The sequence below is a fragment of the Cohaesibacter marisflavi genome (assembly GCF_963665895.2).
Lineage (GTDB): Bacteria > Pseudomonadota > Alphaproteobacteria > Rhizobiales > Cohaesibacteraceae > Cohaesibacter > Cohaesibacter marisflavi.
Genome location: NZ_OY762534.1, coordinates 3,102,146 through 3,159,816 on the forward strand (window position 1 = coordinate 3,102,146; position 57,671 = coordinate 3,159,816).

Annotated in this window: 47 protein-coding genes (2 of these 47 running past the window's edge); 14 read left to right on the top strand and 33 right to left on the bottom strand. The window is 55.4% G+C overall.

The genetic code is table 11. The features are described 5' to 3' along the window. The 3 genes from ACKPCT_RS15070 to ptsP all read right to left on the bottom strand — a co-directional run. Positions 1 to 1,477, bottom strand: partial view of a PTS fructose-like transporter subunit IIB gene (locus tag ACKPCT_RS15070; RefSeq protein ID WP_319567306.1) — the 5' portion only. 317 nt of this gene lie to the left of the window's left edge; 1,477 of the gene's 1,794 nt are visible here — the first part of the coding sequence; it begins with the start codon at positions 1,475 to 1,477; its stop codon lies off the left edge, out of view. A 25-nt stretch (positions 1,478 to 1,502) separates the two neighbouring features. Continuing rightward, the gene (gene pfkB / locus ACKPCT_RS15075; protein ID WP_319567307.1) at positions 1,503 to 2,450 is read right to left on the bottom strand and encodes a 1-phosphofructokinase; all 948 of its coding nucleotides are present in this window, start codon (positions 2,448 to 2,450) and stop codon (positions 1,503 to 1,505) included. A 121-nt stretch (positions 2,451 to 2,571) separates the two neighbouring features. Continuing rightward, positions 2,572 to 5,049, bottom strand: coding sequence for a phosphoenolpyruvate--protein phosphotransferase (ptsP, locus tag ACKPCT_RS15080; RefSeq protein WP_319567308.1), 2,478 nt, complete (start codon positions 5,047 to 5,049; stop codon positions 2,572 to 2,574). Positions 5,050 to 5,584: 535 nt separating this feature from the next. Between ptsP and ACKPCT_RS15085 the strand changes: the two genes are divergently transcribed. Next, entirely contained in the window at positions 5,585 to 6,799 is a 1,215-nt protein-coding gene (locus ACKPCT_RS15085) for an ROK family transcriptional regulator (protein WP_319567309.1), read from the top strand. 43 nt (positions 6,800 to 6,842) lie between these two features. Here ACKPCT_RS15085 and ACKPCT_RS15090 read toward each other — a convergent pair whose 3' ends face one another. The 4 genes from ACKPCT_RS15090 to ACKPCT_RS15105 are packed head-to-tail and all read right to left on the bottom strand — an operon-like array spanning position 6,843 to position 11,346. Then, entirely contained in the window at positions 6,843 to 8,096 is a 1,254-nt protein-coding gene (locus tag ACKPCT_RS15090) for a response regulator (RefSeq protein ID WP_090069568.1), read from the bottom strand. Beyond that, a complete protein-coding gene (locus tag ACKPCT_RS15095) occupies positions 8,096 to 8,530 on the bottom strand; it encodes an Hpt domain-containing protein (RefSeq protein WP_090069565.1) in 435 nt (144 codons plus the stop codon). The genes ACKPCT_RS15090 and ACKPCT_RS15095 overlap by 1 nt, the downstream gene beginning before the upstream one ends. Then, the gene (locus tag ACKPCT_RS15100; RefSeq protein WP_319567310.1) at positions 8,527 to 8,946 is read right to left on the bottom strand and encodes a response regulator; all 420 of its coding nucleotides are present in this window, start codon (positions 8,944 to 8,946) and stop codon (positions 8,527 to 8,529) included. Before ACKPCT_RS15100 ends, ACKPCT_RS15095 begins: the two co-directional genes overlap by 4 nt. 51 nt (positions 8,947 to 8,997) lie before the next feature. Beyond that, positions 8,998 to 11,346, bottom strand: a complete 2,349-nt coding sequence (locus tag ACKPCT_RS15105) for an ATP-binding protein (protein WP_319567311.1) — start codon at positions 11,344 to 11,346, stop codon at positions 8,998 to 9,000. A 235-nt stretch (positions 11,347 to 11,581) separates the two neighbouring features. Here ACKPCT_RS15105 and ACKPCT_RS15110 point away from each other — a divergent pair, with 235 nt between their 5' ends. From ACKPCT_RS15110 to ACKPCT_RS15120, 3 genes are all read left to right on the top strand, one after another. Next, a complete protein-coding gene (locus tag ACKPCT_RS15110; protein ID WP_319567312.1) occupies positions 11,582 to 13,396 on the top strand; it encodes a TackOD1 domain-containing metal-binding protein in 1,815 nt (604 codons plus the stop codon). Continuing rightward, a complete protein-coding gene (locus tag ACKPCT_RS15115) occupies positions 13,393 to 14,658 on the top strand; it encodes a glycosyltransferase family 2 protein (protein WP_319567313.1) in 1,266 nt (421 codons plus the stop codon). Before ACKPCT_RS15110 ends, ACKPCT_RS15115 begins: the two co-directional genes overlap by 4 nt. 66 nt (positions 14,659 to 14,724) lie before the next feature. Beyond that, on the top strand, positions 14,725 to 15,717 hold the full coding sequence (locus ACKPCT_RS15120; RefSeq protein WP_319567314.1) for an HlyD family secretion protein: 993 nt from the start codon (positions 14,725 to 14,727) through the stop codon (positions 15,715 to 15,717). Positions 15,718 to 15,772: 55 nt separating this feature from the next. On the opposite strand, the gene ACKPCT_RS15125 is transcribed toward ACKPCT_RS15120, so the two are convergent. From ACKPCT_RS15125 to ACKPCT_RS15175, 11 genes are all read right to left on the bottom strand, one after another. Next, the gene (locus ACKPCT_RS15125; protein WP_090070372.1) at positions 15,773 to 16,720 is read right to left on the bottom strand and encodes an SMP-30/gluconolactonase/LRE family protein; all 948 of its coding nucleotides are present in this window, start codon (positions 16,718 to 16,720) and stop codon (positions 15,773 to 15,775) included. A 5-nt stretch (positions 16,721 to 16,725) separates the two neighbouring features. Then, a complete protein-coding gene (locus tag ACKPCT_RS15130; RefSeq protein ID WP_319567315.1) occupies positions 16,726 to 18,018 on the bottom strand; it encodes a TRAP transporter large permease in 1,293 nt (430 codons plus the stop codon). Beyond that, the gene (locus tag ACKPCT_RS15135; protein WP_319567316.1) at positions 18,018 to 18,536 is read right to left on the bottom strand and encodes a TRAP transporter small permease; all 519 of its coding nucleotides are present in this window, start codon (positions 18,534 to 18,536) and stop codon (positions 18,018 to 18,020) included. The genes ACKPCT_RS15130 and ACKPCT_RS15135 overlap by 1 nt, the downstream gene beginning before the upstream one ends. A gap of 2 nt (positions 18,537 to 18,538) precedes the next feature. Beyond that, the gene (gene dctP, locus ACKPCT_RS15140; RefSeq protein ID WP_090069548.1) at positions 18,539 to 19,513 is read right to left on the bottom strand and encodes a TRAP transporter substrate-binding protein DctP; all 975 of its coding nucleotides are present in this window, start codon (positions 19,511 to 19,513) and stop codon (positions 18,539 to 18,541) included. Between the two features lie 85 nt (positions 19,514 to 19,598). Beyond that, positions 19,599 to 20,546, bottom strand: coding sequence for a tripartite tricarboxylate transporter substrate binding protein (locus ACKPCT_RS15145; RefSeq protein WP_319567317.1), 948 nt, complete (start codon positions 20,544 to 20,546; stop codon positions 19,599 to 19,601). After that, a complete protein-coding gene (locus ACKPCT_RS15150) occupies positions 20,543 to 21,586 on the bottom strand; it encodes an amidohydrolase family protein (RefSeq protein ID WP_090069544.1) in 1,044 nt (347 codons plus the stop codon). The genes ACKPCT_RS15145 and ACKPCT_RS15150 overlap by 4 nt, the downstream gene beginning before the upstream one ends. A 3-nt stretch (positions 21,587 to 21,589) precedes the next feature. Beyond that, on the bottom strand, positions 21,590 to 23,098 hold the full coding sequence (locus ACKPCT_RS15155; RefSeq protein ID WP_090069540.1) for a tripartite tricarboxylate transporter permease: 1,509 nt from the start codon (positions 23,096 to 23,098) through the stop codon (positions 21,590 to 21,592). Between the two features lie 6 nt (positions 23,099 to 23,104). Next, positions 23,105 to 23,566: a tripartite tricarboxylate transporter TctB family protein gene (locus ACKPCT_RS15160; protein WP_319567318.1), complete on the bottom strand. Its 462-nt coding sequence runs from the start codon at positions 23,564 to 23,566 to the stop codon at positions 23,105 to 23,107. 59 nt (positions 23,567 to 23,625) lie between these two features. Then, positions 23,626 to 24,579 carry a Bug family tripartite tricarboxylate transporter substrate binding protein gene (locus ACKPCT_RS15165; protein ID WP_090069534.1) on the bottom strand — a complete coding sequence of 318 codons (954 nt, stop codon included), beginning with the start codon at positions 24,577 to 24,579 and terminating at the stop codon, positions 23,626 to 23,628. A 30-nt stretch (positions 24,580 to 24,609) separates the two neighbouring features. Beyond that, the gene (locus tag ACKPCT_RS15170) at positions 24,610 to 25,284 is read right to left on the bottom strand and encodes an RraA family protein (RefSeq protein ID WP_090069532.1); all 675 of its coding nucleotides are present in this window, start codon (positions 25,282 to 25,284) and stop codon (positions 24,610 to 24,612) included. A gap of 20 nt (positions 25,285 to 25,304) precedes the next feature. Beyond that, a complete protein-coding gene (locus tag ACKPCT_RS15175; protein WP_090069529.1) occupies positions 25,305 to 26,297 on the bottom strand; it encodes a hydroxyacid dehydrogenase in 993 nt (330 codons plus the stop codon). Positions 26,298 to 26,526: 229 nt separating this feature from the next. On the opposite strand from ACKPCT_RS15175, the gene ACKPCT_RS15180 reads away from it, so the two are divergent. Continuing rightward, positions 26,527 to 27,414: a LysR substrate-binding domain-containing protein gene (locus ACKPCT_RS15180; RefSeq protein ID WP_319567319.1), complete on the top strand. Its 888-nt coding sequence runs from the start codon at positions 26,527 to 26,529 to the stop codon at positions 27,412 to 27,414. A gap of 20 nt (positions 27,415 to 27,434) precedes the next feature. Here ACKPCT_RS15180 and ACKPCT_RS15185 read toward each other — a convergent pair whose 3' ends face one another. The 3 genes from ACKPCT_RS15185 to ACKPCT_RS15195 are packed head-to-tail and all read right to left on the bottom strand — an operon-like array spanning position 27,435 to position 30,646. Next, complete coding sequence (locus ACKPCT_RS15185) at positions 27,435 to 28,961, bottom strand: DHA2 family efflux MFS transporter permease subunit (protein WP_090070370.1); 1,527 nt, start codon at positions 28,959 to 28,961, stop codon at positions 27,435 to 27,437. 54 nt (positions 28,962 to 29,015) lie between these two features. Further along, on the bottom strand, positions 29,016 to 30,185 hold the full coding sequence (locus tag ACKPCT_RS15190; RefSeq protein ID WP_319567320.1) for an HlyD family secretion protein: 1,170 nt from the start codon (positions 30,183 to 30,185) through the stop codon (positions 29,016 to 29,018). Next, positions 30,182 to 30,646 carry a MarR family winged helix-turn-helix transcriptional regulator gene (locus ACKPCT_RS15195; RefSeq protein ID WP_175527923.1) on the bottom strand — a complete coding sequence of 155 codons (465 nt, stop codon included), beginning with the start codon at positions 30,644 to 30,646 and terminating at the stop codon, positions 30,182 to 30,184. The genes ACKPCT_RS15190 and ACKPCT_RS15195 overlap by 4 nt, the downstream gene beginning before the upstream one ends. Positions 30,647 to 31,119: 473 nt before the next feature. Between ACKPCT_RS15195 and ACKPCT_RS15200 the strand changes: the two genes are divergently transcribed. After that, positions 31,120 to 33,066 carry a GNAT family N-acetyltransferase gene (locus tag ACKPCT_RS15200; protein WP_319567321.1) on the top strand — a complete coding sequence of 649 codons (1,947 nt, stop codon included), beginning with the start codon at positions 31,120 to 31,122 and terminating at the stop codon, positions 33,064 to 33,066. A gap of 32 nt (positions 33,067 to 33,098) precedes the next feature. Here ACKPCT_RS15200 and ACKPCT_RS15205 read toward each other — a convergent pair whose 3' ends face one another. The 8 genes from ACKPCT_RS15205 to ACKPCT_RS15240 all read right to left on the bottom strand — a co-directional run bounded on the left by ACKPCT_RS15205 (position 33,099) and on the right by ACKPCT_RS15240 (position 42,351). Further along, positions 33,099 to 34,046, bottom strand: coding sequence for a dihydrodipicolinate synthase family protein (locus ACKPCT_RS15205; RefSeq protein ID WP_175527922.1), 948 nt, complete (start codon positions 34,044 to 34,046; stop codon positions 33,099 to 33,101). A 1-nt stretch (position 34,047) separates the two neighbouring features. Continuing rightward, positions 34,048 to 35,319, bottom strand: coding sequence for a four-carbon acid sugar kinase family protein (locus ACKPCT_RS15210; protein WP_319567322.1), 1,272 nt, complete (start codon positions 35,317 to 35,319; stop codon positions 34,048 to 34,050). A 97-nt stretch (positions 35,320 to 35,416) separates the two neighbouring features. Next, positions 35,417 to 36,490, bottom strand: coding sequence for a sialidase family protein (locus ACKPCT_RS15215; RefSeq protein ID WP_175527920.1), 1,074 nt, complete (start codon positions 36,488 to 36,490; stop codon positions 35,417 to 35,419). A 182-nt stretch (positions 36,491 to 36,672) separates the two neighbouring features. Continuing rightward, the gene (locus ACKPCT_RS15220) at positions 36,673 to 37,698 is read right to left on the bottom strand and encodes an ABC transporter ATP-binding protein (protein ID WP_319567323.1); all 1,026 of its coding nucleotides are present in this window, start codon (positions 37,696 to 37,698) and stop codon (positions 36,673 to 36,675) included. Further along, positions 37,695 to 38,714 (bottom strand): ABC transporter ATP-binding protein, encoded by a 1,020-nt coding sequence (locus tag ACKPCT_RS15225; protein WP_090069506.1) that lies wholly within the window; start codon positions 38,712 to 38,714, stop codon positions 37,695 to 37,697. Before ACKPCT_RS15225 ends, ACKPCT_RS15220 begins: the two co-directional genes overlap by 4 nt. A 31-nt stretch (positions 38,715 to 38,745) precedes the next feature. After that, a complete protein-coding gene (locus ACKPCT_RS15230; RefSeq protein ID WP_090069504.1) occupies positions 38,746 to 39,699 on the bottom strand; it encodes an ABC transporter permease in 954 nt (317 codons plus the stop codon). Beyond that, on the bottom strand, positions 39,699 to 40,655 hold the full coding sequence (locus ACKPCT_RS15235) for an ABC transporter permease (protein ID WP_090069501.1): 957 nt from the start codon (positions 40,653 to 40,655) through the stop codon (positions 39,699 to 39,701). The genes ACKPCT_RS15230 and ACKPCT_RS15235 overlap by 1 nt, the downstream gene beginning before the upstream one ends. Positions 40,656 to 40,731: 76 nt before the next feature. Beyond that, positions 40,732 to 42,351, bottom strand: coding sequence for an ABC transporter substrate-binding protein (locus ACKPCT_RS15240; protein WP_244544596.1), 1,620 nt, complete (start codon positions 42,349 to 42,351; stop codon positions 40,732 to 40,734). Positions 42,352 to 42,605: 254 nt separating this feature from the next. On the opposite strand from ACKPCT_RS15240, the gene ACKPCT_RS15245 reads away from it, so the two are divergent. Beyond that, positions 42,606 to 44,519: a sigma 54-interacting transcriptional regulator gene (locus ACKPCT_RS15245; RefSeq protein WP_319567324.1), complete on the top strand. Its 1,914-nt coding sequence runs from the start codon at positions 42,606 to 42,608 to the stop codon at positions 44,517 to 44,519. 49 nt (positions 44,520 to 44,568) lie between these two features. Here the strand turns inward: ACKPCT_RS15245 and bhcC are convergent, their stop codons facing one another. Further along, the gene (gene bhcC / locus ACKPCT_RS15250) at positions 44,569 to 45,669 is read right to left on the bottom strand and encodes a 3-hydroxy-D-aspartate aldolase BhcC (protein ID WP_090070366.1); all 1,101 of its coding nucleotides are present in this window, start codon (positions 45,667 to 45,669) and stop codon (positions 44,569 to 44,571) included. A gap of 286 nt (positions 45,670 to 45,955) precedes the next feature. After that, positions 45,956 to 47,155 (bottom strand): mannonate dehydratase, encoded by a 1,200-nt coding sequence (uxuA, locus tag ACKPCT_RS15255; protein ID WP_319567325.1) that lies wholly within the window; start codon positions 47,153 to 47,155, stop codon positions 45,956 to 45,958. 223 nt (positions 47,156 to 47,378) lie between these two features. Here uxuA and ACKPCT_RS15260 point away from each other — a divergent pair, with 223 nt between their 5' ends. From ACKPCT_RS15260 to ACKPCT_RS15280, 5 genes are all read left to right on the top strand, one after another. Beyond that, positions 47,379 to 48,083, top strand: a complete 705-nt coding sequence (locus ACKPCT_RS15260) for a GntR family transcriptional regulator (RefSeq protein WP_090069492.1) — start codon at positions 47,379 to 47,381, stop codon at positions 48,081 to 48,083. 29 nt (positions 48,084 to 48,112) lie between these two features. After that, entirely contained in the window at positions 48,113 to 49,093 is a 981-nt protein-coding gene (locus ACKPCT_RS15265; RefSeq protein WP_319567326.1) for a C4-dicarboxylate TRAP transporter substrate-binding protein, read from the top strand. Between the two features lie 178 nt (positions 49,094 to 49,271). Continuing rightward, complete coding sequence (locus ACKPCT_RS15270; RefSeq protein ID WP_090069489.1) at positions 49,272 to 49,802, top strand: TRAP transporter small permease; 531 nt, start codon at positions 49,272 to 49,274, stop codon at positions 49,800 to 49,802. A gap of 2 nt (positions 49,803 to 49,804) precedes the next feature. Further along, the gene (locus ACKPCT_RS15275; RefSeq protein ID WP_090069486.1) at positions 49,805 to 51,085 is read left to right on the top strand and encodes a TRAP transporter large permease; all 1,281 of its coding nucleotides are present in this window, start codon (positions 49,805 to 49,807) and stop codon (positions 51,083 to 51,085) included. A gap of 147 nt (positions 51,086 to 51,232) precedes the next feature. Next, positions 51,233 to 52,693 carry a mannitol dehydrogenase family protein gene (locus ACKPCT_RS15280; RefSeq protein WP_319567327.1) on the top strand — a complete coding sequence of 487 codons (1,461 nt, stop codon included), beginning with the start codon at positions 51,233 to 51,235 and terminating at the stop codon, positions 52,691 to 52,693. Between the two features lie 117 nt (positions 52,694 to 52,810). On the opposite strand, the gene ACKPCT_RS15285 is transcribed toward ACKPCT_RS15280, so the two are convergent. Together ACKPCT_RS15285 and ACKPCT_RS15290 are read right to left on the bottom strand one after the other, a co-directional pair. After that, the gene (locus ACKPCT_RS15285) at positions 52,811 to 53,377 is read right to left on the bottom strand and encodes a histidine phosphatase family protein (protein WP_319567328.1); all 567 of its coding nucleotides are present in this window, start codon (positions 53,375 to 53,377) and stop codon (positions 52,811 to 52,813) included. A gap of 207 nt (positions 53,378 to 53,584) precedes the next feature. Further along, positions 53,585 to 54,178, bottom strand: a complete 594-nt coding sequence (locus tag ACKPCT_RS15290; protein ID WP_090069478.1) for a TetR family transcriptional regulator — start codon at positions 54,176 to 54,178, stop codon at positions 53,585 to 53,587. Positions 54,179 to 54,416: 238 nt separating this feature from the next. Here ACKPCT_RS15290 and ACKPCT_RS15295 point away from each other — a divergent pair, with 238 nt between their 5' ends. Both ACKPCT_RS15295 and ACKPCT_RS15300 read left to right on the top strand, forming a co-directional pair. After that, positions 54,417 to 55,553 carry an efflux RND transporter periplasmic adaptor subunit gene (locus ACKPCT_RS15295; protein ID WP_175527918.1) on the top strand — a complete coding sequence of 379 codons (1,137 nt, stop codon included), beginning with the start codon at positions 54,417 to 54,419 and terminating at the stop codon, positions 55,551 to 55,553. 12 nt (positions 55,554 to 55,565) lie between these two features. Beyond that, positions 55,566 to 57,671: the 5' portion of a multidrug efflux RND transporter permease subunit gene (locus tag ACKPCT_RS15300; protein ID WP_319567329.1), read on the top strand. Its footprint extends 1,017 nt past the window's final position; the window shows 2,106 of its 3,123 coding nt (coding positions 1-2,106); the start codon lies at positions 55,566 to 55,568; the stop codon falls past the right edge of the window.

Consider the following 57,671-nt stretch of genomic DNA (forward strand, 5'->3'; position numbering starts at 1 on the left):
CATGCTCTTCTTTCGTGAAGCGGTTTTTGGCGATGAAGGTTGCGATGGACAGACCAAGCGGAGGCGTCATGCCAGCAGCCATAACCGCAGCCATCGGGCCGAAGGTATCGCTGGTCAGAAGGCCAACGGAGAAGGCATAAGCCGCCTTGTTGACAGGACCACCCATGTCAAAGGCCATCATGGCACCCAGCACGAGACCAAGGATAACGGCGTTGGTCTGGTTCATGCTCTGTAGCATGGCCGTCAGGCTTTCGTTGATGTAGCGAACCGGTTCACCGATCACATAGACCATCAAGAGACCGACAATCGCAGTCGACAGCAACGGCAACACAAGCACCGGCATCAAACCCTCAAGGGACTGGGGCAGCTTGATATTGTCACGTAGCCACAGGGCTACATAACCGGCAAGGAAACCGGCCAGAATGCCGCCAAGGAAACCGGCACCAAGATTGACGGCCAAAAGGCCACCGATGAGGCCTGGCGTAAGGCCGGGGCGGTCGGCAATGGAATAGGCCATGAAACCGGCAAGAACCGGAACCATCAGTTTGAAAGCAGCGCCGCCACCAATGGTCATCAGGGCCGCAGCCAATGTGCCTTCTTCCTTGAAGGCCTCAATGCCGAAGACGAAGGACAGGGCGATCAACAGACCACCGGCCACAACCACCGGCAACATATAGGATACGCCTGTCAGCAGATGCTTGTATGGGCCGGACCGGCTGGCCTTAAGGGCAGCCTTGGCCTCTTCAAGTGACTGCATTTTCTCGCCACCCTGAGCGCCTGCACCGGCTGCCGGAGCGGCTGTTTCGGCTTCGCTGAATGCAGAGGCGATCACGCCAGCGGCGTCTTTCACGGCAGCGCCAACGGATGAGCGATAGATCGGCTTGCCAGCAAAGCGGCTCTCATCCACATGGGTGTCAGCGGAGATGATCACCACATCGGCTGCAGCAATATCTTCAGGGGTCAGCTGATCCTTGGCCCCGACAGACCCTTGGGTTTCAACCTTGATTTCGTGACCTGCGGCGGTCGCCTTTTTCTTCAGGGCATCGGCGGCCATGAAGGTGTGAGCGATGCCCGTTGGGCAGGACGTGACAGCGACAATGCGCTTCTTGGACTCATCAGATGTGGACACGGCTTCCTCCTTATGCTGGTCACAACTTGTTTGCTCGGGTAGCCCCGCAGCGTTGAAAGCCTTGGCCAATACTCCAGCTGTATCCCGAATGGCCAGGCTCGTGGTTGTCTTGTAAATGGTCAGACCCGTGAAGGGGGTCTGATCGATTTCTTCGTCAATCGCCAGGATCACCAGATCCGCCTTGGCGATTTCCTCTTCCTTCAGAGGCGAGGTAATTTCATCAGGAGCGCGACATTCCACCAGAACGTCATGTCCTTGATCACTGGCAACCTTGCGCAAGGCTTCGGCCGCCATCAGGGTATGTGCCCGGCTTTCCGCACTGGCGGACACAGCTACAATTGTTGCCATTGCTCTTCCTTTCTCCTCTCGGACCTCACAATTTCTCTATGACCACATCGGCAGCGAAGGCCTTGATGACTTCCTGCGCGGGCAAATGAGGCCCGATCTCTCCCAGAGCCCCCAGAGAAAAGCCGGTTGCCAGACGGGCAAGATCCGCAAGCGGCAGCCCTTCCGACCGGCTGTGTAAAATGCCGGCGACCATCGCGTCGCCTGCGCCAACCGTGCTCTTGACCACAGCGCCTTTCGGCATGGCATGCAGCACGTCTTCTTCAGTGATAAACAGGGCCCCGTCAGCGCCCATGGAGACAACAATCACCCCCACCCGGCCACCGGTTACAGCGCGCGCGGCAGTGATGATCTCTTCGTGGCTCTTCAGGTTGCGACCAACCAGCTCGGACAGTTCGTCCACATTGGGCTTGATGATGTCCGGTCCGGCATCCAGAGCAGCGGCAAAAGAAGGTCCGCTCGCGTCCAGAATGACTTCCTTGCCAAGCCCCTTGAGGTGGTTGGTCAGATCGCGATAGATGGTCTGGGGCAAACCGGCAGGCAGGCTGCCTGCAAGCACAAACTGCTCAGTGCCATTGGCCGCCAACTGATCAATCGCTTCTTCCAAAGCCGCAAGACCTTCAGCGCAATTCGTGAGGCCGGGGGCGTTGATATCGGTGATTTCCTGTTTGTCCGGATCAACGATCTTGATGTTGACTCGGGTCGCCCCTGCCAGCCGAACAAAGCGGTCATCAATATTCAAGCGACCAAACAGCTGCTCGAAGGGATGGGCGTTGTCCTTGCCCAGAAATCCGGTAACCGCAATCTTGTGCCCGAACTGGGCAAGAAAGCTGGCCACGTTGACCCCTTTGCCGCCAGCATCGGACTGCTCGCTGGCAACGCGGTTCACCTCGCCCATGGCGAAGTTCGGGATCTGGATGGTTTGGTCAATCGCCGGATTGAGGGTCACCGTAGCGATTTTTGCCCCTGCACTCATGACGTCTTTCCCCTGACGGATGTCGGCCGAATATCGGCTGACAATGCTAGTCTGTTCGGTTCGGGATAAGGACCCGCCGGTGACTGACACTGGCGGGATATTCTCTTTGCAACGGGTCGGGCTATTTCAGCGCGCGAACCTCTGATGCCTCTGTGCAAGCCAGCGCCCTCTGGGCAAATGCCTTGGCCTCAGCCATGGAAAGGCGGCGTATCTTGGCCTTGACCGATGCGATGGCCGGAATGCTGACGCTGAGCTCATGCACGCCGAGACCTGACAGGATCTGCGCTCCAAGAGGATCGCCAGCGATGCCGCCACAGGCACCAACCCAGATACCTGCAGCATCTGCGGCTTCCACCGTCTTGCGGATCAGGCGCAGAACCGCCGGGTTCAGCCCATCAGCCATTTTGGCCAATTGCGGATGCATCCGGTCCATAGCAAGCGCATATTGCGTTAGATCGTTGGTGCCGATGGAGAAGAAATCCACCTCACGGGCGAAGTCTTCGGCCATCATCACGGCAGACGGAATCTCGATCATCATGCCGATTTCTACCGGATCAGCGCCCACTTCCTGACGCACTTCTTCGGTGATGGTCTTGGCAACCCGCAATTCATCCATGGATGAAATCATCGGATACATGATGCGGATCGGTCCATGGGCGGATGCCCGGAAAATGGCCCGAAGTTGCGTACGGAAGATATCGTCACGCAGCAGGCACAGGCGGATGCCGCGCACACCGAGGAACGGGTTCATCTCTTCCGGCGTAGCAAGATAAGGAACATCCTTGTCGCCACCGATATCCAGCGTGCGGATGATCATCGGCAGGCCGTTCATGGCCTTTATCATGGCGGCGATGGCTTCATATTGCTCATCTTCGCTGGGCTCGGTGTCGCGCTGCAAGAACTGGAATTCTGTTCGAAGCAACCCGACACCTTCCCCACCAGCCACCACGGCGGCATTCGCTTCTTCTACATTGCCAATATTGGCGACCACCTCGATGCGGTGGCCATCGCTCATGATGGCTGGCTGATAGCAGGCATTCTGCTCAGCGATTGCCTGACGCGCGTAAACTTCCTGAGCGGCCTTGGCCTGGTCGGTGTCTTTGTCTGTCGGCTCGGAAACCAGAACACCCGATGTGCCATCCAGAATGACGGCAGCCCCATCCTTAAGCGCAAGACATGTCTCTCCAGCGCCAACCACAGCGGGAATGTCCAGACTGCGGGCGATTATGGCCGTGTGCGAGGTTGGACCACCAGAGGCGGTGCAAAGTCCCAGCACCTGCTCGGGATCAAGCCCGGCAGTGTCAGATGGTGTCAGATCATCAGCCACAAGGATGATCGGGCTATCTGGCAGATCGGGGTCATCTTCCACCTTGTCGGCCAGCAATTTGAGCAACCGCCGTCCGACATCGCGCAGATCGAGAGCGCGCGCTGCAAGAATTTCATCCTGCATGGCTGCAAGTGCTGAGGCATGGTCTTCAAAGCTCTGTTTCCATGCCCATCCGGCGCTGGCGCCAGCTGCAATTCCTTCGCGGGCTTTGCCCAGCAGTTCAGGATCTTCCAGAAATTCGCCTTGTGCCTTAAAGATGGCGGCTTTTGCGGCTCCCTGTTTGGCCAGCATGTCATCATGCAGCGCCGTCAATTCGGCCTTGGCGGTAGCGAGCGCCTGATCGAGACGTGCGCTTTCTTCGTCGCTAGACCCTTCGGCTTTTTCAGAAACCACGATGCGTCCGCGTTTCAACTGGCAGACCGGCCCCAGAGCGATGCCCGGAGAAGCGGAAATGCCGACAATGGCCGCGCCTTCATAGGTGGAAACCTCTGTAGAACCAGAGTGATCCGCAGCAGCTTCGGCAGCAGCTTCTTCTTCATCTTCCAGCCCTTCGGCGAAGGCATTGAAGATGGCCTCAAGAGCTTGTTCCGCATCCGGCCCGTCCGCACTGATGCGGATCGTAGCACCATTGTCGATACCCAGCTTGAGCAGACCAATCAAGCTTTTGGCGTCGCCGACCTTGTTGCCGTTGCGCACCAGAATACTAGACTGGAAGGTCTTGGACAGATCAACAAGAGCAGTCGCCGGGCGAGCATGCAGCCCGTGGGGGCTCGTGACCACATGCTCAAAGCCCAGCTCGTGTTCTTCAGGAGCGTCTTCTGCCTGTGCAGCCGGCGCCGCATCCTGCCCACCGGACAGGCGGCGCGCGATATCGCCCGCATCTTTCGTAACGGCCAGACGTTTGGCTTCTTCCGCATCGTCCAGCACATCAGTAAGATTGGAAAGGATGGTCAGATGTTCGTCGGATTTGGCTGCAATGCCGACCACCAGATGCACCCGCTCATCATTATTCCAGATCACACCTTCAGGCAGTTGCAAAACGGCAACGCCTGTTTCCTTGATCAATTCGCGATCTTTGGGGATGCCATGAGGGATTGCAATACCATTACCCAGATAGGTATTGGCGACTTCTTCGCGGGCGAGCATGCTCTTGATGTAACCCGGTTCGATATTGCCGGATTTGACCAACAGTTCGCCTACTTTCGCGATAGCGTCACTCTTGTCGAGCGCCTGCTCTCCGACACGGATAGCCGATTCCTTGAACTGCATCATTTCCTCCGAATACTCCAACCTGAACGCCAGAAGACCGCAATTGCTTTTGCCTATTGTCAGGGTCCGACCACGCATGGCCAACGTTCTGTGAGATAATAAATCTATTTAAGTGAATTATTAAAGGAAAATAATTGATTCACATCAAGACTATGGTCGAATTTCGGTAAATCTGCGGATATAAAAGGGCTCTTTTATGCGCTTCTTCGTCACAACACGGCAATATTTGTAATTATTACTTCTATTTGATGTATTAATTAAATGACCGAAATTGCAGCATTTTTTCACATAACTGTTGTGAAAATGGCATTTTGAGCGGAACTGAACACTGGAAGACGTCACAAATCTGTTGATTTTTGTCTCTTCAAGTTGATTAATTCCATCAAAGTTATTTTTTGATCTGGTTCATGGCTATCACAGGTCCACGCGCTATAGGGTCGAGCTTAATCAGATGACTTGATCCATATGCATGCGCATGGTGCGCCGGTCTTCTTTTGTCAGCGAGAAGAGATCAAACTCAAGCGAAGGACGCGGAAGAATGGCCAAAAAAGGGACACGCTCAGGATCTGGCAGCGATGGCTCTTTTGGGTTCAATCAGAAGAAAGTCCGCGCCTATAACGAGCGGCTTGTCCTGTCGTTGATCCAACGTCATGGTGCATTGGCCAAATCAGAAATCACACGCCGTTCCGGCCTGTCTGCACAGGCGGTTTCCGTCATTATCGGAGAATTGGAGAAAGACGGGCTGCTGTTGCGCGGCGAACCCATTCGCGGGCGCGTCGGCCAGCCCTCTATCCCCATGCGGCTCAATCCTGACGGTGTTTTTTCTTTCGGCCTGAAAATAGGCCGCCGCAGCGCCGACCTTATCCTGATCGATTTTGCCGGACAGACGCGGGCAACAAACCGCATCACCTATTCTTATCCCATGCCCGATCTGGTGATGGCCTTTGCCACACAGGGCATTCGCGAAATGAGCCAGAAGATCGATGCGGGTCAGCAAGACAAGATTGCCGGTATCGGCATAGCCCTGCCCTTCCATCTATGGGACTGGGAAGACAAGGTGGGCGTTTCCCCCGGCACCATGGACGTCTGGAAACAGTTCGATGTGGCTCATGAGCTGGAAGAGGCAACGGGTCTCAATGCCTTTACACAGAATGATTGCACTGCGGCCTGCTGTGCAGAGGTTGCCTTCGGGCGTGGCATGGCTTTTAGCGATTCCCTCTATATCTTCGTGGGCACCTTTGTGGGCGGCGGCGTTGCCCTTAACAATTCCATCTATGCCGGACGCACCCAGAATGCAGGCGCTCTGGCCTCGATGCCCATGCCCGGCCCTGACGGCGAAAAGAAGCAGCTGATCGACTTCGCATCGCTGTTCTTTCTTGAAGAGATGCTCAAGGAGAAGGGCATAGACCCCTCACTCCTGCAACAAAATTCCTACGATTGGTCGGATCTGGGGGATGTGCTCGAGGAATGGCTGGACAAGGCCGCTCACTATATCGCCCTTGCCATCGCGTCGGCGACAGCCATCATCGATTTTGAGGTGGCCATTCTGGATGGCACCATGCCAGCCGCCGTGCGCGAAAGTCTGGTTGAAAAGGTCCGCGACGCGATTACCGAACAGGGCTGGAAGGGCATTGCCTTGCCGGTGGTACTTGAGGGCACATTAGGGAGCCCGGCAAGGGCGCTGGGGGGCGCCAGCCTACCGCTCTTCATTCGCTATCTGCTGGACCAGAACATGCTCTTCAACCAATCCTAGTCAGGGCTTTTTCCATCGAACCCAGACGCAGCCCCAGATTCAGCTAGGGATCAATCTTCGTGATATATTCCACGATCTGATTGAGATCTCCTTTTTCGTCATAGACCGCCTGACTGACGAGAGAGGCATCGATTTCCCGCCCGTCCGCGTGTCTGATCTGACATTTGACATCCTGGGTGTGGCCCATATTGATCATGGCGGCACGCACCGGCTCAGAGGCCAGATGCTTGAACTGCGTCGTCAGATAATCACCAAGATAGGACCCTCGCACCTGCTTGCGATCATAGCCGAACGCTTCCAGCCAAAGATCGTTGGCTTCAAGGATCATGCCATTCTTGTCGGTTATATGCAGTGGCATTGGCACACTATCGAGCATTTTCTCATAGCGCTGGCGGATTTGAGTGACCTGCTTTTCCAGCTTTTTATGCTCGGTTACATCGCGCAGGGAAATGACTGCCCCGATTTTCAGACCCGATTTGTCATGCACGGCACTGCCCGTCGCATTGACCATACGCGGATTAGAGCCGTAGCGTTCCAGAATGATATCGGATTCCTCAAGTGTTTCATTCTCGAAGGCCTCACGCAGCGGGTTTGACTCCGGCCCCAGTGGGGTTGACCCATCGGACTGAAACATTTCATTGGTTGTCAGATAAGGCATCAACATGCTGAGGGAATTTTCGATGCCGAGCATCTCGCTGGCTTTCCTGTTGAAGATCGCCGGCAAACCGTTTTCATCACAGCCGATGATCCCGTCTTTGGCATTATCCAGAACAGCAGTCAGATACTCGTTCTTTACTTCCAGCTGCCGCGTGCGCGTAGCGACAATAGCCTCCAGCCGTGCATTGGCTTCCACCAGCTTGTTTTGAATACGGCGTTCCAACAGAGCGGCTCGGATACGCGCGCTCAAAACGGCAAAATCAACCGGCTTCTGGATATAGTCGACAACGCCACTTTGCAAAGCCTGCACATGCAGCGCGCGCTCTTCCTGAGCAGTGACCATGATCACAGGCAGATGCAAATCCGGATCAAGCACCCGAAGCCGTGCGAGCACTTCAAACCCACCCAAACCCGGCATGACAAGATCGAGAACCATCAGATCCGGTGGATCCTTCTTGATCGCTTCCAGAGCGGCCTCTCCATCCGCAACCAGCTCTGTTTCATACCCCTCGATTTCGACGAATAGACCGATCATGTCCAACAAATCGCGATCGTCATCAACAATCAAGACCTTGGGGCGCTCCCGCGGGGACATTGCATTCATATGATCATTGGAAGATTGAGTCGTCAGGCTTTGCATTATGACACGCTCCTCATCTGGTCAGGGCCACGGGGGACTGGGGCCTCTTCGACTTGAACTGGGGTTTGCACATCCGTAGGCAACTGGACATTGAAAAGATCGGATTGTTCCGGCTGAACGGTTCGAATGAGGTCAGCAAGCATCGCGAACAGCCTTGCAATCTCATCCTTCACCTCAACCGGCAAAGGGCCACTCAGTTGGGCCACCATTTTCAAGGCGCGCTCAAGACCGGCTGCGGTTTCGCTGATGTCTTGAAACCCGATTGTGCCAGAGCCCCCCTTGAGCTTATGCGCCTTCGCAATGGTTTGCTGCACCAAGTCGGACGAAGGTTCGTCCGCTTCAAGGATCGCGGCGACATTCTGTTCGATTCCCCTCACTTCACGTTGCAATGTTTCGCAGTGTCTTGCGATGAGCTTTCTGAGTTGATCAATCATGGCACGGTTCTCCCTGCCGGATCATTCTGGCTCATTTGGCGGTTCCAGATTTTCTGGACATGCGCGGGGAGTTCTGTCGGATCAAAAGGCTTTGTAATGACGTCGAGGGCGCCGCGGTCCTTGTAGGCCTGCACTTCATGGCGCTGCGCTTTGGCCGTCATAAAGATAACTGGAATGTCCGCCAGCTCAGGCGTACTCTTGAGCCGGTTGAGCGTTTCCACGCCATCCATAATAGGCATCATCACATCAAGCAGGACAAGATCTGGCTGAAAAGAGGGGATCGTCTCCATCGCTTCCTTGCCATTTTCACATAGATCAAGCGTATAGCCAGCCAACGTGCCGAGGGCCAATTCGGCGATGGCGCGAATATCGTGATCATCTTCAACATAGGTAATCCGTTGCAGAGGCTTTGTCATGATCAACTCCTATCCACTCACTCTTCAGTCGGATGGTGCGGTTCCATCGGTTTATGCAGCTTCCGGTTCTGTGCTTGCCTTTTCTTCAGGTAGAATATCGAGAATTATGTAAAAGGTCGTTCCGACTCCGGCTTCCGTTTCAAAATCCAGAACACCGCTGTGGGCCATGATGATTTCCCGGGAAATGGCGAGCCCGAGGCCGGTGCCGCCTTTGGCGCGGGTGTCGGATGCATCAGCTTGGGCGAATTTATCAAAGACCTTGTCCCGGAAATCCTCAGGTATGCCGCTACCAAAATCCGTAACGGCGATACGCAGGCGCCCGCTCTCTCTGTCCGGCTCAGCTGAAACGATTACCTTCTCTCCTTCAGAAGCATATTTGGCGGCGTTGGAAAGCAGGTTGGTTATCACCTGCTCAAGACGACAGTGATCGGCAAAGATCAGGATCGGCTCGTCCGGACAGTCCAGTTCGAAGGACACGCCATGCTGTTTTCCGTAAGCGCGGTTGGTTTCCACCACATCTTCAAGAAATGCGACGGTATCGAAGGATTGAAACTCATAGGAAAGCTTGCCTGCCTCGATTTTCTCCATATCGAGAATATCATTGATGAGCAAAGACAGTCGGTCGCAATTGCTATAGGCGATATCGAGCATCTTGCCTGCATGCTCGGGCAAAGCATCTGTTGACGTGCTGCGCAACAGGCCCAAAGCTCCCTTGATGGAGGTGAGCGGCGTGCGCAATTCATGACTCACGGTGGAGACGAATTCACTCTTGAGCTTATCAACCTTCTTGAGCTCGGTGAGATCGGTCATGATGCCGGTAAAGAAGACTTCTCCCTTTATCAGCAAACGGCTGACAGCCAGATGCACTTGCACCGGGCTTCCATCTTTGCGGATAGCGCTGACTTCGCGGCCACCTTCAAAAATCTTGGAGGGCGTCCCCGTGCCGTGATGACGCAAATAAGAATCGTGATGCATCTTGTCATGCTCATTCATGAGCATGGACACATTCTTGCCTATCAGTTCATGCCGGGAAAAGCCGAACAGGTCAATCGTCGCTTCATTCACTTCGCGAATGATCCCGCGCCGATTGATCATGAGGATGGGGTTTTTGGCAGTTGCCAATATGGCGCCTATGCGTTTCTGCTTCTCTTCAAGATTGGATGCCATATGGTGGACAGAGCGTAGCAGAACACCGATTTCATCATTGCGATGCTCGCCATCCAGCTTGAGACTATCCACTGGGGCCCCAAGGGACAGCTGGCGAGCGGCATTGGACAATTGGCGGATTGGTTTGACAAATTGATGCGTCAGGACAAACGCAATCAGCGCACCGATCAGAGCCAAAAGCGCAGTAAAGAGGATGATCTGCTGCTTCATTTCGCGGTTCTGCGCCAGCAACTGTGCCATGGGCGTCATCACCGCCGCGAGTAGATAGTGCTCGCTGTCGGACCAGTCAAAGCGGATCCGGCTCACCCGGGCGACATAATCTTCAGTGACAAGCCCCAGAGTTTGGGATGGCCCCCCAACCCAGTCTGCCACCATATTGCCAGCCAGACGCGGAAAGTCCGTCTGAAGCGAGCGCGGCTTGTCAACCAGTCTGGTCTGCCCGCTGCGCGCACGAACAGATGCTGCCTCGATTTGGGGGGGCTTGCTCAGGTAGGAGCCTTGTTCGTTGAACAGGATAAACTGCTGCGGCTCCCTTATCACAAAGGCCAAATTCGCGATCACCTTGCTCATGTTGATGTTGACAATGATCATGCCAAGGGGCTCATCGTCCTTGCCCCAGACTCTGGTGGCCACGCGCATGACCAGAATGCGCGGCTCTTCGATCACGCCACGTTCCCGGTTGTAATCGATGCCGAAATAATTGATCTTGTCCCTATTGGAACTGAGCGTTTCAAGCACGTAGGGTCGATCGCTCTTGTCCTGCAGATCCTTTTGCTTGACCCGCGTGGCACGACCGGCGGAGCTGTTGACGCGGATCATTTCCTTGCCGTCATTGCCAATGAGGCGCACCTGCATAAGGTTCTGGTCGCTTTCCGCCAGCGACAGGAAAATCTGGGCGAGCCGGTCCTTCCAGATGGTTTCCTGCACCATGGCTATTTCAGGGATTGCGCCGCTTTTTCGCGAGCTCAGGATGCCCTGGATGGGGGGCGTTCCTCCCAGCATGGCCACGTTGCGCGATGCATCCTCGACAACGGCCCTGAGATCCTTGACCACGCGCTGCACCGCAAAAGTCAGGCGTTCGTCTTCATATTTGATGTTGGATTTCTCATTTTGCCATATCTGCCAGAAGCCGACGGTCACAGAGGTCGCGAGCACCAGACCAACGGCAATGACCAGAAAGGACGCAGATATACTGCGTGTTTTCTTTGAATTTTCAGACCTGAAAAATTTCATCGGTTTGCTCGTCAATTCTGGCCAATAGTAACTATACTTATATCTTTGTGTACATAACAGACAATTAATCCCAAGCTAATAATTTAGTATAGACAATACAAACACATCTAGACTTTAAATGACCGTCCAAATTTCAGTAAACATCAATTTGTATTTAAGTAATGAATTTTTAAAACTATTTTATTTAACCTATATTAGTAATAAATACACATTCAAACCCATATTTGGTAAAGTCATGATCCGCACCCATGTTGATGCTGCCTCAGAACAAGCCGGCTCTTCAGAGGTTGCAGCGTCTCTGAAAATTCTTGTCGCTGAAGACAGCTCCATTACCCAGGACTTGCTGAAGCTTGTCCTGCAGCAGCGGGGCCACGCCATCGAGATTGCAGACAATGGCAAGGATGCCCTGTCTTCTCTTTTGGCCGATCCATTCGATCTTGTCTTGCTGGACTTCCACATGCCCGGAATGACCGGTATCGAAGTGCTCGCTCACTATGACGAGGCTACGCCAGACCACCCGCGACCACATTTTGTTGCTGTGACAGCCGACATAGAAGGGTTGATGGCTCATGAGAAAAAGTGCGAACGGTTTGACGCCATTGTGCCCAAACCTCTCAATATACAGGAAATCCTGTCGATCATTGATGATGTGTTGGCTGAGAGGCAAAGCCAGCCACCGAAGCATCAAGAAACAGCCCCTTTCCCAAAAGCAGCATCTCCTTCAGCTCCCCCTCAGTCTGGTGTACCCTTCACCGAAGGCTTTCGCTGCCTACGGTGGCCGGACGATTTCGCTCAGGATGAAGACAGGCAACGAACCCTCAAGCTTCTCGCTGATAACACACCCTTTGACGCGATCATCATAAGCCAGACCATTGAGAGCCGTGCCCTGCTGTTCTTGTGGCAGATGCGGGGGCTGCATCTGCTTCCCTTGATTGACACGACAGGTACGCTTGGCGCCATGGCCGACATCAACGCCGCCTCGTTGTCTGCACAGGCGGATGGTAGCTTGACGCGCATAATCGATGGCTTCCATACGCGGCGAGCTCTGGTCCACCGCGCGATCCTGAACAGCGATATTCTGTCTGACAAATTATTGACCCGTCTCTTTATCGCTGACCGATCACTCCAGCCTCACTATGCAAGCCAATCTCGCAGCGGTGTTGCATTCAACATTCCGCTGGACAGCGAGACCATTTTCCATGAAGCCAGCAAACTGCAGCAGAGCGGGTTTTTGCATGTCCGTTTCTTTGATCGCTTTCATGTCTGCAATAACTGTGGCAGCGCCCATTTCAATATCCGAGAGGAATGCCCGTCCTGTCATTCCTCCAATCTAACAGAGAGCGCCTATATCCATCACTTCAAGTGCGCTCACCAAGCGCCTGAAGCCGACTTTATTCAAGGGGACGAACTGATCTGCCCCAAATGCCGACAGCGCCTTCTGCATTTCGGCAGCGACTATGACAAGCCAGGTATTGTAGTGAGCTGCCAAAGCTGTGGGCACACAACCTCAGAGCCCGATGTCGGCTTTGTGTGCCTTGACTGTCACAGCCGCTTCAGCGGAGACGCCGTTGAGACACGGGATGTATATCACTATGATCTGCAGGAAAAGGCGCGTGACTATTTGCGCATCGGTCCGAGCTATATGGGCTTAACACAGAATATTCTGAGCTTTTCCGATCTACCGCTCGATATTATCGTCTCGCTCAACGAACAGGCGAAGCGCTTCAATGAGTTTGGCGAGTCCTTTGCCCTTCTGGAAATACGTTATCAAAAGGCGCAAGAGCTGGAGCGGGACGCAGGACCACGTCAGTTCATACAAACCAGAGAGCTGTTTATTGAAACGCTGCGCGGCATTTTCTCCTCCGTTCTCGGCCCCGAGGGGCACAGGATCGTCAAGGGGCACAGTTCAGACTTTGCCATTCTGAAAAAGACGGCTCCCGAGGAGATCCAATCCGCGCTTGGCGGCATCATCGAACAGGCAAGACAGCCCTTACGGCTTGACCCGGGTATCCAGATCACGGTGTTCGGTCCGGGAGACCTGTTTACATGATCGGTCATCTGGTTGAGGGCTTTGATTTCCTTGTGGCACAGTCACCGGCGGGGATGATCACGCTCTACTGGTTTGTCCTGCTGTTTGAAATACCCCGCTACGGGGTCGCCTTTCTGGTGGCAGCTCTCTTCATTCGCGGCCGCACCCGCTCCAGTGGCCCCCTTACATGGAAGGGACGCCTCTCCGTTATCATCGCGGGGCACAATGAAGAGAAAGCGATTGAACGCTGCGTCCGCAGCCTTTGGGAGCAGAGCAGAAAACCCGATGAAATCGTTGTTGTCAGCGACGGATCAACCGATGGCATGGTAAGGGTTTTACGCACTTTGCAGCGGGAAGGGCTGGTGCAGAAGGTGCATAGCACCGACTTGCGTGCTGGCAAGGCAGCGGCGGTCAATCTGGCTGAGCAGCTCAGCTCTGGCGATGTCGTGGTCAATGTTGATTGTGATTGCTCCTTTGATCGCCACGCCCTCAAGGAAATTGTATCCCCCTTCTCTTCCCCCGATGTAGGCGCCGTAGCGGGGAATATCCTCATTCGCCATCAGGAGCGCAGCTTGTGGACGAGCTTTCAGGCCATCGAATATCTGGTCAGCATTTCATTGGGTAAACGCGCCCAGGATATGGTTGGGCTGGTTTCCTGCGCGTCTGGTGCCTTCAGCGCCTTTCGCAAAAGCGCCATCGGGTCAGTGGGCGGGTTGGATGCCGGCGGCGGGGAAGATCTGGATGTGACCCTGCGCTTGCGCAAGGCTGAATGGGCCATCGGCTTTGCCCATGAGGCCATTTGCTACACGGACCCGCCCAATTCGGCACGGGCTCTCGTCAAGCAACGCTTCCGCTGGGAGCGCGACGCCATTCGCCTGCGCTATCGCAAGCACGGGGCATTGATGAACCCCTTCTCACGCAGTTTCAAGCCACTGGAATTGTTCCACGAATTGGAATTTCTGCTGCTCAACGTGGTCGCAGCCCTCGCACTGCCCTTCTATTTCTTCTGGATGTTTGCCACCTATGGCGATCTATCGATCCCCATTCTACTGGGCGCGCAGTGCGGCCTGATGCTGTTCGACTTTGTTTTGTTCCTGTTGGCGGCCTGGGCCACCCCCAAGGCTCAGGCTTTGCCACTGATTCCCTATCTGTTGGGATACAGTCTGTTCTTTAACAACTTCCTGCGCTTTGTCCGGCTTCTGGCCTATGGCCAAGAGTGGGTCTTTCGCAGCTCCTATCAAGACAATTACGTGCCCGATAAGGTGCACAAGGTGAGGGAATGATGACCCCGCATCATTGTATGACACCCCAGCACAAGGGCACAAATTCCAAGAAGGGAGGCTTCCCCCATGCGCAGCCTTAGAAAGCGCCCCCGATCAGACAATCTGGCCAATCAGAAAAGAAGCCATTCAACCTCCTATGGCCGCTATATCTATCTGTCTATTCTCATCGTCCTGGCAGCCAGCCTGGCAAACTACATGTGGGGCGACCTGATTATGTTACGGGGCGATGGTCTTGTATTGCGGGACAAGGCAATTCTCGCAGCCAGCTACACCTCGCGGATAGAGGAAATATTCGTTGAGGAAGGTCAGACGGTTAGCAAGGGTGATGTGCTGATGCATATCGAAAGCTCCGAGCAGCTCGAGCGCCTTGCGGATCTTTCCACCCAGCAGGCCGACCTGACGCAGCGGGCGGCGGAGTTCAAGTTGCGCATGCAGATCGCCAATCGTCTGTTGCCGCTTGCCAAGCAAAGGGAAGCCCAGACCACAAAGCTGCTCGGCGTGGTCGATGACCTGCAACGCACAGGAAACCTGACGACATCCCGATACGAGGAAATTCTCAAATCCAGTTTTGACGCAAGCTCCCATCTGGTCCAACTCACCGTGGATCTGGATATGCTCTCCGGGCAGATCGGGTCGTTGGAAGCGGCCCGTGAGGATGCGGCCGTGGCGCTCGAAAAGCTAAAGGCCCATTATTCCGATGGCAAGATCACGGCGTCCGTATCAGGCACAATCGGCACGGAAGTGCCCTCCCCCGGCGCCGTCTATCGCACGGGGGACCCGATGCTATCGATCTATGCTGGTGAGGCCTATATTCTGATGTATTTGCCGCGCCGTTATCTGTTTTCCATTGAGCCGGGCATGGCAGTGGATGTATCAAACGGGCGCACGAATGTGGCCGGAGTGATTGATTCCATCTTGCCGTTGTCCGATGCATTGCCGAAAGAATTCCAGAACAGTTTCAAGCCTATGCAGCGCAACCAGCTGGCAAGGATAAAGCTGCAGGATCGGGCAATTTTTCCTGTTTATGAGAAGGTCCGCATTTCGCGCCCATATTGGTAAAGCATAGCAAAGCAAGGCCCCCGAAAGGTGCCTTGCGCAGGTGTTTGAGACTAATTCAGAGCGCGGCATGAGCGAACATAGGTTCGCCGGAGATGCCCAGTTCTGCAGGGAAGTCGGCCTTGAGGATAGTTCCGGAATCGGATTCCGTCATATAGAGCGTCCGGTTTCCTTCTCCCCCGAAGGCGCAATTGGTGGTGCCCAGACCGCGTGGTGATCGCACCACGGCAATCGGGCGCCCGAGCGCATCATGCACCCAGACAAGGCCGAGCCCCGTTTGACAGACAACGACACCATTCTGCGCTGTCAAAGCCAAACCGTCAGGCCCGGCACGCCCACCAGAAAACTGAAGGAAAAGTCCTGCCTTATTGACGCGGCCGCTAGGAGAAAGTGGCAATCGCCAGACGGCATTGGCGCGGGTTACCGCCAGATAGAGCGTGTGCTCATTCTGATCGAGCACCAAACCGTTGGGGCTGGGGACTTTGTCAATAAGGCAGGTCAGGAAGTCGGTATCAGGCATCCAGCGATAGACCTTGCCCGTCGGATCTTGCAGGCCGGTCTGTCCCTGATCTGTGAAATAGAGGGCGCCATCACGGCCAAAATGCAAATCATTGCACCCTTTGAAGCCCTCGGTATCACAATCTTTCAAAGCAGACGTCACTGCGCCCGTTGCGGGATCAAGATTGAGGATGCCATTCTGATAGTCGGCGATAAAAATCCGGCCATCCTTGTGGATCTTCAAGCCGTTGGGTTGGCCGTCAAATTCAGCCATCTGTGTGACCACCCCTGAAGGATCGGCTCGGAAAATCCTCCCGAACGGAATATCGACGAACCAGAGATTACCATCGCGATCAAATGACGGACCTTCGATAAAGCTATCCACCGTGGCGCCCCGCTTGTTGCGGGACGCCCAGTAGGAGGGAACGCCGGGGCGACGGAGATCTGCGGGGAGTTCTGTAAAAATCTCGGCCTCAACGACCACCGGTTCGGGGAAAATAGACTTCATTTCACTCATCCCAATGTCAGAGAAGGAAGATAGAGCACGATCTGCGGGAAGGCGATCAGCAAGATGAGAAACGCCAGAATGATGCTGAAGAAGGGGATCGTTCCAAGGATCACATCTTCAACCTTTACATTCTTGGACGAACTGGCCACCACAAACAGAATAACCCCCAGAGGCGGCGTTATCTGGCCAAGCTCAACGAGTATAACCACGAACACACCAAACCAGATCGGATCGATGCCCAGAGCCTGAAGCGCGGGATAGATGACCGGCACGATGATTGCGATCATGCCAAGGCCTTCCATAAAGCAGCCAAGAACCGCAAACAGAACCATGATGATCAACAAGAAGGCGAAGCGGGATACGTTGGCATCTTCCAGAACGGCTACGAGATTCTCGCCAATGCCGGACAGCGCCGTGGCATAGGCAAAAATCATGGAGCAGAAGACAATGAACAGGATGTTTCCGCTCATCGTCACCGTGCGCTTGATTGCTGTGGCCAGCAAAGCACGGCTGAGTTTGCCATAGATTGCCGCAATCAATGTCGCCCCGATGACCCCGACGGCCCCGGCTTCTGTTGGCGTGGCCAGTCCGCCATAAATACTGCCAAGCACGATGAAGATGAGCAGCAGGAATGGGAAAATATCAAGAAGTGAGCGGAAAATCTCAGCCGTAGACGCTTTTTCGGTTACCTTGGGGGCGAGCTTGGGATTGATCAGAACGCGCGCGATGATGAAGCTCATATAGAGCACCGCAAGCACAATGCCGGGTACCAGCCCCGCAGCAAACAGGCGCGCAATCGACGTGTCGGTAAAGGTCGAATAGATGATCATCGTGATCGACGGCGGGATCAGAATCCCCAGTGTTCCGCCTGCGGCCAGCGAACCGGCAACCAGTCGCTTGTCATAGCCTCTTGCCGACAGCTCGGGCAGAGCAACCGTAGACATGGCAGCAGCCGTTGGTGCACTGCCACCCGAGATGGCCGCAAAGATACCGCTTCCCGCGATATTGGTATGCAACAGCCCACCGGGCAAACGCCGCATGAAAGGGGCTACCCCATTATACAGGCGTGTGCTGAGCCCAGAGCAAAGCAAAATTTCCGCCATAAGGACAAAGAGGGGAATCGCCGCAAGGGTGAAACTGTTTGCGGCTCCCCAACTGACGATGCCGAGGGCCTTCCAGCCCCAGAAACCCTTTAGGAGCCAAATATAGAAAAGACCGGCACCGGCAACGGCAAACTGTACCCACATGCCACCGAGAATGAGACCGATCAACAAACCGAATGCGAGAATGGCTTCCATCAGCTCTGCTCCTCTTTCTTGCGTCCGCTCAGGAGCAGTTTCTCAAGCAGGAAGATCCCGATCAGCGAAAAACCGATCGGCATGATCATCTGAGGGATCCAGAGCGGCGTACGCAAAACAGTCGGCGCAAACTTGCCACGGCCAAAAGAGCTGAGAACCAGATCATGGGTCCTGAGCGCCAGAATGACGCAAACGATTAGGGAGGCGACAACGAACAGGCGCTTCAGCCAGACCTGCACATGGTCGGGGACTGCATCAAACAGGAAATGCACCTGAAACAGCGCCTCGGCCCGCAAAGCCAGAGCGGCCCCCAGAAAGGTGAGCGTCACGACAAAGTAGCCGGTCACCTCTTCCACGAAGCCCAAAGAATAATTGGCCAATCCGCGCAAAACGGTTTCACTAAAAACAAGCAGAACCAGAGCGCACAGGACGAGTCCAGTTGCCCATTTTGTCAGGCTGGCGATGAAGTCGAAAACAGGGCCAGCCGAGGCCGGCCCTGTGGAATTGTTTCCTGCCATGGCTATTTACCGATTGCTTCGCGAACGAGCTTCAGAGCCTCTACATAGTCAGGGCCATTCTGTTCTGCCCATTCGGCCCAGAAGGGAGCCAACTTTTCGCGCGCCATCGCAGCGTCGCTATCCTTGGCAGCCACAATGGTCATGCCAGCTTCCTGTTGGGAGGCTTTCTGCTTTTCCTCGTCCTCCAGGAATTCAGCGGTGATCTTCTTGCCTTCTTCCATGACGATTGCCGCCAGTGCCTTCTGCTGGTCTTCCTCAAGATCAGCAAAGATATCACTGTTGGCGATGATCATGGAGTTGCCGTAATTCACCGGGAAGCGATAGTTGTATGGCAGGAATTCGTGCCATTTCTTGGCGCCGCCAGCGCTGGCCGTGAGCACACCTTCAATAACACCACGCTCCAGAGATGTCGGCACCTCGCTGCCGGATAACGTGATCGCAGCACCGTCGAATTCTTCGATGAACTTGCCCTGCTCAGGCGATGTTACGCGGATTTTGTGGCCACTCAGGTCGGCCAGACTGTTGATCTCGAATGTTGCGAAAATGATTTGCTGTGGGTAGCGATAGCCTCCGAGCAGCTTGACGCCCTGCTGCGCAAAGGATTCCTGAAGAATGGGTTCCATCGCCGCGTAGGCCTTGTTCCATTCCTCGTCATTTTCGATCAGCATTGGCAGGTTGAGCACGCGCGCAATGGGCACGTTGCCCGAGAAGAAATAGTCCGCAGCAAAATCCACAATGCCGTCGCCCACGGCTTGCGTGATGTCAGAGGACGCAATCTGCAGGGTCTTGCCCAGATGCACCTTGATTGTCAGATCGCCGCCGGTTTCTTCCGCGATCCGTTCGCTGATACGGGTCATGCCCTTGACGGCTGCGGTTGTTGATACGGCTGAATAGGTATATCCGGTCAGTTCGCGCGCTTGGCCAAGGCTGGTTGTGGCCAGCAATATCGCGGCTGCACTGATTGTTTTCTTTAGCATGTTTTTCTCCTCCTAGTGACGCCGAAGTTCTCCTCCTCCGACAATGGCGAAAGGCGCACCGGATGAGCAGTGCGCCAAAAGCTTTTTATTTCCAAGGGGTTTTTTCCCAAATGCTCCGAGCAACGCCATCCTGCTGCTTGGCCGTTGCTTCAAACTCCTCTCCCGCGATAAAAGAAATCGGGTTGCCCTGCTTGGCCATCATGGACTGGAAATCCTCCATGGCGTTCACCTCGATCAGGGCCTTGCGCAGCTTTTCTTCGATTTCGGCAGGAAGACCAGCGGGTGCAACAATGCCCCGCAAGGATGACATCTGAACGTCATAGCCAAGTTCCTTGGCCGTCGGCACATCGGGGCGGAAGGTCGAGCGCTCGTCCGAGAGTACGGCCAGAACGCGCAGTTCATCCTGGAAAGACACCGTCTGGCTGAGGGTCATGGTGCCAGCGGCCACATGCTGACCCATCAATGCCGTGCGGGCCATGGATGCGCCCTTGAAGGGCACAAGGGTGAATTCAGCGCCCGTGGCATCCGCGATCATGTTCGCCGAGAAATGATCGTTACCCCCCAGCGCGGAAAGCCCCATGGTAACGGAGCCAGGTTGGGCTTTGGCCGCTTCGACCAGCTGCTCCAGAGTCTCGAATCCGGACTCCTTGCTGACAACCACCGTATTGGGGTCTTTGACGAAATTGGCCAGATAGGTGAAGCTGGAAGCATCATAATCGGCTTTGCGATCATAGGTGAGCGCGAGGGCTGCGGGCAGGTTGAAGGTTCCCAGCGTATAACCATCGGGGTCGGCACTGGCAACCTCGGTAAAGCCGATCTGACCACCAGCGCCAGGCATGTTTTTCACCACGACCGACGCACCATTGCCAAGGGCCTTTTCAAAAAATTGTGCAACGGCGCGTGCCATCACATCGGTGCCCCCTCCTGCGGAATAGCCAACGACGATGCGGATCGGCTTGTCCGGATATTCAGCCAACGCGGGCACGGTCAAGGTGGATGCTGCGACGAGCGCGGCGATAAAGGTTTTTTTCATGACAAGTTCCTCCCAGTATGTGTCGTGAAAATGCGTTCGTCGATGCCATAGCATCGGGCAGCGGTGCGCCAGAACAAATCGTCCCTCGCTGTGCTGTCGAGATTTTCAGAAAGCCGCTTGAAAGCGTTCCAGAGCGTACGATAGCCAAATTGCCCCTTGTCGACTGGAAAATTGCTTTCGAACATGGCGCGCTCTGAGCCAAACAGCGCCAGGCAGGCCTCAACATGCGGACGCCAATCAGCCGCCAGCCTTTCAGACTGCGGAGGGAGCTCTTCATCGGCATAGCGATATCCGATGACAGTTAGCCCGAAGCCTCCGATCTTGATGCGGGTGTTGGGCAACGCGGCAACCTCTGCCAGAGCCGAGCGCCATGCCTCAAAGCTCTTCTTATCATCAATTCGGTAAGGCCCCACGCCAAGCGGACCGCCGCAATGGTCTAAAATGATGGTCAATTCGGGCAAGGCCCGCGCTAGATGAGCCACTTCGGCCAACTGGCTTTGATAGGCCCAGATGTCAAGGCACAAGCCTTCTTTGGCCACTTCGCGGGCACCAGAAAGGAATGCCTCTGTGCGCAAAAGGCCATCGGGGGAAGGTTTTGGATTGGAGCGGACTGCCGGGTCTGCATGCCATGCAGTCGTATTGCGAACACCAAGAACCCGCCCTTTACCGGCAGCCTTAAGCGCTTTGAGCACCGGGCGCACTGCTGCGCCCAGTTGCAGATCTGCAAAGGCAACAAGCCCCACCGGCAAATGAGGCTGATCCTTGCTCCAGTCAAGGATCGTCTCCACCTCTCCAACAGGACGCATTTCTTCAGGTCCGTGCGCTGCGTAGCCTGTCCGGCACTGGACGTAGAGGCTGGCACGTACATCGTGCCCATCCCCAACATCTGCGGCCAGTTCGTTGGCGCCATAGAGGCCTTCGGGCCTGTCCCAGAGGTGATGATGGCAATCGAAAATCGGTTGCTCAGCATCGATCACCTCTTCGTGGACAAGCTTTAGCCACGCATCGCGAACCTTGAAATGTGGACTTGCTGCTTTCATCACCTATCCTTTGCTTTCGGCCTTTTTCTTGTCGATGAGGCGATGCTTCACCATGGGGCCGACAACCACGGCAACGGTCAGGGCAACCAGAATGAGGCTGGTGACATTCTGGAACAGCACCATCCAGTTCCCACGACCAATGCGTAAGGCAAGGCGCAGATTTTCTTCAGCAAAGCCACCAAGGATTAGACCGAGAACAACCGGCGGAAGCGGGAATCTCAGCTTGTCCATGACATAGCCAATCGCACCAAATCCGAGCATCAGATAGACATCAAACATGCGCCCGTGGATCGAATAGACACCGATAAGCATCAGAATAATGATCACCGAGCCCAATAGCGGACGCGGCAGCTTGAGCAACTTGGCAAAGCTGTTGGTCGCCAGAGACCCTCCTAGGAAAACCAACAGGATAGCCCCGAACAGGAACTGCCACATGAAGCCGAACACGATGTCCGGATTGTTGCGGAAGAGCATCGGACCGGGTTGCAGACCATGGATCAGGAGGCCACCAAGCATGATGGCAGCAACAGCCGTGCCCGGAATACCAAGCGTCAGGGCTGGAATGAGCGCTGCGGCGGTATCGGCATTGTTGGCCGTTTCCGAGGCAGCCACGCCTTCGGGTTCCCCATTCCCCCAGGTTTCCGGTGTCTTGCTGGAGCGGCGTGCTTCGTTATAGGACATGAAGGCTGCCATGGAGCCACCGGCTCCGGGCAGGATACCGATCCAGATGCCGATCAGGGCTGATCGGATCCATGTTTTCCAGAAGCGGAGCATTTGCGGGAATGTCCGCCAGATTGGCTCTGTGCCAAGGCGATCTCCGGCGGAATTCTCGGTCTTCAGCGGGCTTTCAAGCAGATCGATAACCGGCGGCAGGGCATAGAGGCCAACCAGCAGAATAACGATGTGAATGCCGTCCAGCAGTTCAAGCTGGCCGAAGGTGTAGCGGTCGTTGCCAAATATCGGGTCGGAGCCGACAACGGAAACGAACACGCCGAAGCAGGCGCTGATGAGCCCCTTGGTCACATTGCCCCCAAGCAGGAAGATGATGCTGCAGAGGCCAAAGACCGCAACCCAGAAGACTTCAGCAGGGCCGAAAAGCAGGGTGACGCGCGAAAGAGGCGGAGCGAGCAGCATCAGGGCGATGGCACTTGCCATGCCGCCAAAAGCGGACGAGACGACAGCAACCTGCAGGGCGTAGCCGCCCTTTCCCTGTTGTGCCATGGGGTAGCCATCAAAGGTCGTGGCGACGGCTGCCGGCGTTCCGGGGATGCGCAGCAAAACTGCGGGGATGGCTCCGCCATACATGGCGCCGTTATAGATGCCAGCCATCAGACCGAGCGCGACCAGCGGCTCAAGACCGAATGTGAAGGGGACAAGAACGGAGATTGCCATGGTGGCGCTGAGGCCCGGCATAGCGCCGACGACGATACCGGCAAGAACGCCGATAACCAGTGCGGCGATATTGGCCCAGGCGATAACGTTTGGCAGGGACTGGATAAGATCAGAATACATGATACCTCACTTCGCCCACAGAAGACCGGTTGGGAATTCCTGAGACATTGAGACACCAAAGATCAGATAGATGGCTAAAAGAACGATGGCTGTGGCAATGGCAAGACCAACAGGACTGCGATAACCGAAAATAAAGGCGACCAGCGGCAGCGACAGAGCAGTGCTGATATAAAAGCCGATCAGGTCGACGCAGATGGCGTAAAGGATAATGAGCCCGAACGCGCCAAAGACACGTTTTGGAGATTTCACTACCGCTTCGGCTTCTTCTCCGGCGGCTGCTTTGCGTTGATCGGTAATCAGCATCACGAGTGCCAGCAGAATAAGGCCAACGAGCATAGCGGCTGGCAGAAGCGCAGACAGCGGGGCCAGGTCAGTTGTCGGAATCAGAAAGGCAGCCGCGACCACGATAATGCAAAAGGCGGTGATTGATTCTGCACGTAGAAACCGATGGGTTGGTTTGTTATGCATTTGAGAGGCTCCAATGGGGACAACGGGAAGGGTGCGGGGGGAGCCCCGCACCACTCAGATCAGCGCCAAGGGCTCTCTTCCCAAACGGATTTGGCAAAGTCGAGCAAATCGGCATTCAGCTTCTCAAACGCATCGCCGGTGACGACCTGAACCGGGTTTGCCGTTGCTTTCATGGCGGCGGCAAATTCCTTGTCGGTTTTCAGTTTTTCAAATGCGGCAAGCAAGGTGTCGCGCACATCATCGGGAAGGTCGGCAGGCGCAACAAAGCCACGCATGGAGCCGTTGATCAGGTCAACGCCCTGCTCCTTGAAGGTCGGCACATTTGGTGCGAACTCAGAGCGATCTTCCAGGGCAACGCCAAGAACATTGATTTCGTCCTTGAAGGCAGACACTTCGGAAATGTTGAGAATGCCCATGGCGACATGTCCACCCATAAGGGCGGTACGGGCAGGAGCGGAGCCGCGGAACGGCACAATGGTGAATTCCGTTTCCGTCATCTGCTGAAGTTTGCGCAGCAGGAAGTGGTCATCGCCACCAAGGCTGGACATGCCTACAGTGATGGCTCCCGGGTTGGCCTTCGCTTCTGCTAGCAGTTTTTCGACCGTATCCAGACCGCTACTCTTGGAGGTAACGATCACATTGGGGTCATTTACGACGTTGGCCAGATAGGAGAAGCTGGAGGCATCGTAATCGGCCTTGCGATCCAATGTGCGTGCCATCATGCCCGGCAGGTTGTAGGTGCCCAGCGTGTAACCATCCTTGTCGGCATTTGCGACTTCGGTCACACCAATCTGCCCGCTGGCGCCCGGCATATTCTTGACGACGATACTTGCTCCGTCGCCAAGATATTTTTCAAGAAATGGGGCGACCGTGCGAGCCATGACGTCGGTGCCACCACCTGCGGAATAGCCCACGATTACCTTGATCGGCTTTTCCGGATATTGAGCAAAAGCTGTTCCTGCCATTGTCAGGAACGCGCTCGCCAATGCGATTGTTTTAAAGATCTTCTGCATGTTTCTCCTCCCTCATGCTTTGCGATTGTCTTATGGTAAAGTGCAGCCCCGCGCCTTCAAGGCAGCATCCACCCAGCTGCGATCATTCTTGCCTTCAGAGATATTCTGAAGTTGGCGGGTTTCTGCGCTGTGCTTTGCTTGCGCCTTTTTGAGAATCTCTTCAGCGGCGTCCAGAGGAACAGCCAATACGCCATCGGAATCGCCGATAACGATATCGCCAGGCTGGATCACCATGCCGTTGATGCTGATGGGAACGTTAATCTCGCCCGGTCCATCCTTGTATGGTCCACGGTGAGATATGCCTGCGGCAAAAGTAGGCAGGTTGGTTTCAACAAAGGCGTCCACATCGCGGATTGCGCCGTTGATGACAAAGCCTGCCACACCGCGCTGGATCGCCCAGGCCAGCATCAGCTCGCCCATCAGGGCATTGGTGACATCGCCGCCAGCATCGACTACGATGATGTCGCCCGGCTCGGCCAGGTCGATTGCTTTCTGGAACATGAGATTGTCGCCGGGGCGCGCCTTGACGGTCAGTGCCGAGCCAGCCATGCTGCCGCTGGCATGCATGGGACGCAGCTTGGAGCCTGCGGCTGTCATGCGGAACATGCTGTCCGAGACATTGGCCACCGGCACCTGTTTGTAAGCCTCTATGAGCTCCTTCGGCGCAACGCGCTCACGTTTGCAAATCCGAAATCCGATATCCATGGTTCTAACTCCAACTTTGTTTAACGATGCCCGGCTTCAACCAACAAAGCCCAGTTGGCATAACGGTCCTTGGCGACGGCTTCACCGTCCAAAATCTGGAAAATGCCCCGCACCGCCTCGCAGCCCACACGGGCATTGGCCTGATGGGTCACGCCGCCGATATGGGGCGTTGAAACAATTCGAGGTTCTTGCCAGAAGGGATGATCTGCAGCCGGAGGTTCCGTGGCGAAGGTGTCCAGACCGGCACCTGCCAAGTGACCTGACTGGACCGCCGCCAGAAGCGCGTCTTCGTCGATCAGACCACCACGGGCGGTGTTAACGATGTAACTTCCCTCCGGCATCAAGCGGATGCTCTCCTCGTTGATCATCTGGCGTGTCTGATCGTTGAGAGGACAGTGCAGGCTTAGAATGTCTGCCTGTGCAAGCAGGGCCGTCAGGCTGTCGACGCGTTCGACGCCCAGCTCATCAAAACAGTCCTGACTGGCGAAGGGGTCGTAGCCGACAAGTTTGAGCCCAAGGCCCTTGGCGATCTTGCCGGTTTCCTGAGCAATCGCGCCCAAGCCCATCAGAGCAAGGGTCGAGCCAGCCAGTTCAACACCCTTGAAACCCGGTTTTTCCCACTTGCCGGCACGTAGGCCAGAGTCCAGCGGCAGAATGCGCTTGACTGTGGTCAGCATCAGCGTGATGGCATGCTCGGCAACGGATATTGCGTTGGCTCCGGTCGCCTTGAGCACCGGAATACCCTTTTGCGCTGCAGCTGCCAGATCGATGTTGTCGACGCCAACTCCATGCTTGGAAATCACTTTCAGGGACGGAGCACTCGCAATCACGTTGGCATCGATCCGCCCCATGCGGGACACGACGGCAACGGCGTCTGTCTTTACGAGAAAATCGGCAATAACCTCGCTGGCTGCATAAGCCGGTGTGTGAACCGTCTCGAAGCCATGCGTTTGCACAAGCTCCTGCGCAGCCGGAGCCAGATCCGGCCCCGTGACGAGGATCGTCTTTGACATGATACATTCCTCCCGTCTTCCCGCCTGGCGGAAAGCGACATAATCTTAATTTTTGCTGGATACCGCGCGCTGCCTCCAAACAGCTTGCACGGAGTCCCTCCCTTTTTGGCCCTGCCCTTTGACTTCAAACAAAAGAGCAGTTCCCTCCGGTTAAAAATGTTGTAAGAATAAATATCTTTATGGAAGCGAAAAATTCTGGTTGTTAGATTAAGAAAAACTGGATGAAGTAATGGACACCCGGCAGCTTAAAACTTTAGTCGCAATTACAACTTACCGTACTTTCAGCAAGGCAGCCGAAATAGTGGGGCTTACACCTTCAGCTGTCAGCCAGCAGATCCAGGCACTGGAATCCGAGCTCAATGTGAAGATATTCGAGCGCGCATCCCGCCCGCCAAGTTTGACCACAGAAGGAAGGCAAGTTCTTGAATTAGCAAAAGAAATTTTGCACCTTGAAGAAAATACGATTGCCGGACTGAGAGGCAGGAAGATGTCGGGGACCATCCGGCTTGGCACGGTCCGGACCAGTGCCCTCAACTTGCTACCTCAAGCTGTAGTTGCAATGCATGACAAATATCCGGCCTTGAAAATCAATTTGAGGGTCGGATTTTCCTCTTCAATGATCTCGGATGTCGCTTCTGGGCGTCTCGATGCCGCAGTCGTTGCGGAGCATGTCAGTTTGCCCCCCCAACTAAGGTGGAGTCCCTTTTTGCACGAGCCCCTTTGGATAATCGCACCCGAAACAGTCACGGAACGAGATCCGATTCATCTGCTGGGCAGCTATCCCTTTGTCAGATTTGCCACCAATGTTCCCTTGTCGAATCTGATCGATACCGAAATTTCCAGATTGGGAGTCGTTACACTGGATGTGGCAGAAATCGATACGATCGGCGCGATTGTCACCTGCGTACGGCAAGGGCTGGGCATCTCGGTGGTGCCACATTCTGCGGTTCAGTCCCCTGATGCAGACAGGGTTATAAAACTGCCCTTTGGCAATCCGCATATCACGCGCCGCATCGGCATCGTCGAGCGAATCAATGCCCCTCGTGGAGAGGTGATCGAGCGATTGCACGCATTGCTCGCCGAGCTTTGCGGCGAATATGGTGTCCAGCGCGATTGACGATCCGCACCAGCTCCTCCTCAGGATTCCTTGACGGGTTGCTTCTTGGGTTTGCGTAGCAGAACCAGAAGCGGAATGGAAACCAGACTCAGAACCGCCATCAGCCAGAAGTCATCGATATAGCTCAGCATCGCCGATTGCTGGGTTACCAGCGCATTGACCTGGTATATGGATGTTAGCACCCCGGAAAGAAGGCCTGGAGCATGTTGGTGCACCGCGTCAGACGTGATTGTGATACGGCTGGCCAATTCGGCATGGTTCACCTGCATCATGTGGGTGAGCACAGCCGAAACCACAGACACGCCTATCCCCTGCCCCATATTGCGCACCAGAGCATACATGGCAGTTCCGTCCCCGCGTAGCTTTGGCGAAAGGGTCATGAAGGCCATCGTGGAGAGCGGAACAAAGATGAAGCCCATACCGAAGCCCTGCAGGGCACCGGTCAAAATGATCGGCCAGGACCCCATCTGCAGGTTAAAGCCGGTCATCATCCATAGCGAAACCGTCATCACCAAGGCTCCGAAAACCATCATCAGGCGTAAATCAACCCTATGGCTCACGCGCCCGACAATCATCATGGCAACCATGGAGGCGACCCCTCGTGGCGCCATGAGCTCGCCGGAGGAAAGCACGGAATAACCGAGGAAATTCTGCAGCAGCGGCGGCAGAAGCGCCAGACCGGAAAACAGGGACAGCCCGATCAGAAACATGACAACAGAGGCCAGGGCAAAGTTCGCGTCCTTGAAGATCCGCAGATCAACAAAGGGGTTTTTTGCGGTCACCGAGTGGACCACATAGACCCAAAGACCGGAGACCACGAGCCCGAGTTCGATCCAGGTTTCAATGCTTTCAAACCAGTTGTTGTCGGAGCCACGATCGAGCATCAACTGCAGCGAGCCGACACCGAGCGCAAGCATGGCGAAGCCGAAAAAGTCGAAATTCCGCTTCCGAACATCAGAGTTCGGCATATAGATAAGCAACATGACGATACAGAGGATACCAACAGGCACATTCACCAGAAACACCCAGCGCCAGTTGACACTCTCGGTCAGCCAACCACCAAGGGTTGGCCCGATGATCGGGGCCACCATGATCCCCATGCCGTAGATCGCCATGGCTTGCGCCAGACGTTCCTTGGGGTTGATATTCATGATCACGGTCTGCGCCAGCGGCGCAATCATGGCGCCACACAGCCCCTGAAGGATGCGGAAGGCAACCATCTCGCCAAGGCTGGTGGCGATGCCACACAGGGCCGAGGCCACCGTAAAGCCCGTCACGGCAAAGAGGAACAATGGCTTTTGCCCGATCCTGTCGCTGAGCCAGCCCGTAATGGGGGTGGCGATGGCTGCCGCCACGATATAAGAAGTCAGAACCCAGTTGATCTCATGCTGAGCGGCACCAAGCGATGCAGACATATGCGGCAGGGCTACGTTTGCGATCGTCGTATCGAGCACCTGCATGATCGTGGCCAGCATCAGCCCGAAAGTCAGCAGCGCTCTATTGGCGACCACCACAGCAGGTTGTGAATCGGATACGGAGTGAGACATGCCTGTTTCCCCTGCAGACCGGGCACCCATGCGGATGCCCGATGCATGATGTCCTTAAATGCCCTTGAGTTTATCCAGAGTGGACTGGCCTTTGTCGACGCTAACCACTGCACTCATGCCCGAGCGCAAGTTCGACGTTTCGGGCGCCTGTTCCAGTTCGATGCGCACCGGTACACGTTGCACGACCTTCACCCAGTTGCCGGTTGCATTCTGGGCAGGGATCAGGGCGAATTCTGCCCCTGTTCCAGCGCTGATGCTGCTAACCTTGCCATCGAAATGGGTGCTCGGATAAGCATCAAAGGTTATTTCCACCGGCATGCCTACCTGAATGCCTTCCAGTTGGGTTTCCTTGAAATTGGCTTCCACCCAAGTGTCATCTGCTTCAAACAGACTGGCCATTGCACTGCCAGCGGTAACAAATTGGCCAACATTCATGTCATCCACTTGCGCAATAACGCCAGAGCTTGGAGCCTTGATAGTGGTCTTCCTCAGATTGCGCTCGGCCAGTTCCAGCTTGGCAAGCTCGGTGCGAACCGTTGGATGCTCGTCTGTTTGGATGGAGGGATTTCCGCCCAGCGCAGCCCTAGCGCTATCCACCTGCTTTTCCGCTGTGGTAACGGCATTCTTCGCTGCCAGAAGGGAAAGCTTGAGTTCATCCAGTGTGGAGCTCGAAGCAATGCCCTTTTCAGCCAGAATGGCGCGGCGATCATAGAGTTCCTGTTGAACGGCAAGGGTATCCCGGGCCGACGCCAGAGAGGCCTCTGCGGTGTGGAAGCTCACTTTCAGCTGCTCTACATCCAGACGTGCCTTGGCGAGCGCAGCCTTTTCCTCATCCACGGCGATCTGGAAAGGCTCAGGGTCGAGCGTGAACAAGACGTCGCCAACAGAAACATGCTGGTTGTCCTTCACACCAACAGAGGCGATCCGGCCCGAAATATCCGCCGAGATGGCAACCTTTGTCTGATGCGCATAGGCATTATCGGTTTCTTCAAACCGTCCTCCGGTCAACCAGACCCAAAGGCCGCCCAGCACGATGAGCAATGGCACGGACACCATGAGGAGAAGCCGACCGGGCCTTCTTTTGCTCGTGGCTACAGTATCGTCTTCAGATTGAGGCATCGGTGCAGAAGCGGGAATGCGGTTTTCACTCTCGGGAGTGGACGCATCGCCTTCAATTTCCAATTCGGTCACATTGTCTGCAACCGTTGTGGTGCGAGCACTCATTTCTGTGATTCCTTGTTTTCGGGAGACATATCAATTAGCTGGTTACGGATGCTTTTCAGGCTTTCCATCAGGATTTCCCTGTGCCCATCCTCCAGGTTACCGAGTATCTGGTCAAAGAGTTCGCGGCTGATGCTACGCGCATGGATGAAAAGCTCGCGGCCTTCCGGCGTAATGGTTACCAGCTTGGCACGGCTATCGGCAGGATCCTGAACGCGTTTAACCAGTGCGCGTTTCTCCAGCCGGTCCAATATGCCGCTGATGGTCATCGGATCGCTATCGATGGCCTGCGCCAGTGTTGCCTGCGACAAACCGTCAGGATGATGTGACAGATGCCCGATGACACGGGCCTGCTGTAACGTCAGCCCACAGGACTTGGACCGCTCTTCATAGCGGCGACGAAACAGGCGGGACACTTCGAACAGAAGGTAGCCCACATGCTGTTCGGCTTCCTTCATATCCATGCAAACCTCAAGAGACCAAATCATATGTGTACTTATAATAAGCGCATATATGTTGTGGATTTCCCTTGAGTCAATGCAGAAGAGCTTGCAATTTCTGCATAGCACCCGTGTAGCCGGAATTAAGGTACGACTCAGGCCAATCGAAATTCTTAAAGCGGTTATAAACCCGTAACCAAAACCCTTGTGTTTTAAAGAAAAACAGTAGGGTTACTCTTGCGGCGCGAACATAGTCAGACAGCGCCGATTACGTCACCGTAGCGACATACACATCCGTTTTGCCATTCGTAATTGGCAGAAACAATTTCGACAGAAATGACCAATATATCCTCGCACATATCCTCTTACATTTTCGTCCTAAAACTTGCATTTTTCGATATTCAAACCTCAAGCAACAGTATATAGGACCATCGCTCTCTATCTGGGACTCTTGCGGAAATGGGAGCCTGTCTCAACCGTGATCGTGAGTGCATCCCATGCCATCGCATCCTCTTTCCCAAGTCCTCATTCGTCCGGCCAATATGGCCGACCTTTCCGCTCTTGTGACGCTAGAAGACCGCTGTTTTGATAGCGACCAGATCAGTCGCCGTTCCTTTTCTTCTTTCATGAAGACAGACACAGCCCGCCTTCTTGTGGCAATTGGCGAGCAGGACAGGCTGTTCGGCTATGCCTTGATCCTCACCCGACAGGGCACATCTGTCGCGCGTCTCTATTCGATTGCCGTGGAGCCGGAGGCTCGCGGGCTTGGCATTGGCTCCCAGCTTCTGGGGGGTGCCGAGGCTATTGCCAAAGAGCTGGAATGCGACCGACTGTCGCTGGAGGTTCGCGCCGATAACAGCAAGGCGATCAGTCTTTACCAGCGCTATGGCTTCGTGCCGGAAGAGGCCTTGCCGGGCTATTATGAGGATGGCGCAGACGGGCTTCGCCTTTTGCGCGTGCTTGAGCATCTGCCCCATGGCTCCAAACCGGCCAACCGCACCCGCCTGCCGATCATTCTGGTGGATCAGCTCAAGGATCTGGAAACACCGCCTAGCGGCTCGCTGGTCATGACTGTGCGCCAATATCTGGCGCTCGAACATGGGGTTCCGGGGCGACGCATCATCAACCTGTCGCGCTCCTATGAACCATTATCCCTTGGCTATTATTGCAGTCTGCTGGCCGAAGCCCGCAAGGAACGCTGCCTGCCAGAAGCCGATGCACTGCTCGACATCAACTGGAAGCGCATCCATCGACAGGCCCTCCTGCGCCTGGATCAAATGCTTGGCAGCATGCAGGACAAGAGCTTCCCCGCTTCCATAGACATCTATTTCGGCCGCACCTCCGAACGGCGCTTTCGCGACATTGGCAAAACGGCTTTCGACCTGTTCCGCTGCCCTGCCATTCGCATCACCTTGCAAGAAGACGCGAAATTCAGGATCAAGGAAATCGAAGCGGTTGCCATTCACAAGCTGGGCGAAGAGGAAAAGCCGCGCTTCCTGTCGGCCCTTAGCGCCTTTCTCAAAGGCAGTCTGCCCAAACCGTCAATCCGCAAGCTGCCTTCCGCCGTCGTGGCCATTCTTGCCAATCCAGAAGAAGAGAGCCCTCCGAGCGATGCCAAGGCGCTGGAGGCATTCGCAGCTGCCGCTGAAACCGTGGACGCACGCGCTGAATTCATCACCGCGAAGGATTTCGGACGCCTGCTTGAATTTGATGCCCTATTCATTCGTGAGACAACGGCTCTCAACCATCACACCTATCGCTTTGCCAAGCGGGCGCAGCGTGAGGGGATGCCGGTTATCGATGATCCACATTCGATCCTGTGTTGCACGAACAAGATCTATCTGGCGGAACTTTTGAAGTCGAACAGGATCCTGACGCCCAAGACAACGATCTTTGACCGCCCGCGTCTAAAGGCGCTCGTCGACGCGTTCGAATTTCCCGGCATTCTAAAAATTCCCGATGGCTGTTTCTCCAAGGGCGTACACAAGGTGTCGAGCCGCGATGAGCTGAACGATCTCAGCAAATCACTGTTCCGCAAAACGGATCTTCTGATGATTCAGGAATTCATGCCGACGGATTTTGACTGGCGGATCGGGGTGCTGGACGGGGAAGCGCTCTATGCCTGCAAATATTACATGGTGAGCGGCAACTGGAAGATCTACGAATATGAAAAGGACGGCACAATCCAGTCTGGCGACTCGGAGACGATGCCCATCTCAGCTGTGCCTGTTGACGTGGTTGAAACGGCCATTCGCGGTACCCGGTTGATCGGCAACGGCTTTTACGGGGTGGACATCAAGGAAACACCGAAAGGGCCGTGCATCATCGAGATCAACGACAACCCGTCCGTTGATTATGGCATTGAGGATGATGTGCTGGGGGCGGATCTCTATCAGCGCTTGATGGCCGTGCTGGTCAGCCGCATCGGCCGGGGACGCGTTTAAGAAGCCCCAGTGGAGAGGCATCAAGGCATCCATCACACGATCTGATATTTCTCGACGATGGCGCACAGGGCTTCTTCCTGTGCGCTGTTGGGGCGCGGAAAGGGCTGGCGCCCGAGACCGACGCTGTTATCCATCAAATAGAGAAGTTGTTTGACCCAGAGAGCCATGGGCCCCAATGCCAGCAGATCGGCGCGCAGTTCAGACAGCAGGGATTGCCATTTCAGTGCCTCCTTGCTGCTGCCATTGGCAAAGGTAAGGCAGAGATTATTGAGCGTTCGGGGCAGGATATTCCCCAGATCAGACATACATCCTGCTGCCCCATGGGAAAGCGCCTCACAGATGAGGGAATCCGTGCCCACATAATGCACAAAATCCGCATTGTCCGCTGCGATATCCAGATAGGCCCGCATTCGGGCTCCATCGGTGCTATTGTCCTTGATGCCCTTGATGTTGCTGTGGGACGCCAGTTGCCCAACCACCTCTGCCGAAAGAGGCCGCATGGTGATGGCAGGCGCATTGTAAAGATAAATCGGCATCTGCAAGCTGTCGGCAACCTTGCTGTAATGCAGGAACACATCCTCATCCGGGCAATCGGCAAAATAGGGGGCGAGCACGGTTGCACCATCCACTCCGAGTCCGGAGATATCCTTGCCCACCAGAATGGACTGGTAGGTGGAGGGCATCCCGATATTGGCCAAGACCTTGACGCGCCCGTCTGCTTCTTCAACGATTTCGGCGCAAAGGCGCACTTTCTCCGCATGGGTCAGGCAGGTAAAATCCCCTTGCGTGTCCCCCACGAGAATATTGTTGCCGAAGCTGATCTGCCGCCGGACCTGATTTCTCACCGCAGAGTAGTTGATCGTGTCATCGCGATTGAAACAGGTGATAATGGCAACGTAAGCCTCGGCCCTCGCGGGCTGTCCGGTTGTCTCTGGTGCCACATGCGGCATGTCCTGCTTTGCTATGCGAAGGTCTTCCATCTCATTGAGCTTTTCTGATGGGGTTGCGCGTTTGAGCCTGAATATCGAGCAGTACGGCATCATCGCCAAAGCCACCGGCCTTGGAGATGAACCATTTCACATCCACCTTGTCGGACCGGCAGGCCCCGAGCACAACGCCCGGCAGTAGCTCGTCGGCAAGATCAATGGCCTCAATGCCGAGCGCGGAGGCAACGGCAATCGCTGTTTCGCCGCCCGTGCTGAATACGGTTTTGCAATGTTGGCTCTGGCAAAGAGCAAGCGCAGCCTGCCCGACCAGAGCGGCGATGCGAGCGCCTTCTTCTTTGCTCACCCGTGCGGCGACGCTGCTGTTATCCATGCGCAGAAGGATGTCGCCAGATCTGCCCCCGTTCGTCTCAAGCTGTGCGCGGCAGAGACCGGCCACGTCCTGTGGCTTGGCATCGGGAGGGACTATAATGGATTGGTAGTCTCCCAGCTTTTCAGCGGCGTCCGCCTGTCGCAGCGATGGCTTGGCAAGGCTGCCGACGATGGCCAGCAACGGCCCATCCAGAATAGCGCCCTGCCGTTTGGTGGATTTGCTTTTTGGTGTTGCCTCGGAATTCGCCAGCGCTCTGGCAAAGCCCCCTGCTCCCACGGGAAGACAGTCGGCCTGCAATGCAGCTCTGGCCAGCGTTGCCAAATGGGTTTCATTGACCGCATCGGCAATGATCAGCCGGGCTCCGGCTATGATATGCGCCTTGATGGAGGAGACCAGCGCCTCCTCTCCGGCTTCGCAATCGGCAATCGTCAGTCCAGCGGTGACAAGGCGTGACTGTTCGCCGAGCATGCAGGCGATGTTCGAGGTCGAGATCGGGTGGAAAGGGTCTTTGCCAATATCTGTCTCATGCAGAGGCACGCCGGACAAAAAGATGGTTCCCTCGCGGCAGGTGCGTCCGGTTTCGGGCATGGCGGTGCAAATGAGCGCGGCGGCTTTACCGGTTGCCTCAAGGGCAGCCTCGATTTCGGCGCCGGGATTGCCGCGCATGGTGGAATCGATCTTCTTGTAAAAGCGCTCATATCCCTTCTGGCGGCAAATGCCGATCACATGGGCCACCGTGGCCGCTGCCGCATCCGGAGCCAGAAATCGGGTTTCGGAATTGATGGAGACGTTCCCTTCGAGCAGTCCTTCGTCATGCAGGGACGGGAAATGAAGGAGCAACTTGATCTGCTTGCCAAGCCGCGAGAAATGCACCCCGGAATCCCCTGCGCCGGTGAAATCATCTGCGATGATCGCCAGTTTCTGATCCTGTTTCACCCTTTCCCCCCACAATGTTCCAAGCCCGTTCTTGTCTTCTTCAACTCTTCTTCAGGCCTTCTTCAACTACGTTGCCATTCCCCTTTTCCAGCCAAACTCACATGCTCAGCGTGACGTGTTTGATATAGTCGCGCAGGTAGGAATAGCTGATATGGAGGCGCCCATCGGATGTCTCGATGATCGAGGGATAGGAATAATCCCCCCGGAAGGCGCCCTTCTTGTCATGAGCCGACAGAAGGTGAGCGTCTTCTTCGACGACTAGCTCCTCTTTCCAGCTTTTTCCCAGATCGGTCGAGCTGGCAATGATGAGCGGATTGCGCGGCACGCCCCAGATGGCACTGTTTTCGGTTACGTCGCATTCAGCCAGAAAGGCTTCCTTATCCTGCACCCAGGGCGGCACCGCACTTTCGCAATCGCGACCAGCAGCGCTGATATGGTTGTAGATGATAAGCAACCGGCCATCGGACAGCTCGGCAGCCTGAATGGACGAATTGTTGTTGGGCAATGGCGTTGGTTCCGGCGCAGACCATGTCAGGCCGCCATCATCTGAAACAGACCGGAAGATATTGTCCGCCCGGCGGCTGCGATAGAAAGCCACCTTGCAACTGGGCTGGATATTCATATGCACGCAGCCCTCGCTTCTGGGCACGCCTTCAAGGCGCCAACTCATACCGCCATCATCGGAAATCTGCACCAGTGAACGGTCATCTCCAAAGGCGTTTTTCATGCTGGAAAACCAGATCGGCAGCAGAAGCTTGCCATCGGGGTTGACCACTGGCGGATGGCGAATGAAGGTGCCTTCCCGCGCAAACAATGTTTCAATCGGGGCCCAGCTCTGCCCCTCATCATCCGAGCGGCGCAAGCGCACAATGGCGGTTCCCTGATCTGTCTTGAGTTGAGCCGTATAGAGCAGCCAGATCTGTCCGGAAGGATGGCGGAAAAGGGCCGGATTTTGCTCGGAGCGGTTGGCATCATCGCTCATCTTGACCGCATCGCTCCATGTCTTTTCAGTATGATCAAAACGGGACAAGTAGATGGAGATATCGGACGAGCCCTCCATGCTGCCACCGAACCAGGTGCACAGAAGATCGCCACTCTCCAGCTTCAGAAGATTGGATGCATGGTTGCTCAGGCATGGGGTCGGAATGGCTCTGCTTTCAATTATTTTCATGGCGTTACCTGGCTTTGCTTTATGATCGGCGCCACACGCGATGCCCGGCAAGATTCTCGGCATAATAGGTGGCGAATAGACATAAACGGGTAGTACGCACGGGCGAAAGCGGTTGGTCTGCCGCCCGAGTTGTCAGTGTGGTCCAGCGAAATGGGGCCATCGGGATTGCTCAAGAGCCAAGGTCAGGCGTCTTCAGTTTCCAGTTTTTCTTCCATGGCAATCTCGTCCAGACGCAGGCAGGCGACCTGATGTCCATCGCCATAATCCTCCAGTTCCGGTACGGATTGCGCACAGGCATCTGTTGCGTAGGCACAACGCGGGTGGAACCGACAGCCGCTTGGCGGATCAATGGCATTGGAAACATCCCCCTTGAGGATAATCCGTTGGCGTTGGCGTTCGATATCCGGATCAGCTTCCGGCACGGCCGACAGCAGCGCCTTGGTGTAGGGATGCAATGGCCTCTTGAACAAATCCTTCTTTTCGGCAATCTCCATGATCTTGCCCAGATACATCACTGCAATCCTGTCGCTGATATGGCGTACAACGGCCAAATCATGGGCGATGAAGAGATAGGTGAGATTGTATTTCTCCTGAATATCCATCAAGAGGTTGATGATCTGGGCCTGAATGGACACATCAAGCGCGGAAATAGGTTCGTCACAGACGATGAATTCCGGATTGCACGCAAGAGCACGGGCAATGCAGATCCTCTGACGCTGGCCGCCGGAGAATTCATGCGGATAGCGATTGGCGACATTGGGATTGAGCCCGACATCGCGAATAAGCTGGGCAATTCGGCCTTGAATCTCATTGTCAGGGCAGATTTTATGGACCTTCATCGGCTCAGCCAGCGCTTCACCGATGGTCATGCGCGGATTGAGCGTTGAATAGGGATCCTGAAAGACAATCTGGGCCCGCTTGCGCATAGCGCGCAGCTCCTGTTTGGACAGGGAGGCCAGATCAACCCCTTCAAATTCGACGCTTCCGGACGTGGAGCGATAGATCTGCAGGATCGTGAAACCAGTCGTCGATTTGCCGCATCCTGACTCGCCTACGAGCCCCAGGGTCTCGCCCTTGAATATATCGAAACTGACGTCATCGATGGCATGCACGACCGCTTTCTCACTTCCGAAAGCGCCGATCTTGATGGGGAAATATTTGACAAGGTTTTTCACCTTGACCAGTGGCTGCTTGGCTGCACGCGTCATAGCATCCCCCCCTCTTTGGGCTCAGCAGGCTCTTTGGTTACATCCACCCAGCAAGCGATGCGGTGGTGCGGATTGGCGCCAGCGCCGGAAACCGGCTCCAATGGCGGTATCTCCTTGGTGCAACGCTCCTTGCGATAGGCGCAGCGCGCGGCAAAGGGGCAACTTTGCGGCTCCACAAACAGGTTAGGCGGTGCCCCCGCAATGGAAGGAAGCCGACTGCCAGCCTCGGTCTTGATGCTCGGGATCGATTTGAGCAGACCGATGGTGTAGGGGTGACGCGGGCTCTTGTAGATTTCATCCAGAGGCGCTTCTTCCACCACACTGCCGCCATACATGACCATGATGCGATCCACCATGCCAGCCAAGAGGCTAAGGTCATGGGTGATCCAGATGATCGACATGTTGAGCTTTTCACGCAGTTCCTTGACCAGTTCCACGATCTGGGCCTGAATGGTCACGTCAAGGGCCGTGGTCGGCTCGTCGGCAATCACCAGCTCGGGCTCGCCCAGCAACGCCATGGCGATCATCACACGCTGACGCATGCCGCCCGAGAGCTGATGGGGATATTCATGTAAGCGATGCTCGCTGTTGGAAATACCCACCAGATCGAGATATTTGGCTGCCTGCTTCATGGCATCGGCCCGGCTCATCTTCTTGTGATAGATGATGCCTTCGCACAGCTGCGCACCGATCTTCATAAACGGATTGAGCGAGGTCATCGGATCCTGAAAGATCATGCCAACCTTGGAGCCGCGCACCATGTTGATCTCGCTGGCACTGGCTTTGGCCAGATCCTTTCCTTCCAGCAAGACTTCGCCCTGGGTGATCTGGGCCGCTGGTGGCAACAGTCTGATCAGGCTCATCATGGATACGCTCTTGCCGCATCCGGATTCGCCAACCACACCGAGCATTTCCCCCTTGTCGAGCGTGAAGGAAACACCGTTTACCGCGTAAAGATAGCCATTGCGCACCTTGAAGCGCGTATGCAGATTGTTCACTTCCAAAAGTTTGGTCAAAGCGCCCTCCCTTTAGCTGTTCGTTGTGTCTCTATTTCCATTGCCGCGGGTTGAGCGCATCGTTGAGGCCGTCGCCAAGGAAACTGAAGGCGATGGTGACCAACGCAAGCACTGCGGCAGGCGCTGCGAGAATGTGCGGATAGAGCTGCCAGACGCGCAATCCATCCGAGATCATGTTGCCCCAGCTGGGGATTGGAGGACGCACGCCAACACCCAGGAAGGAGAAGGACGATTCAAACACCATGGCCTCCCCAAGGGCGGCACTGATATAGACGATGATCGGACCGATAGAATTTGGAATGACATATTTCCAGACGATCTTTGGCGTCGGCACCCCGATGGCCTCGGCGGCGAGCACATAGTTCTTGTTGCGCACCGACATGATCTGGCCGCGAATGATGCGGGCCGCCTTTGGCCATTTGATGAGGGCCAGAGAGCCGAACACCAGCACGAAGTCCACCAGAATGGTATTGCGATAGAAAGAGTTGCCCGTGAGCAGGAATTGCTCATCCATCCAGTTGACCAGCCGTGGCTTCATCGAAACGTTGATGACGATGACCAGCAGCAGAGAGGGCACCGACATAGTGATGTCGATAAGCCAGACGATGAAAGCATCCACCTTGCCGCCAAAATAGCCACCCAGCGAGCCCATGAAAATACCGATGATCAGGCTGAGAAAGGTGGTTGAGAAGGCCACGATAACGGCAGTTCTTGCGCCATAGATCACACGGCTCATGATGTCGCGCCCCAGATCGTCGGTGCCAAACCAATGAGCCCAGCTTGGCGCCTGATTGCGGGCCTGCAGATCCTGCGACAGGAAGTCGTAAGGCGTAATATAGGGGCCGAAAATGGCGATGAAGAACAGGAACACCACCAGCAGCATGCCGATCACGGCGAGCTTGTTGGCTATCAGCCGGTCAAAGGCATCCTTGGCCAGACTGAACTGCTTCTCTTCCTGTTGCAGCTCAAGCGTATTGTCCGTCATTATTCGTCTCCTGTCTTTTTGGCTGCCGCGCGGGGGTCAAGCAGCGGATAGGAAATATCAACCAGCAGGTTGGAGGCCATGACCACCGTCGAGAAGATCAACACGATCGCGAGAATGACCGGATAGTCCGAGGTTTTGATTGCGGTTTCGGTGAGGCGCCCAAGGCCGGGCAGCCCGAAAACCTTTTCGATGAGAATAGAGTTGTTGAGCGTGGCAATCACCAGAAGGCCGATCTGACTGACAACAGGCGTCAGCACGGGGCGCATGATATGCTTGACCACGACCTGATAATTCGGAATGCCCTTGGCGCGGGCTGTGCGGACATAGTCTTCACTGAGCACCTCAAGCACACCGGCGCGCGCCTGTCGAATGATCAGCGCCATGGGGTTGAGCCCCAGAACCAGAAGGGGGACAATCACCTTGAAACTGAGCAGGCCACTCCAGCCATAGGGCACGTCCATATCCATAACCAGCACGAGAAAGACGATGATCAGCGGACCGGCAACGAAAACCGGAATGCCCCAAACGATGAGGGCAAAGCCCACGATCAGGTTATCAAGAAGCTTGTTCTGATTGAGCGCGGCGATCACGCCCAGAATGATGCCAACGATGGAGAGCAGGAAAATCGCGGTGAGTCCGATTTTGAGGGTCACCGGAAGCGCTGCACTGATCATCGAGTTGACCGAGCGACCGGAAACCAGCGAGTTGCCAAAGTTGCCGTTCGCGATATTGCCCAGATAGTCCATGAACTGAACCAGAAACGGCCGGTTCAGGCCAGCGGCATCCCTTATGGCTTCAACTCTGTCCGGATCATACGCCACATCCCCCGGAGCCTGCAGGAAGATAAGCTTGATCGGGTCGCCTGCTCCGAAGAACACGAGAGCGTAGATTAACAGAAGAAGAATAAAAACCGAGGGAATCCACTTCAGAAGTCGGAATAAGATGTAGCGTCCCATATCAAGTCATCCTTGCGAATTCGGGAAAAAAAGGACGGGAAGTGAGACCACCACGACCCGTCCAGGTTCGCCGTCCTTACGGACGTTTTGCTTCGTCGATGGTTACATTCCAAGGCTCGATGACCTGCCAGTCATCGTTCTTGTCGAAATTCATGACCCATGGCATGGCCCATTTCGACATCACGTCGTAGTAGTAAGGAATGTAGGTCCAGTCTTCACGGAAGAGACGCTGTGCTTCCTGTGCAAGTTTGATGCGGTCCGGGTCTTTCACACCCTTGACGGATGCTTCTTCGAGTAGGGCATCAATCTTGTCGTTTTTGTAACTACCCAGCTTGTTGCGGGCGTTACCGGACTTCGAATAGATCGAGCCCATCAGGTAGGAAACCGCATCAGGAACCCGCGTGCCGACATCGTCACGGAAGATCTGAACGCTCTTCTGGTCAGGGCCGGAATAGGTTTCGATGGCAGGTTTCATTTCAATGCCCTGAATGCCAAGTGTTTTGCGCCATTGTTCAGCGATATACTGGGCAGCGGCTTCATGGGTCGGGGTAGAAATACCGACAAACATGATTTTTGGCAGGCGGTTGGCATCTTTGTATTTTGAGGCAGCAAGGGCAGCCTTGGCAGCTTCGGGATCATATGGATATTTCTTGAAGTCCGGATCCACACCGGGAACCTTGTTAAGGATCTGGGATGCAGCGGTGAAGGGGCCATCGGGGAAAGCTGCAAGAGCGAGTTCATCAGGATTGATGGACATGATCAGAGCTTTTCGGACGTTAATATCGTCCATTGGTGGCTTTTTGATATTGATCCAGAACTGCTGGCCTTTGGCAAGCGCAGGGCCACCAAGGAAGTCAGGTCCAAGGTCCTGAATGATCGTCGGCGTGATGAGCTCGGTATGAGCATCCATGGTACCGCGTTTGAGCATCAGGGTTGCTGTGCTGGCATCAGCCACAGTGGTCAGGACGATTTTTTCAAGCTTTGGTTTCGGACCAAAAAAGTTCGGGTTCGGTACGAGTGTCAGAACACCCTGGTCAAGGTCCATGGTTTCCGGCATGAAAGGACCGGAGACAACGACGCCATTCTGAGGCATCCACCAATCGGACTTTTCATTGCCATTCTCGTCTTCAGCCTGAGAAATCTTCACCGGTGCGATCAGCGCCGTTGCGATTTTCTGGTCAAAGATCGGGTCGGCGCTTGCGAGCTTGACGCTCACCGTTGCGTCATCGGTGACGGACAATCCCGTCATGTCTTTTGCTTTGCCGACGACCACGTCGTTGAAGCCTTCAACGCCACCAAGGAACAGGTTAACGCGGGCGTGCTTGGTTGCCGGACGGGCGGACAGATTCCATGTGCCGACCACATCTTCGGCCGTGATCTTGGAGCCGTCAGACCAGACTGCATCGGGATTGACATGCAGGGTCCAATTGACATAGCTGTCATCGGACTCAACACTTGAAAGAACGTAAGGGGTCAGCTTGCCGTCCTTGTCGAAATACATTGGGGCAGCCCAGCTAAGAGATTGCCAGCGTGCCGCGTGTCCTCCTCCCTGAAGGGGCGACCAGTTCTGCTGTAAAACGGGGTGGGCAATATTGAGCACCTGACCATCTTCGGCCGATGCCTGGCCGCTTTGCAGCGGTGTCAGCCCGAGCACTGTAAGCCCGAGCAAAAGGACTTTGAAAAGATCCTTTTTCATGTAGTTGTCTCCTCTCATTTCAACTTCGTAAAAGCAATGACGTTCTTGGTGCGCCTTAACGAAATTTTTGCAATTCGCGTGCCACTCGCCTAACCGATTGAAAATAAATTTCTTTTTTCTGAAAGTAAGAAGATAGCCTAATGCGCAGCTGTGGTGGTTTGCACTAATTGTTGATGCATATCGCATCAGCAGTTCGTTGCAATTTCGCCCCTCCCCCCGCATACTTGCTTGCGACCAGAGGGGGAGATCAGGTCATGGTTATTGCGTTTATCGCGCCTTTTGAGCAGATCCGCATCAAGGCGCAGAGCATCATCGATACATCCAATTACCCGGCCAAGGCCTATCTGGGCGATTTGCATCAGGGCGTGAAAGCAGCCAAGCGCGCGCTTGATGACGGAGCCAAGATCATCATCAGCCGCGGGGGCACCGCGCGCCTCATTCGCCGTTCGCTTGATGTCGAGGTGATCGAGGTGGAGGCCTCGGTGCAGCGCACGCTTGCCTTTGTCTATAAGGAAACAACAGAGACGAGCCGGGTGGGAATTGTTGGCTTTGCCCCCCTCATCAATCTTGTTTCCCCCATTTGCACCATTCTATCGCGCAATTATCGCTCGTTCGAATTGCGCGAGAAGGAGAGCTTTCAGGAGCGGATGGATACGCTGGTGCATTGGAATCCGGATGTGGTGATCGGCGACGCCGTTGCCTTCCAGTGGGCCAAATCCAAGGGGCTCAACGCCTATCTGATCGAATCCAGCATGGAAACCATCGTCGATGCCTTTGAGCGCGCCATGCTCGTCTATAAAAATCTGAACCGCTATTTTCTGGCTGAGAAGAAGCTCGAGGCCGTGCTCGACTGCACGCGGGATGGCGCTGTTCTTGTCAATAGTGAAGGCCAGATCGACGAGATCAACAGACAGGGCTGCACGATATTGGGACAGGAGCGCGATGATCTGCTTGGATCCAATATTGCCGGTTTCTTCAATACGCCCGAACTCAGCAAGGCCTTCCGCAAGAAAGCCCATGCCCGAAACATGATCGTAACCTGTCATGACGACAAGCTGGCTTTGGACCATATCCCCGTCTCATCGGAGAAGCTTTCCGACAATGCCTCGGTCATTCTCTTCCAGCCGGTGCAGAAAATTCAGGATGCAGGCAACCTGATCCGCAAGAAACTGAGCGAAAGCGGCTTTTACGCCAAATATACCTTCGAGCATATCATCTATCATTGTCAGGAGATGAAGCGTTTGGTGGAGATGGCCCAGCTTTATAGCCGCACAGCCAGCAACATCATGATTGTGGGTGAAACGGGGACCGGCAAGGAGCTGTTTGCCCAGTCGATCCATAATGCGGGGGCGCTTTCAAACGGCCCCTTTGTTGCCGTAAACTGCGCCGCCTTGCCCGGCAACCTGCTGGAAAGCGAGTTGTTCGGTTATGCGCCGGGGGCCTTCACCGGAGCGTCCCGTGCCGGCAAAATCGGCCTGTTCGAGCTGGCCCATGAAGGCACATTGTTCCTTGATGAATTGACCGAAATGGATGTCTTTCTGCAGGCCAAGCTGTTGCGCGCTTTGCAAACGGGCGAAATCATGCGAATCGGCGACAATAAGGTCATCCCGATCAAGGTGCGCATCATTGCCGCAACCAACAAGAACCCGCTTGAAGCCATCAAGGCGGGGCGGTTGCGGGCCGATTTGTTCTATCGCCTCAATGTGCTGGATCTTAAAATTCCCCCTCTACGCGACCGGAAGGGAGATCCGGAGCTGCTCTTCACCCGTTTTCTGGAAAAGGCCTGCCATTTGCAATCTATTCCGGTGCCGCCGCTGTCTGGCAAATTGCTAAAGGAATTGCGACACCATAGCTGGCCGGGCAATGTACGCGAGCTTGAGAATTGCGCCGAGAAGTTTGCCACGCTGCAAAGCCTGCATGATTTCGACACGCCGCTCCTCTCTTCGGAAACCCATCATATGGGGCGGATATCGAGCGATGGCACGGCATCCGAAAGTCTGTTGGAGGGCTCGACCCTTGACGAGATGATTGCCGCGAAGGTGAACCAGATTTTCAAGCAGGAGAATTGCAATATCAGCAAGACGGCGCAGCGTCTCTCGATAGACCGCAACACCGTCAAGCGCTGGCTTGGCAAGGACAGCAAACCACAAGGCATCGTGCCCCATTAGGCATGGGGCCGCTCGCCCATTTGCTATTTTGTGGCCCGACTCGTCTTGCCTAATAGGCCTTTCCGCGGGCAGACACCGGCCAGAGGCATTCGACCACCCCTTTGCGCACGCCCACATAATAGTCATGAATATTGCAGGTCGGATCGCAGTGACCCGGCACAAGGCGCAGCTTTTCGTTGATTTTTAGAACACCGTCAGGGTCGGCGATGGTTCCATGTTCATCAGAGCATTCCAGATAGGTCACATCATCCCGCCCATAAACGACCGGTAGGCCGCTATCGACAGACTGTACCTTAAGGCCCGCGTCCACGATGGCACGGTCTGCCTTCACATGGCTCATCACGGATGTCAGCAGGAACAGGGCATTCTCCCATTCGTCCTCATCGATGCGCTTGCCATCTTCATCAAGAATGCGCCCGTAGTCCGCATCCATGAAGGCATAGGAGCCGCATTGCAATTCGTTGTAGACACCGGAAGTGGATTCGAAATAGTAGGAGCCAGTTCCGCCGCCACCGACAATATCACAGCCCAGCCCTTCTTCGTCCAGCAGCGCCAGACAGTCCTTGACCAGAAGAACGGCAGCATCGATCTTGGCCTTGCGGTCGGCATAAGCAGGCAGATGCTGCATGGATCCCTGATAGGCTTGCAGACCGGAGAATTTAAGTCCATAAGCCTTGTTAATGGCCTTGGCCAAGATCAGGACTTCCTGAGGAGTTGAGACACCGCAGCGCCCTGCCCCGCAATCGACCTCGACCAGACATTCGATTTCTGTTTCATGGGCGCGGGCGGCTTCGGAAAGCTCGTCAATATTTTCCAGAGCATCAACACACACAATCGTGCGCGCCCCCAGTTTGGGCAAGCTGGCAAGGCGGTCTATCTTGTGTGGATCGCGCACCTGATTGGAGATGAGAACATCGGAAATACCGCCACGGGCAAAGACTTCCGCCTCGGAAACCTTCTGGCAACAGACGCCACAAGCGCCGCCCATTTCCATTTGCAGCAATGCAATATCGACTGATTTATGCATCTTGCCATGCAAGCGGTGGCGCATGCCATGGGCCTTGATATAGGCCCCCATCTTGGCAATATTCCGTTCCAATGCATCAAGATCAAGAACAAGACACGGGGTTTGAATATCGGCTTCCTTCATGCCTGGTCGGGCTGGAATATCAAATCCGACCTCTAGATGCTCGATCTCGAGATGCTCAATATTTTCGACGGGTGTCACCACACTGTTCCTTCTGGCTGGCTGCCTTGCTTATTAATATGATAAATAACAGACCTCAGGTGACAAGCCGGTGTCAACAGGGCTAGTACGGATATCGCCTTGCCGTCGGCGGTCTTGCTTGTAGCAGGGAAAAAAAGAAGGGCCGGCAGTTTGCCGACCCAGTTTGCTTTCCAATTTTATCGTGTTGATAAATTTGTCTGTTTTGCCGTCAAAGAGACAAAAGGGCTGCCATGATCCCGCGCAGTTCGGCCAGCCCCTTCAAGCGGCCAATGGCAGGATAGCCCGGCTGGGCCTTGCGCTTCTGGTCGTCGAGAATATCGAGACCATGGTCAGGCCGCATGGGGATCGACCAGTCATCTCGGCCTTCCACCTTGCGCCTTGCCTCTTCATCCAGCGCCGCTTGCATGAGGGCAACCATGTTCACATGTCCGCCCAGATGTTCCGATTCATAAAAGGAGCCCTTGATCGCGTCACTTTCCAGAGCCACGTTGCGCAAATGCAGGAAATGAACCCGATCACCAAGGCGTTTCATCATGCCGGGCAGATCATTATCCGGGCGCGCCCCCAGTGAGCCGGAGCAAAGCGTGATGCCATTGGCAGGAATATCGACCGCATCCATCATATATTTGTAGTCCGCCTCAGTGGACATGATGCGTGGCAGGCCCAGAAGTCCGAACGGAGGATCATCCGGGTGGCAGCAAAGGCGCATGCCAAGGGTTTGGGCCACTGGAGCCACTTCTTCCAGAAAGGCAACAAAATGGCTGCGTAGTTGCTCCTGGGAGATATTGTCATACTGGGCAAGGTTGGCCCGCACATTTGCCATGGAAGGTGCCTCGGCATCTCCGGGTAGGCCATAAATGATTGATCCGACCAACAGCTCGCGCCCGGCATCATCAAGGCGCTCGAAGCGACCTTTGGCTTCTTCGATCACATCGTCGGGGAAATCTTCGTGCGCTCCGGCCCGTTCCAGAATGAACAGATCAAAGGCTGCGAAGTCGATCAGATCGAACCGCATGCAGGTGGCGCCGCTCGGCAGACGATAGGTCAGATCCGTTCGCGTCCAATCCAGCACCGGCATGAAATTATAGCAAATGATCTTGATCCCGGCGTCGGCCAGATGCTGCATGCTTTGCTTGTAATTCTCGATATGGGTGCGCCAGTTGCCCATCTGCTGCTTGATGTCTTCAGAAACAGGCAGGCTTTCGACAACTTCCCATGCCAGACCGGAAGGTGTGCCATCCTTCTTGCAAGCGATGAGCTGTTGGCGCGCTGCAATTTCTTCGGGGCTCCAGATATCGCCGGTTGGAATGTGATGCAGGGCGCTGACGACCCCTTCCACACCGGCCTGAAGCATGTCCTCAATCCCAACTCGATCCTGAGGACCGAACCACCGCCACGTCTGACGCATTTGCCGTCTCCCGTATGTTGTTCTTGGCGCCCGACTGCCCGAATTCGCAAGGACAAGGGGTGCATGACCGGTTCCTCCGGTGCAATTTATCCGGCCGCAATGCGCATATGGTCCAATGCCTCTGCGCTCTGTTGCCGCGTTATATCAATCTTTATCACAGCCAAAGCCGGTTGACAAGTATGGTGGTATGCCGGTATGGTGGTTAGCAATTGGAGGATAGCTTATGTCGCTGCTTGATGGGTTGGAGCAACAGGAAATTGATTTGCGTTTGCCGGTGGCACCGCAGATTCACGGGATTTTGCGCCAACAAATCATCCGCAACCAACTGACGCCGGGAAGCCGAATGTCAGAGGCCGAATGGGCCACTGCCTTTGCTGTTTCGCGCCAGCCAGTAAGGGAGGCCTTTATCAAGCTGGCCAATGACGGTCTGCTCGATATCCTGCCCAACCGGGGCAGCTTTGTGAAAAAGATCTCCCCCAACGCCGTCATGGATGCCCGCTTTGTGCGCGAGGCAATCGAAGCAGACATTGTGCGTCTCGTGGCGGAAACCCATGACGCGGCAGTAGACCGCGAGCTGGCAAACCAGATCGAACATCAAAAACGGGCCGTGGAGACGGATGATCCGGATGCCTTCATCGCGCTGGATGAATTGTTCCATCAGACCTTGGCCGAGGTGGCCCACAAAATGGGCGCTTGGGCCGTTGTTCAAAGCCAGAAGGCGCAGATGGACCGTGTCCGCTATCTCTCGTTGGTTGAGCATAATACCGCGAAATTGCTGGAACAGCACAATGCCATCGTTGCGGCGATTGCTGTCCACGACGCTACAGCGGCAGAGGCCGCCATGCGGTCCCACTTGCGGCGCATCCTGAAGGATCTGCCGCAGATCGCTCAAGAAAAACCTGAACTATTTGAACCCGGGGACGGTTGATCCCCATCGACAATGACTGGGAGGAACAAATGTCATTTTCGGCTATTAGCAAAACCATTCTGGCTGGCGCGGTTGCCAGCCTTCTCGGCTCCGCCGCCATGGCGGCCGACTATACCCTGAGCATCAACACTGCTCTGGCCACATCCGATCCGCTTTACAAGGGGCTTGAATCTTTTCAGGCCAGTGTTCTGGACGCATCCGATGGCCGCATCGAAGTCAAACTGTTCCCCAATTCCCAGCTCGGCCCTGATGAAGACGTGCTGGAACAGGCCCGCGCCGGTGCGCCGGTGGCCGTGATTGTCGACGGCGGTCGTCTCGCCGTTTTCCAGAAAGAGCTGGGGGTGCTTGGCGCTCCTTTCCTGGCGTCTGGCTATGAAGGCATCCGCAAGGTTGTCACCTCTGATCTGTTTGAAGAATGGGTCAAGAAACTGCATGACGCTTCCGGTCATCAGATCCTTTCTTTCAACTGGTGGCAGGGCGAGCGCCATCTGCTGACCAACAAGGAAATCAACGTTCCCGCAGACCTCAACGGCATCCGCATGCGGACGCCGGGCGCCCCTGTCTGGACCGGCACCATTGCCGCCATGGGCGCAACGCCAACCCCGATGCCATGGGGTGAAGTCTATTCGGCTCTGTCGTCCAACGTGATTGATGCCGCCGAAGCCCAGTTGCCAGCCATTGTTGGCGCAAAGCTGGATGAGGTCATCAAGTATGTCACTAAGACCGGTCATATCAACCTGATCACCGGCATGGTCACTTCTGCCATGTGGTTCGACAGCCTGCCTGCAGATCTTCAGACCGTTCTTCGCGAAGAAGCCCTCAAAGCAGGTGACATTGCCTCTTATGGCACGCTCAAATCCTTCGAAGGCATCGAAAAAGAGCTGAAGGAAAAAGGCGTCGAAGTGCGCGAAGTCGATGTCACGCCTTTCAAGGAAGCCACCGCCAAGGTCTATGACGATCTGGGCTATGGCGACCTGCGCGACAAACTGCGCGCCATGGCCGCCGAATAATCAATAGCATGCATCAGGACTGTCGCAAGCCCCCTTGCGGCAGTTCGCCCAACGCGGCCCAATCTCAAGCGCACACTTTCACCTGCGAGATGGTCACCAAGGCTTGCGCACTTCAACGATAAACCGCATCATTCTTTCGTCCCCCGTCTTGAAGGAATGAACAAAAAGCGAGGCTGTCATGCCGGGGTTTCTTGGAAAAATCGAATTTTTTGTTGGCGCGGTGCTGCTGGCCGTGATCACATTTCTGGTCTTTATCGCGGCAGTGATGCGCTTCTTTGGCCATCCGCTGATCTGGTCGGTGGATCTGGCTCAGCTGCTGTTCATCTGGCTGTGCTTTGTTGGGGCAACCCGGGCCATGCGCGAGCGCGTGCATCTGGGCGTAGACTTTCTGGTCCGCCTGTTTCCCTTCGCAGCGCGCCGCCTGATTGAAACAGCGCTGGCTTTCCTTTTCATCGCCTTTCTTCTGGTGCTGGCCTATGAAGGCTACAAGCTGACGATGCTCAACTGGCAACGCGTATTCGGCGATTCCGGTCTCTCCTATGCGTGGGTCACCATTTCGGTGCCAGCTGGTTCGATCCTGCTCACCATCTCCATTCTTTCAAACACGGTCCTTTCGTGGCGTTCGGGAGAAGAAACAAAACGGCTTGTCTTCACCCGTCCCAAGAGCACCGACGAGCTGGCCAACCAACAAGATGCTGTGGAGGGCTAACCATGGGACTGATCGCACTTATCTTTGCAATTCTCATGATTCTGGGCGCTCCGGTGGCCTTTGCCATCGGGATCTCGGGCTTCGTCTTCTTCCTCACTTCAGACATCATGCCGGTCTCCATCGGCGTGCAAAAGATTGCCACGGTGTCTCAGAGCTTTCCGCTTCTGGCCGTTCCCTTCTTCGTGCTGGCCGGACACCTGATGAATGAAAGCGACATTACCGATCGCCTGTTCCGCTTCTCCAAGGCAACGCTCGGCTGGATGTCCGGAGGCTTGGCTCTTGTGTCCATCTTCCTGTCGACACTGATGGGGGGCGTTTCCGGCTCGGCTGTGGCAGATGCAGCCATGGAAGCGCGGGTGCTTGGACCGCAGATGCTGGCCAATCGCTATTCCAAGGGCTACACGGCGTCAGTCATCGCGCTTTCCTCTCTGATCACGGCAACCATCCCGCCCTCCATTGGGCTCATTCTCTATGGCTATGTGGGGCAGGTTTCCATTGGCCGGTTGTTTCTGGCCGGGGTGGTTCCGGGCCTTTTGATGATGCTGTTCCTGATGGTTGCCGCTTTCGTCATCGCCAAGCGGCGCAATTATGTGATTGAAGCGGCCGAGAAGCCGACCCTTGGCGAAGTGGGCCGGGCGGCATGGGACGCCAAATGGGCTCTACTGTTCCCTGTGTTGCTGATCATCTCCATCCGCGGCGGAATCTTCACCCCATCGGAAGTGGGTGCTTTCGCCGTGGTCTATGCCATTCTGATCGGCAGCTTTGCCCATCGGGTGATGACATTCGATTCCATCAAGCGCGCTTTCGGCCATGCGCTTTCCGATATCGGCATGATCATGCTGATCATCCTGATGAGTGGCATGATCGGTTTTGCCATCATCTTTATGCAGGTGCCCCAGAGCGTGGCGGGCTTCCTGCTCAATTCTCTCAGTGAGCCGCATTTGATCGTCGGGGTTATCCTGATCTTTCTTCTGATCTCGGGGCTATTCTTCGAGAGCACCATTCTGGTGTTGCTGCTCACGCCGATCTTTGTGCCGGTCATCAAGAGCGCCGGGGTAGACCCTGTGCATTTCGGCATCCTAATGATGACGATCGTGACCTTCGGTTCCATGACGCCGCCGGTCGGAGTGGCCATGTTCACCGTCTGTAGCCTTCTGGACACGCCAATCGAGGAGTATGTGAAAGAAAGTCTGCCTTTCATGCTGGCCATCCTGTGCCTTGTTCTGTTACTCCTGTTTGTACCAGAGCTGGTGCTCTTCTTGCCCAACTGGGCATTTGGTTAGCGGATATTGCCTTTTTCCGCTCCTGCAAAGAGAAGCCAGAGAGCCGCCGCGCCATTGCCCGCGGCTCTCGCCTCTTTGCCCGTATAATTCCACTTATGCTGACCCGTGTCATTCTACTCCGGGCCACTCAACGCAAGAGTTTTTGATATGACTTCCGACATTTTCGACGCAGCAAAAGAAACCGTAAGGCGCCCCGCCTATGATCGCGATGCCCTCAAGGTACGCATGTGCCATATTGGCTTTGGCGCGTTTCACCGGGCCCATCAGGCCGTCTATACCGATCAATTGATCGGCGCAGGCGGAACGGATTGGGCCTATCGCGAAATCGAACTTATGGGACCGACAGACCTGCTTGATGGTCTGGCCGAGCGCGGCTATCTCTACACCGTGGTTGAAAATGGCGCCGAAGAGCAGGACGCCCGCATCGTCGGCTCCGTGATTGACCATCGCCACATGGCGCAGGTGGGGCCGGAAAGCATTGTTGACGCGATTTCCGAGGACGGCATCGAACTGGTTTCCATCACCGTAACGGAAAAAGGCTACACGTTGACGGCCAATGGCGGGCTGGATTTTGACAATCCGATGGTGAAGGCCGATCTGGAAAGCCCCCATGCACCCAAGACGGTGGTCGGCACGCTGGTTGCCGGTCTTGCCAAGCGTCGCGAGGCGGGCAAGCCGCCTTTCACCATTCTCTCATGCGACAACCTACCTTCCAACGGTCATATGACCAAACGCGCCGTGCTGGACTTTGCCCGCGCGGTGGATGCAGATCTGGCAGCATGGATCGAAACCGAAGCGCGCTTCCCCTCCACCATGGTCGACCGCATCGTGCCGGCCATGACCGAAGAAAGCCATCAGATCCTGGCCGATTACATCGGCTATACTGATCCGGCCGGTTTCCTGTGCGAGCCCTTCCGTCAGTGGGTGATCGAGGATGACTTCGTCTCGGGGCGTCCAGACTGGGATCAGGCCGGAGCCACCTTCACCCGCAATGTGTTGCCTTATGAAAATATGAAACTGCGGATGCTGAACGGCTCCCACTCTTTCCTTGCCTATCTTGGCTATCTGGGCGGGTATGAGACCATCGCCGATACCATGGGCGATGAAGCCTACAAGGCGGCGGCCCATGCCTTGATGATCAAGGAGCAGGCCCCGACGCTGGAAGCGCCGCAAGGGGTCGACCTTGGTGCCTATGCCGATGCCTTGATCGGGCGCTATTGCAATCCGAATATTCGTCACCGCACATGGCAAATCGCCATGGATGGCAGCCAGAAGCTCCCCCAACGCGCGCTGGAATCCATTGCCCATCACCTCAAGGCTGGCACGCCCTACCCTCGGCTTGCCCTACTGGTGGCTGGCTGGATGATCTATGTGAGCGGGGTGGATCTGGAAGGACAGCCGATTGATGTGCGCGATCCGCTCTCCGAAAAGCTCAAAGAGCTGGCACAAGGGGACAGCATAGAAATCATCGTTTCCAACCTCATGCAGCAATCAGGCGTCTTCCCTGCAGAGCTGGCGCTGAGCGCCGCGCTCAAGATTTCACTGGAAGAGGCCTATAGAGCTATCAAGGAGAAAGGCATCAAAGACGCGGTTTCTGCGCTCGCCTGACCGCTGGCCAGAATGACTGACTGAAGGCGATCAACATCACTCCATACAATAATGGCCCGTTGCTTTGACGGGCCATTTTCTTTGCAGAGAGCAGAGACCTCTCCAACAGAAGACAAGTCAGAGCTGAAGAACACCTGCAAGCTGATCCGTCATTTCATGCCCCTCACCGGTCCAGCGGAAAAAAAGTGGCTTCGCATTAGGGGCCGTGGGAACATCATTGCCAATGCTTGCCAGAACCATTGCTGCGCGGATGACCCCAGCATGGCACACGAAGACCGGCAAGCTGTCTTCAGCCTTGGCACAGCATTCCGAAATCGCCTTGAGCACGCGCGCGAGCAGCTCATCCCATGTATCGCCCCCCTTGGGCTCGGCATGGCGCGAGGGCAGGTCGCTTACCAGTTTGCCCTCAAACTCACCCCAATCTCTCTCGCGCAGATCCTCATGGATCTCGAAAGTGCGATCCGGAAAGGCCAGCTGGCAGGTATCCTTTGCTCTAGTCTTGGGGCTGACAAACAGGCTGGTTTCTTGCAGCCAGTGGAGGCTGGAAAGCTTGCTGGCCTGTTCCCGGCCAAGATCAGACAGGGGCACATCGGTCGCACCGGCGACGATGGCATCCCGGTTGGCCGTCGTCTGGCCATGGCGGATCATGCAGAAGGTACGTTGGGGCAAAGAGGGGAGTGTCATGGGAAATCGCTTTCGGTTGGCTCTTGGTTGCCGGGCGATAAGGACGGAAAGAGGTACGGCAACCCTTATTGTCTTTTCACTTTTTTTGCGGTGACGGGCTCTGATTTAACGCCCGTTGCAAGGCTTGTCCAGCCTGAGCCAGGTGCGGGAAACCCTTTTCAGGCTGGCATATTATCGCAGCCCAAAGGGCCACTCGGGGCCGTCAGATCAGGCGCTGCCACCACAGGCCCGGTTGACCAGATCAATCTGGAAGCGCACGACGTCATGTACCTCGTAGTTCGTGAAGGCGATGTCTTTCATGAAGCCAAAACCGAAAGCGAGAGCCAGGATGGACAGTGCAAGCTTTTCGATATCGGCGTCTTGGTGAAGCTCGCCTTCTTCCTGGGCGGCTTTGAGCAACTCGCTATATTTAACCTTACTATTATTCATGATCTGCATGAGAACAGCATGCATGGTCTCACTCATACGCGAAGCTTCCAGCAAGTCCTTGTAAAGCTGAGCAAAGGTTTCCTTGACTTCTTTCTGGGCGCAGCCGCCAAGATTGGCGATCAGCGTTTCGAGCGGTGACGTAGTTTTGATTTGACTAAGAAACTCGATCTTCATACGTTGCCACAGGCACAGCAGCGCTTCTGCACGCAATGCATCGGCAGAGTCAAAATGGTGATGAATTTGGCCGGGCGAAGAAGCTGTGGCTTTCGCGACATTCCTCACGGTTGCAGCAGCCAGCCCCTGATGCTGAATAACATCAATGGCCGCTTCGATAATCTCGGAGCGCCTTTGCTCTTTAGGTAGATATGACATTTTATTTTCCAAAGCGACACGTGCCTGATCCTGTCACATTTGAGAATCAAGGCATTTGTTAAATAAATCGCCTTAAAAATAAAATCAAACTGGACATCAGTGCAATTTGGACATATGTACAAGTGCTAAACTGTCCACCTCTTATGACCACTTTACGTGTGTCACCAACAGTCTTTTGTCTTGCAGGAGCATTTCTTGCAAGATGATGATCTCTTTTTTGAAAGTAGTGGAAGGCAATATGACCCATTCTTCCAGAAAACATATTCTAACCGTTGCGATGGGCCTTGCGATTGGTCTCGCCTTTGCACCAACCTCCAGCTCGGCTCAGGGCGCGGGACGCCCGCCTGCGATGGTCACCACCATGCAGATCAAGCCCGAGACGGTAACCATCAGCGAAGAATTGCCCGGGCGCGTCTCGGCCTTTCGCACGGCGGCTATTCGCCCGCAGGTTGGTGGCATTCTCGAAGAGCGCCTGTTTGAACAGGGGGCCGACGTCAAGGAAAACCAACCTCTTTTCAAGATCGCTTCGGAAACCTATGAAGCGCAGGTCGACAATGCCCGCGCCGCATTGACCAGCGCTGAAGCGTCTCTCGATTTGGCCAATATCCAGCTGGATCGTGCCAGACAGCTGTTCGAGAAAAAATCTGCCAGTCAGCAGACCTATGATAGCGCACAGGCCGAAGCCAAAAGCGCCGAGGCGAGCGTAGCAGCTGCCAAGGCCACCTTGAAAGCCCAGCAGATCAACCTTGATCACACCACGGTTCGCTCCCCTATCAATGGCCGCATCGGAGCGGCTCTGGTGAGCGAAGGCGCTCTTGTCTCGGCCAACCAGTCTCAGGCACTGGCGACGGTGCAGCAGGTTGACAAGGTGTATGTCGACTTGCGCAGGTCGGCCCTTGATCTGCTCAAGATGCAGAAGATGGCCAATCTGGCGCCGGATTCCTCCTCCATCGAAATTCTGGGTGTCGACGGCACGGCCTATGAGCAAAAAGGCCAGCCAATCTTTACCGACGTCACGGTGGATGAAGCCACTGGCGATGTGACCATGCGCGTGCTGGTGGAAAATCCCAATCAGGATCTGCTGCCCGGCATGTTCGTTCGTGCTCTGGTACCCCGTCAGATCGTAGAGAATGCCTTGCTGCTTCCTCAGCAGGCCATTATTCGCGGAGTGACAGGAGATGCGCGCGTCGTTGTGGTTGACGACGAAGGCAAGGCGCATTTCAAGAATGTGGTTCTGGGCGAGCTGGTCAAGAGAAGCTACATCGTCACCGAAGGTCTTGAACCGAATGAGACTGTCATCATTCGCGGCCAGACACGGGTTACTCAGGACGGCGCACAAGTGAATGCGACCCCCGCAGAACAGCCCAAACAGTAACGGGAATTTCTGATGCCTAGTTTTTTCATCGATAGACCCGTCTTTGCATGGGTCATAGCGATATTTATCGTGCTTGGCGGGCTGTTGACCCTGTCATTGCTGCCGGTCACGCGTTATCCGGATATTGCGCCTCCCAGCGTATCCATTCGTGCGACCTATCCCGGCGCGTCTCCCGAAGTGGTCAACGACAGTGTCGTCAGCATCATCGAGCCCGAATTGTCCGGTGTAAAGCATCTGCTTTATTTTGAATCTACCGCCAACTCTTCGGGCATGGCAACCATTACCGCAACCTTTGAATCCGGCACTGATCCCGAGTTGGCGCAGGTCGATGTTCAGAACAAGATCAAGTCGATCGAGCCTCGCCTGCCCGAAGCGGTGCAGCGAACCGGTCTGACCATTGAATCCTCCTCTTCAGGCTTCCTGATGGTCGTTGCGTTGACCTCTCCTGACGGCACCCTGACCGCCCTCGATCTGGGCGACTATATGGAGCGAAATCTCGTTCAGCCCCTAAACCGTGTGGCTGGCGTCGGGCGCGTGCAGTCCTTTGTTTCCAAAAAGGCAATGCGTGTGTGGATCGATCCACACAAGCTACTCTCCTACTCGCTGTCTGTTTCCGACGTGACAAGCGCGATTGCGGCTCAGAACGTGCAGATCTCGCCGGGCCGTGTTGGTGCAGAACCAACGGTGGAAGGGCAGAGAATTGGTGTTCCGCTCACAGTGGAAGGACAGCTTAGTACGCCGGAAGAATTCAACAATATCGTTCTGCAGTCCAATCAGGATGGTTCTAAGTTGACATTGGGTGATGTAGCGCGCGTCGAAGTCGGCGCACAAACCTATGCCTTTGTCTCACGGATCAATGGCTCGCCATCAGCGGCCATGGCCATCCAGCTGGCTCCTGGGGCAAACGCCATGCGCGTGTCTCAGGCAGTGCAGGACCGCATGGCCGATCTGGCCACCGCAATGCCGGACGGAATGGAATGGTCAGTGCCCTATGACACCTCACCATTCGTTGCGATTTCCATCGAGAAGGTGGTCCATACGCTGATCGAAGCCATGGTCCTTGTGTTCCTGGTGATGTTGCTGTTCCTGCAGAAGATCCGCTACACGCTCATTCCGGCGATCGTTGCCCCCATTGCATTGGCGGGCACACTTGTCGTCATGTATGCTTCGGGCTTCTCGATCAACGTGCTCACCATGTTCGGCATGGTACTCGCCATCGGTATCATCGTGGATGACGCCATCGTTGTGGTGGAGAATGTGGAGCGTATCATGGCGACCGAAGGGCTGCCTCCAAAGGAGGCGACCCGAAAGGCCATGAAGCAGATTACCAGCGCCGTTATCGGCATCACGCTGGTTCTGACGGCAGTGTTCATCCCAATGGGCATGTCGTCTGGCGCCGTGGGTGAGATCTATCGACAGTTCACCATGTCCATGGCTGTGTCGATCCTGTTCTCCGCCTTCCTTGCCCTATCGATGACGCCGGCGCTGTGTGCGACCCTGCTCAAACCGATCGACCCGGATCACCATGCATCAAAGGGCGGTTTCTTTGGCTGGTTCAACCGCGGGCTGGACGGCATCACCAATGTCTATGTCCGCATCGTGGCGGTGTTTGCCCGCAAGATTGCGATCATGGCAGTGCTCTATCTGGCCATTGTCTCCGGGCTTGGTTACAGCTTCATCAAACTGCCAACCTCGTTCTTGCCGGTGGAAGACCAGGGGTCTTTCATTACCCTTTACAGCTTGCCATCAGAGGCAACCCAGGAGCGGACCAAGGAAATCGTTGCCATGTATGAGAAACATGCTCATACACGTGAAGCGACCAAGGATGTGTTCGCCGTCGTGGGCTTCAGCTTCAGCGGCATGGGTGCCAACACCGCATTGTCCTTTACCACGCTGGATGACTGGGCAGAACGTGACTCGTCGGCGGCCGATGAGGCCAATGTCGCCAACCGCACCATGTTTGCAGCTCCGGAAGGGCAGATCTACAGTATCCTGCCGCCATCCATTCCATCGCTTGGCACTTCTTCGGGCTTTGCCATGCGTCTTCAGGATCGTGCAGGTCTTGGCAACGAAGCATTGGTCAACGCACGAAACCAGTTGCTCGGCATGGCCGCGCAA

What these genes read in the sequence shown, in the direction of transcription:
- ACKPCT_RS15150 (WP_090069544.1), bottom strand. Translation starts at nt 21,586, where the DNA reads ATGAAAGCAGCAAGTCCACATTTCAAGGTTCGCGATGCGTGGCTAAAG.
- dctP (WP_090069548.1), bottom strand. Translation starts at nt 19,513, where the DNA reads ATGCTAAAGAAAACAATCAGTGCAGCCGCGATATTGCTGGCCACAACC.
- uxuA (WP_319567325.1), bottom strand. Translation starts at nt 47,155, where the DNA reads ATGCGTCAGACGTGGCGGTGGTTCGGTCCTCAGGATCGAGTTGGGATT.
- ACKPCT_RS15230 (WP_090069504.1), bottom strand. Translation starts at nt 39,699, where the DNA reads ATGACGGACAATACGCTTGAGCTGCAACAGGAAGAGAAGCAGTTCAGT.
- bhcC (WP_090070366.1), bottom strand. Translation starts at nt 45,669, where the DNA reads ATGAAGGAAGCCGATATTCAAACCCCGTGTCTTGTTCTTGATCTTGAT.
- ACKPCT_RS15270 (WP_090069489.1), top strand. Translation starts at nt 49,272, where the DNA reads ATGCCGGGGTTTCTTGGAAAAATCGAATTTTTTGTTGGCGCGGTGCTG.
- ACKPCT_RS15185 (WP_090070370.1), bottom strand. Translation starts at nt 28,961, where the DNA reads ATGTCTCACTCCGTATCCGATTCACAACCTGCTGTGGTGGTCGCCAAT.
- ACKPCT_RS15275 (WP_090069486.1), top strand. Translation starts at nt 49,805, where the DNA reads ATGGGACTGATCGCACTTATCTTTGCAATTCTCATGATTCTGGGCGCT.
- ACKPCT_RS15115 (WP_319567313.1), top strand. Translation starts at nt 13,393, where the DNA reads ATGATCGGTCATCTGGTTGAGGGCTTTGATTTCCTTGTGGCACAGTCA.
- ACKPCT_RS15180 (WP_319567319.1), top strand. Translation starts at nt 26,527, where the DNA reads ATGGACACCCGGCAGCTTAAAACTTTAGTCGCAATTACAACTTACCGT.
- ACKPCT_RS15105 (WP_319567311.1), bottom strand. Translation starts at nt 11,346, where the DNA reads ATGAAATTTTTCAGGTCTGAAAATTCAAAGAAAACACGCAGTATATCT.
- ACKPCT_RS15120 (WP_319567314.1), top strand. Translation starts at nt 14,725, where the DNA reads ATGCGCAGCCTTAGAAAGCGCCCCCGATCAGACAATCTGGCCAATCAG.
- pfkB (WP_319567307.1), bottom strand. Translation starts at nt 2,450, where the DNA reads ATGAGTGCAGGGGCAAAAATCGCTACGGTGACCCTCAATCCGGCGATT.
- ACKPCT_RS15130 (WP_319567315.1), bottom strand. Translation starts at nt 18,018, where the DNA reads ATGGAAGCCATTCTCGCATTCGGTTTGTTGATCGGTCTCATTCTCGGT.
- ACKPCT_RS15145 (WP_319567317.1), bottom strand. Translation starts at nt 20,546, where the DNA reads ATGAAAAAAACCTTTATCGCCGCGCTCGTCGCAGCATCCACCTTGACC.
- ACKPCT_RS15200 (WP_319567321.1), top strand. Translation starts at nt 31,120, where the DNA reads ATGCCATCGCATCCTCTTTCCCAAGTCCTCATTCGTCCGGCCAATATG.
- ACKPCT_RS15245 (WP_319567324.1), top strand. Translation starts at nt 42,606, where the DNA reads ATGGTTATTGCGTTTATCGCGCCTTTTGAGCAGATCCGCATCAAGGCG.
- ACKPCT_RS15290 (WP_090069478.1), bottom strand. Translation starts at nt 54,178, where the DNA reads ATGTCATATCTACCTAAAGAGCAAAGGCGCTCCGAGATTATCGAAGCG.
- ACKPCT_RS15095 (WP_090069565.1), bottom strand. Translation starts at nt 8,530, where the DNA reads ATGATTGATCAACTCAGAAAGCTCATCGCAAGACACTGCGAAACATTG.
- ACKPCT_RS15240 (WP_244544596.1), bottom strand. Translation starts at nt 42,351, where the DNA reads ATGAAAAAGGATCTTTTCAAAGTCCTTTTGCTCGGGCTTACAGTGCTC.
- ACKPCT_RS15175 (WP_090069529.1), bottom strand. Translation starts at nt 26,297, where the DNA reads ATGTCAAAGACGATCCTCGTCACGGGGCCGGATCTGGCTCCGGCTGCG.
- ACKPCT_RS15220 (WP_319567323.1), bottom strand. Translation starts at nt 37,698, where the DNA reads ATGACGCGTGCAGCCAAGCAGCCACTGGTCAAGGTGAAAAACCTTGTC.
- ACKPCT_RS15295 (WP_175527918.1), top strand. Translation starts at nt 54,417, where the DNA reads ATGACCCATTCTTCCAGAAAACATATTCTAACCGTTGCGATGGGCCTT.
- ACKPCT_RS15165 (WP_090069534.1), bottom strand. Translation starts at nt 24,579, where the DNA reads ATGCAGAAGATCTTTAAAACAATCGCATTGGCGAGCGCGTTCCTGACA.
- ACKPCT_RS15215 (WP_175527920.1), bottom strand. Translation starts at nt 36,490, where the DNA reads ATGAAAATAATTGAAAGCAGAGCCATTCCGACCCCATGCCTGAGCAAC.
- ACKPCT_RS15135 (WP_319567316.1), bottom strand. Translation starts at nt 18,536, where the DNA reads ATGGCAGGAAACAATTCCACAGGGCCGGCCTCGGCTGGCCCTGTTTTC.
- ACKPCT_RS15155 (WP_090069540.1), bottom strand. Translation starts at nt 23,098, where the DNA reads ATGTATTCTGATCTTATCCAGTCCCTGCCAAACGTTATCGCCTGGGCC.
- ACKPCT_RS15205 (WP_175527922.1), bottom strand. Translation starts at nt 34,046, where the DNA reads ATGGAAGACCTTCGCATAGCAAAGCAGGACATGCCGCATGTGGCACCA.
- ACKPCT_RS15235 (WP_090069501.1), bottom strand. Translation starts at nt 40,655, where the DNA reads ATGGGACGCTACATCTTATTCCGACTTCTGAAGTGGATTCCCTCGGTT.
- ACKPCT_RS15260 (WP_090069492.1), top strand. Translation starts at nt 47,379, where the DNA reads ATGTCGCTGCTTGATGGGTTGGAGCAACAGGAAATTGATTTGCGTTTG.
- ACKPCT_RS15160 (WP_319567318.1), bottom strand. Translation starts at nt 23,566, where the DNA reads ATGCATAACAAACCAACCCATCGGTTTCTACGTGCAGAATCAATCACC.
- ACKPCT_RS15285 (WP_319567328.1), bottom strand. Translation starts at nt 53,377, where the DNA reads ATGACACTCCCCTCTTTGCCCCAACGTACCTTCTGCATGATCCGCCAT.
- ACKPCT_RS15090 (WP_090069568.1), bottom strand. Translation starts at nt 8,096, where the DNA reads ATGCAAAGCCTGACGACTCAATCTTCCAATGATCATATGAATGCAATG.
- ACKPCT_RS15280 (WP_319567327.1), top strand. Translation starts at nt 51,233, where the DNA reads ATGACTTCCGACATTTTCGACGCAGCAAAAGAAACCGTAAGGCGCCCC.
- ACKPCT_RS15100 (WP_319567310.1), bottom strand. Translation starts at nt 8,946, where the DNA reads ATGACAAAGCCTCTGCAACGGATTACCTATGTTGAAGATGATCACGAT.
- ACKPCT_RS15190 (WP_319567320.1), bottom strand. Translation starts at nt 30,185, where the DNA reads ATGAGTGCTCGCACCACAACGGTTGCAGACAATGTGACCGAATTGGAA.
- ACKPCT_RS15170 (WP_090069532.1), bottom strand. Translation starts at nt 25,284, where the DNA reads ATGGATATCGGATTTCGGATTTGCAAACGTGAGCGCGTTGCGCCGAAG.
- ptsP (WP_319567308.1), bottom strand. Translation starts at nt 5,049, where the DNA reads ATGATGCAGTTCAAGGAATCGGCTATCCGTGTCGGAGAGCAGGCGCTC.
- ACKPCT_RS15125 (WP_090070372.1), bottom strand. Translation starts at nt 16,720, where the DNA reads ATGAAGTCTATTTTCCCCGAACCGGTGGTCGTTGAGGCCGAGATTTTT.
- ACKPCT_RS15265 (WP_319567326.1), top strand. Translation starts at nt 48,113, where the DNA reads ATGTCATTTTCGGCTATTAGCAAAACCATTCTGGCTGGCGCGGTTGCC.
- ACKPCT_RS15110 (WP_319567312.1), top strand. Translation starts at nt 11,582, where the DNA reads ATGATCCGCACCCATGTTGATGCTGCCTCAGAACAAGCCGGCTCTTCA.
- ACKPCT_RS15195 (WP_175527923.1), bottom strand. Translation starts at nt 30,646, where the DNA reads ATGGATATGAAGGAAGCCGAACAGCATGTGGGCTACCTTCTGTTCGAA.
- ACKPCT_RS15085 (WP_319567309.1), top strand. Translation starts at nt 5,585, where the DNA reads ATGGCCAAAAAAGGGACACGCTCAGGATCTGGCAGCGATGGCTCTTTT.